Source organism: Mesorhizobium sp. WSM3224, from assembly GCF_000427725.1.
Lineage (GTDB): Bacteria > Pseudomonadota > Alphaproteobacteria > Rhizobiales > Rhizobiaceae > Mesorhizobium.
In genome coordinates this window covers 1-55,467 of sequence record NZ_ATYO01000031.1, presented here as the reverse complement: position 1 = coordinate 55,467, position 55,467 = coordinate 1, and the positions used below count along the sequence as shown (strand labels likewise).

58 protein-coding genes and 1 tRNA gene (1 of these 59 only partly in view) are annotated in these 55,467 nt (G+C 64.5%); 37 read left to right on the top strand and 22 right to left on the bottom strand.

Annotated elements, in window-relative coordinates; all coding sequences use genetic code 11:
• Positions 1-322, top strand: the final stretch of a protein-coding gene (locus YU3_RS0129610; RefSeq protein WP_027169616.1) for an outer membrane protein. 341 nt of this gene lie to the left of the window's left edge; only the last 322 of its 663 coding nucleotides appear in the window; the start codon falls outside the window, past its left edge; its stop codon occupies positions 320-322.
• A 74-nt stretch (positions 323-396) separates the two neighbouring features.
• Here YU3_RS0129610 and YU3_RS0129605 read toward each other — a convergent pair whose 3' ends face one another.
• Positions 397-585, bottom strand: a complete 189-nt coding sequence (locus tag YU3_RS0129605; RefSeq protein WP_027169615.1) for a hypothetical protein — start codon at positions 583-585, stop codon at positions 397-399.
• A 159-nt stretch (positions 586-744) separates the two neighbouring features.
• Here YU3_RS0129605 and rsmI point away from each other — a divergent pair, with 159 nt between their 5' ends.
• Entirely contained in the window at positions 745-1,641 is an 897-nt protein-coding gene (gene rsmI, locus YU3_RS0129600; protein ID WP_027169614.1) for a 16S rRNA (cytidine(1402)-2'-O)-methyltransferase, read from the top strand.
• Positions 1,634-2,011, top strand: a complete 378-nt coding sequence (locus YU3_RS0129595) for a YraN family protein (protein WP_027169613.1) — start codon at positions 1,634-1,636, stop codon at positions 2,009-2,011. Before rsmI ends, YU3_RS0129595 begins: the two co-directional genes overlap by 8 nt.
• A gap of 227 nt (positions 2,012-2,238) precedes the next feature.
• Here YU3_RS0129595 and YU3_RS0129590 read toward each other — a convergent pair whose 3' ends face one another.
• Positions 2,239-3,045: an undecaprenyl-diphosphate phosphatase gene (locus YU3_RS0129590; protein WP_027169612.1), complete on the bottom strand. Its 807-nt coding sequence runs from the start codon at positions 3,043-3,045 to the stop codon at positions 2,239-2,241.
• A gap of 212 nt (positions 3,046-3,257) precedes the next feature.
• Here YU3_RS0129590 and YU3_RS0129585 point away from each other — a divergent pair, with 212 nt between their 5' ends.
• From YU3_RS0129585 to YU3_RS0129535, 11 genes are all read left to right on the top strand, one after another.
• Complete coding sequence (locus YU3_RS0129585) at positions 3,258-3,950, top strand: glutathione S-transferase family protein (RefSeq protein ID WP_027169611.1); 693 nt, start codon at positions 3,258-3,260, stop codon at positions 3,948-3,950.
• Positions 3,931-5,082 (top strand): tRNA epoxyqueuosine(34) reductase QueG, encoded by a 1,152-nt coding sequence (queG, locus tag YU3_RS0129580; RefSeq protein ID WP_027169610.1) that lies wholly within the window; start codon positions 3,931-3,933, stop codon positions 5,080-5,082. Before YU3_RS0129585 ends, queG begins: the two co-directional genes overlap by 20 nt.
• Before the next feature lie 13 nt (positions 5,083-5,095).
• On the top strand, positions 5,096-6,001 hold the full coding sequence (locus YU3_RS0129575; RefSeq protein WP_027169609.1) for an SDR family oxidoreductase: 906 nt from the start codon (positions 5,096-5,098) through the stop codon (positions 5,999-6,001).
• A gap of 72 nt (positions 6,002-6,073) precedes the next feature.
• Complete coding sequence (gene mepA, locus YU3_RS0129570) at positions 6,074-7,153, top strand: penicillin-insensitive murein endopeptidase (RefSeq protein ID WP_027169608.1); 1,080 nt, start codon at positions 6,074-6,076, stop codon at positions 7,151-7,153.
• Positions 7,154-7,751: 598 nt separating this feature from the next.
• Positions 7,752-8,771, top strand: a complete 1,020-nt coding sequence (locus tag YU3_RS0129565) for a glucokinase (RefSeq protein WP_027169607.1) — start codon at positions 7,752-7,754, stop codon at positions 8,769-8,771.
• Between the two features lie 251 nt (positions 8,772-9,022).
• On the top strand, positions 9,023-10,894 hold the full coding sequence (locus YU3_RS0129560; protein WP_036259860.1) for an ABC transporter ATP-binding protein: 1,872 nt from the start codon (positions 9,023-9,025) through the stop codon (positions 10,892-10,894).
• Complete coding sequence (gene dapB, locus YU3_RS0129555; RefSeq protein WP_027169605.1) at positions 10,891-11,712, top strand: 4-hydroxy-tetrahydrodipicolinate reductase; 822 nt, start codon at positions 10,891-10,893, stop codon at positions 11,710-11,712. Before YU3_RS0129560 ends, dapB begins: the two co-directional genes overlap by 4 nt.
• 28 nt (positions 11,713-11,740) lie before the next feature.
• Positions 11,741-12,361 (top strand): 2,3-bisphosphoglycerate-dependent phosphoglycerate mutase, encoded by a 621-nt coding sequence (locus YU3_RS0129550; RefSeq protein WP_027169604.1) that lies wholly within the window; start codon positions 11,741-11,743, stop codon positions 12,359-12,361.
• 402 nt (positions 12,362-12,763) lie between these two features.
• Positions 12,764-12,848 (top strand) — tRNA-Leu (locus tag YU3_RS0129545).
• A 301-nt stretch (positions 12,849-13,149) separates the two neighbouring features.
• Positions 13,150-14,820: a cyclic nucleotide-binding domain-containing thioredoxin-disulfide reductase gene (locus YU3_RS0129540; RefSeq protein ID WP_027169603.1), complete on the top strand. Its 1,671-nt coding sequence runs from the start codon at positions 13,150-13,152 to the stop codon at positions 14,818-14,820.
• Positions 14,821-14,842: 22 nt separating this feature from the next.
• On the top strand, positions 14,843-15,148 hold the full coding sequence (locus YU3_RS0129535) for a UBP-type zinc finger domain-containing protein (protein WP_027169602.1): 306 nt from the start codon (positions 14,843-14,845) through the stop codon (positions 15,146-15,148).
• Between the two features lie 36 nt (positions 15,149-15,184).
• Here YU3_RS0129535 and YU3_RS40875 read toward each other — a convergent pair whose 3' ends face one another.
• Positions 15,185-15,361, bottom strand: a complete 177-nt coding sequence (locus YU3_RS40875; protein WP_156913637.1) for a hypothetical protein — start codon at positions 15,359-15,361, stop codon at positions 15,185-15,187.
• Between the two features lie 100 nt (positions 15,362-15,461).
• Here YU3_RS40875 and YU3_RS39840 point away from each other — a divergent pair, with 100 nt between their 5' ends.
• Positions 15,462-15,632: a DUF1778 domain-containing protein gene (locus YU3_RS39840; RefSeq protein ID WP_084508404.1), complete on the top strand. Its 171-nt coding sequence runs from the start codon at positions 15,462-15,464 to the stop codon at positions 15,630-15,632.
• Positions 15,633-15,757: 125 nt separating this feature from the next.
• Positions 15,758-16,219: an N-acetyltransferase gene (locus YU3_RS0129520; RefSeq protein WP_027169601.1), complete on the top strand. Its 462-nt coding sequence runs from the start codon at positions 15,758-15,760 to the stop codon at positions 16,217-16,219.
• Between the two features lie 4 nt (positions 16,220-16,223).
• Here YU3_RS0129520 and YU3_RS0129515 read toward each other — a convergent pair whose 3' ends face one another.
• From YU3_RS0129515 to YU3_RS0129495, 5 genes are all read right to left on the bottom strand, one after another.
• Positions 16,224-17,045, bottom strand: coding sequence for an aspartate/glutamate racemase family protein (locus YU3_RS0129515; protein WP_027169600.1), 822 nt, complete (start codon positions 17,043-17,045; stop codon positions 16,224-16,226).
• 40 nt (positions 17,046-17,085) lie between these two features.
• A complete protein-coding gene (locus YU3_RS0129510; RefSeq protein WP_027169599.1) occupies positions 17,086-18,327 on the bottom strand; it encodes a D-amino acid dehydrogenase in 1,242 nt (413 codons plus the stop codon).
• A 277-nt stretch (positions 18,328-18,604) separates the two neighbouring features.
• Positions 18,605-19,774: a PLP-dependent aspartate aminotransferase family protein gene (locus YU3_RS0129505; protein WP_027169598.1), complete on the bottom strand. Its 1,170-nt coding sequence runs from the start codon at positions 19,772-19,774 to the stop codon at positions 18,605-18,607.
• Positions 19,771-21,207, bottom strand: a complete 1,437-nt coding sequence (locus tag YU3_RS0129500) for a pyridoxal-phosphate dependent enzyme (RefSeq protein WP_027169597.1) — start codon at positions 21,205-21,207, stop codon at positions 19,771-19,773. The genes YU3_RS0129505 and YU3_RS0129500 overlap by 4 nt, the downstream gene beginning before the upstream one ends.
• Positions 21,208-21,409: 202 nt before the next feature.
• Positions 21,410-21,808: a RidA family protein gene (locus tag YU3_RS0129495; RefSeq protein WP_027169596.1), complete on the bottom strand. Its 399-nt coding sequence runs from the start codon at positions 21,806-21,808 to the stop codon at positions 21,410-21,412.
• A 174-nt stretch (positions 21,809-21,982) separates the two neighbouring features.
• On the opposite strand from YU3_RS0129495, the gene YU3_RS0129490 reads away from it, so the two are divergent.
• Positions 21,983-22,315: a hypothetical protein gene (locus YU3_RS0129490; protein WP_027169595.1), complete on the top strand. Its 333-nt coding sequence runs from the start codon at positions 21,983-21,985 to the stop codon at positions 22,313-22,315.
• Positions 22,312-22,959 (top strand): cysteine hydrolase, encoded by a 648-nt coding sequence (locus YU3_RS0129485; RefSeq protein ID WP_027169594.1) that lies wholly within the window; start codon positions 22,312-22,314, stop codon positions 22,957-22,959. The genes YU3_RS0129490 and YU3_RS0129485 overlap by 4 nt, the downstream gene beginning before the upstream one ends.
• Positions 22,960-22,976: 17 nt before the next feature.
• Here YU3_RS0129485 and YU3_RS0129480 read toward each other — a convergent pair whose 3' ends face one another.
• Positions 22,977-23,330 carry a helix-turn-helix domain-containing protein gene (locus tag YU3_RS0129480; RefSeq protein WP_027169593.1) on the bottom strand — a complete coding sequence of 118 codons (354 nt, stop codon included), beginning with the start codon at positions 23,328-23,330 and terminating at the stop codon, positions 22,977-22,979.
• Positions 23,331-23,443: 113 nt separating this feature from the next.
• Here YU3_RS0129480 and YU3_RS0129475 point away from each other — a divergent pair, with 113 nt between their 5' ends.
• A complete protein-coding gene (locus tag YU3_RS0129475) occupies positions 23,444-24,214 on the top strand; it encodes a type 1 glutamine amidotransferase domain-containing protein (RefSeq protein WP_027169592.1) in 771 nt (256 codons plus the stop codon).
• Positions 24,215-24,229: 15 nt separating this feature from the next.
• Here YU3_RS0129475 and YU3_RS0129470 read toward each other — a convergent pair whose 3' ends face one another.
• Positions 24,230-25,570 carry an FAD/NAD(P)-binding protein gene (locus tag YU3_RS0129470; protein WP_027169591.1) on the bottom strand — a complete coding sequence of 447 codons (1,341 nt, stop codon included), beginning with the start codon at positions 25,568-25,570 and terminating at the stop codon, positions 24,230-24,232.
• Positions 25,571-26,431: 861 nt separating this feature from the next.
• Between YU3_RS0129470 and YU3_RS0129460 the strand changes: the two genes are divergently transcribed.
• Positions 26,432-26,632 (top strand): hypothetical protein, encoded by a 201-nt coding sequence (locus tag YU3_RS0129460; protein ID WP_027169590.1) that lies wholly within the window; start codon positions 26,432-26,434, stop codon positions 26,630-26,632.
• A 48-nt stretch (positions 26,633-26,680) separates the two neighbouring features.
• Positions 26,681-27,619 carry a TauD/TfdA family dioxygenase gene (locus YU3_RS0129455; protein WP_027169589.1) on the top strand — a complete coding sequence of 313 codons (939 nt, stop codon included), beginning with the start codon at positions 26,681-26,683 and terminating at the stop codon, positions 27,617-27,619.
• A 65-nt stretch (positions 27,620-27,684) separates the two neighbouring features.
• On the opposite strand, the gene YU3_RS0129450 is transcribed toward YU3_RS0129455, so the two are convergent.
• The gene (locus tag YU3_RS0129450) at positions 27,685-27,870 is read right to left on the bottom strand and encodes a hypothetical protein (protein ID WP_027169588.1); all 186 of its coding nucleotides are present in this window, start codon (positions 27,868-27,870) and stop codon (positions 27,685-27,687) included.
• Between the two features lie 310 nt (positions 27,871-28,180).
• On the opposite strand from YU3_RS0129450, the gene YU3_RS0129445 reads away from it, so the two are divergent.
• From YU3_RS0129445 to YU3_RS0129430, 4 genes are all read left to right on the top strand, one after another.
• On the top strand, positions 28,181-28,540 hold the full coding sequence (locus YU3_RS0129445) for a septal ring lytic transglycosylase RlpA family protein (RefSeq protein ID WP_027169587.1): 360 nt from the start codon (positions 28,181-28,183) through the stop codon (positions 28,538-28,540).
• 450 nt (positions 28,541-28,990) lie between these two features.
• Positions 28,991-30,268: a polyhydroxyalkanoate depolymerase gene (locus tag YU3_RS0129440; RefSeq protein ID WP_027169586.1), complete on the top strand. Its 1,278-nt coding sequence runs from the start codon at positions 28,991-28,993 to the stop codon at positions 30,266-30,268.
• A 205-nt stretch (positions 30,269-30,473) separates the two neighbouring features.
• Positions 30,474-31,091: a transglutaminase-like cysteine peptidase gene (locus YU3_RS0129435; protein ID WP_027169585.1), complete on the top strand. Its 618-nt coding sequence runs from the start codon at positions 30,474-30,476 to the stop codon at positions 31,089-31,091.
• A 178-nt stretch (positions 31,092-31,269) separates the two neighbouring features.
• Positions 31,270-31,518: a hypothetical protein gene (locus YU3_RS0129430; RefSeq protein ID WP_027169584.1), complete on the top strand. Its 249-nt coding sequence runs from the start codon at positions 31,270-31,272 to the stop codon at positions 31,516-31,518.
• A gap of 72 nt (positions 31,519-31,590) precedes the next feature.
• On the opposite strand, the gene YU3_RS0129425 is transcribed toward YU3_RS0129430, so the two are convergent.
• The 4 genes from YU3_RS0129425 to YU3_RS0129410 all read right to left on the bottom strand — a co-directional run bounded on the left by YU3_RS0129425 (position 31,591) and on the right by YU3_RS0129410 (position 34,438).
• The gene (locus tag YU3_RS0129425; protein WP_027169583.1) at positions 31,591-31,959 is read right to left on the bottom strand and encodes a helix-turn-helix transcriptional regulator; all 369 of its coding nucleotides are present in this window, start codon (positions 31,957-31,959) and stop codon (positions 31,591-31,593) included.
• Positions 31,960-32,089: 130 nt separating this feature from the next.
• Positions 32,090-32,608: a Smr/MutS family protein gene (locus tag YU3_RS0129420; RefSeq protein WP_027169582.1), complete on the bottom strand. Its 519-nt coding sequence runs from the start codon at positions 32,606-32,608 to the stop codon at positions 32,090-32,092.
• Positions 32,605-33,708: a murein transglycosylase A gene (locus tag YU3_RS0129415; RefSeq protein ID WP_027169581.1), complete on the bottom strand. Its 1,104-nt coding sequence runs from the start codon at positions 33,706-33,708 to the stop codon at positions 32,605-32,607. The genes YU3_RS0129420 and YU3_RS0129415 overlap by 4 nt, the downstream gene beginning before the upstream one ends.
• Positions 33,709-33,730: 22 nt before the next feature.
• Positions 33,731-34,438, bottom strand: coding sequence for a Tim44/TimA family putative adaptor protein (locus YU3_RS0129410; protein WP_027169580.1), 708 nt, complete (start codon positions 34,436-34,438; stop codon positions 33,731-33,733).
• Between the two features lie 201 nt (positions 34,439-34,639).
• Here YU3_RS0129410 and YU3_RS0129405 point away from each other — a divergent pair, with 201 nt between their 5' ends.
• Positions 34,640-35,134: an FxsA family protein gene (locus YU3_RS0129405; RefSeq protein WP_027169579.1), complete on the top strand. Its 495-nt coding sequence runs from the start codon at positions 34,640-34,642 to the stop codon at positions 35,132-35,134.
• A 260-nt stretch (positions 35,135-35,394) separates the two neighbouring features.
• Positions 35,395-35,898, top strand: coding sequence for a protein-export chaperone SecB (gene secB / locus YU3_RS0129400; protein ID WP_027169578.1), 504 nt, complete (start codon positions 35,395-35,397; stop codon positions 35,896-35,898).
• A gap of 256 nt (positions 35,899-36,154) precedes the next feature.
• Here secB and dnaQ read toward each other — a convergent pair whose 3' ends face one another.
• The 5 genes from dnaQ to YU3_RS0129375 form a co-directional block, all read right to left on the bottom strand.
• Positions 36,155-36,859 (bottom strand): DNA polymerase III subunit epsilon, encoded by a 705-nt coding sequence (gene dnaQ, locus YU3_RS0129395; RefSeq protein ID WP_027169577.1) that lies wholly within the window; start codon positions 36,857-36,859, stop codon positions 36,155-36,157.
• 181 nt (positions 36,860-37,040) lie between these two features.
• Entirely contained in the window at positions 37,041-37,646 is a 606-nt protein-coding gene (gene coaE / locus YU3_RS0129390; RefSeq protein ID WP_027169576.1) for a dephospho-CoA kinase, read from the bottom strand.
• Positions 37,647-37,651: 5 nt separating this feature from the next.
• Positions 37,652-38,485 carry a shikimate dehydrogenase gene (locus YU3_RS0129385; protein ID WP_027169575.1) on the bottom strand — a complete coding sequence of 278 codons (834 nt, stop codon included), beginning with the start codon at positions 38,483-38,485 and terminating at the stop codon, positions 37,652-37,654.
• Positions 38,478-39,077, bottom strand: coding sequence for a Maf-like protein (locus YU3_RS0129380; RefSeq protein WP_027169574.1), 600 nt, complete (start codon positions 39,075-39,077; stop codon positions 38,478-38,480). Before YU3_RS0129380 ends, YU3_RS0129385 begins: the two co-directional genes overlap by 8 nt.
• Before the next feature lie 241 nt (positions 39,078-39,318).
• Positions 39,319-40,140 (bottom strand): pyruvate, water dikinase regulatory protein, encoded by an 822-nt coding sequence (locus tag YU3_RS0129375; protein WP_027169573.1) that lies wholly within the window; start codon positions 40,138-40,140, stop codon positions 39,319-39,321.
• Positions 40,141-40,542: 402 nt separating this feature from the next.
• Here YU3_RS0129375 and hemE point away from each other — a divergent pair, with 402 nt between their 5' ends.
• The 3 genes from hemE to rho all read left to right on the top strand — a co-directional run bounded on the left by hemE (position 40,543) and on the right by rho (position 43,548).
• Positions 40,543-41,571 carry a uroporphyrinogen decarboxylase gene (gene hemE / locus YU3_RS0129370; protein ID WP_027169572.1) on the top strand — a complete coding sequence of 343 codons (1,029 nt, stop codon included), beginning with the start codon at positions 40,543-40,545 and terminating at the stop codon, positions 41,569-41,571.
• Positions 41,568-42,104, top strand: a complete 537-nt coding sequence (hemJ, locus tag YU3_RS0129365) for a protoporphyrinogen oxidase HemJ (protein WP_027169571.1) — start codon at positions 41,568-41,570, stop codon at positions 42,102-42,104. The genes hemE and hemJ overlap by 4 nt, the downstream gene beginning before the upstream one ends.
• Positions 42,105-42,282: 178 nt before the next feature.
• Complete coding sequence (rho, locus tag YU3_RS0129360; protein WP_027169570.1) at positions 42,283-43,548, top strand: transcription termination factor Rho; 1,266 nt, start codon at positions 42,283-42,285, stop codon at positions 43,546-43,548.
• A 200-nt stretch (positions 43,549-43,748) separates the two neighbouring features.
• Here the strand turns inward: rho and YU3_RS0129355 are convergent, their stop codons facing one another.
• Positions 43,749-45,764: a thioredoxin domain-containing protein gene (locus YU3_RS0129355; protein ID WP_027169569.1), complete on the bottom strand. Its 2,016-nt coding sequence runs from the start codon at positions 45,762-45,764 to the stop codon at positions 43,749-43,751.
• A gap of 79 nt (positions 45,765-45,843) precedes the next feature.
• Between YU3_RS0129355 and mnmE the strand changes: the two genes are divergently transcribed.
• The 7 genes from mnmE (at position 45,844) to YU3_RS0129320 (ending at position 53,661) form a co-directional block, all read left to right on the top strand.
• The gene (mnmE, locus tag YU3_RS0129350) at positions 45,844-47,151 is read left to right on the top strand and encodes a tRNA uridine-5-carboxymethylaminomethyl(34) synthesis GTPase MnmE (protein ID WP_027169568.1); all 1,308 of its coding nucleotides are present in this window, start codon (positions 45,844-45,846) and stop codon (positions 47,149-47,151) included.
• Between the two features lie 167 nt (positions 47,152-47,318).
• The gene (gene mnmG / locus YU3_RS0129345; protein ID WP_027169567.1) at positions 47,319-49,193 is read left to right on the top strand and encodes a tRNA uridine-5-carboxymethylaminomethyl(34) synthesis enzyme MnmG; all 1,875 of its coding nucleotides are present in this window, start codon (positions 47,319-47,321) and stop codon (positions 49,191-49,193) included.
• Positions 49,190-49,825 carry a 16S rRNA (guanine(527)-N(7))-methyltransferase RsmG gene (gene rsmG, locus YU3_RS0129340; RefSeq protein ID WP_027169566.1) on the top strand — a complete coding sequence of 212 codons (636 nt, stop codon included), beginning with the start codon at positions 49,190-49,192 and terminating at the stop codon, positions 49,823-49,825. The genes mnmG and rsmG overlap by 4 nt, the downstream gene beginning before the upstream one ends.
• A 17-nt stretch (positions 49,826-49,842) precedes the next feature.
• Positions 49,843-50,640 (top strand): ParA family protein, encoded by a 798-nt coding sequence (locus YU3_RS0129335; protein ID WP_027169565.1) that lies wholly within the window; start codon positions 49,843-49,845, stop codon positions 50,638-50,640.
• A 64-nt stretch (positions 50,641-50,704) separates the two neighbouring features.
• On the top strand, positions 50,705-51,598 hold the full coding sequence (locus YU3_RS0129330) for a ParB/RepB/Spo0J family partition protein (protein WP_027169564.1): 894 nt from the start codon (positions 50,705-50,707) through the stop codon (positions 51,596-51,598).
• A 606-nt stretch (positions 51,599-52,204) separates the two neighbouring features.
• The gene (locus YU3_RS0129325) at positions 52,205-52,837 is read left to right on the top strand and encodes a DUF1326 domain-containing protein (protein WP_027169563.1); all 633 of its coding nucleotides are present in this window, start codon (positions 52,205-52,207) and stop codon (positions 52,835-52,837) included.
• A 35-nt stretch (positions 52,838-52,872) separates the two neighbouring features.
• The gene (locus YU3_RS0129320) at positions 52,873-53,661 is read left to right on the top strand and encodes a DUF2182 domain-containing protein (protein WP_027169562.1); all 789 of its coding nucleotides are present in this window, start codon (positions 52,873-52,875) and stop codon (positions 53,659-53,661) included.
• A 326-nt stretch (positions 53,662-53,987) separates the two neighbouring features.
• Here YU3_RS0129320 and holA read toward each other — a convergent pair whose 3' ends face one another.
• A complete protein-coding gene (holA, locus tag YU3_RS0129315; RefSeq protein ID WP_027169561.1) occupies positions 53,988-55,031 on the bottom strand; it encodes a DNA polymerase III subunit delta in 1,044 nt (347 codons plus the stop codon).
• Between the last annotated feature and the right edge of the window lie 436 nt (positions 55,032-55,467).

Genomic DNA, 55,467 nt, shown 5'->3' with positions numbered 1-55,467 from the left:
GGACTGGCTTGCCTCGGTTCGCGGGCGCGCTGGTTATGCTTTTGATCGGCTGCTGATATATGGGACAGGCGGCATCGCCTTCACGAAGTATAAGTTCAATCAAATCACCCCACTTGATCAGTCATGGAATGGTGGTTCACGTACTGGCTGGACGGCTGGCCTTGGTGCTGAGTATGCCTTTTCGGATCACATCACGGCAGGCGTGGAGTGGAAGTATTACGATTTCGGGAAGAAGACGGGCGACGGAGGCATTGGTCCAACGTCGATCCGGTTCAATGAGACCGAAAACAGTGTTGTCGCCAAGGTGAACTACAAATTCTGAGCGGCTGCGCGAAATCAACGAAAGTTAGTAAACGCCGCGCGGCATCCGCGCGATGACTCTGGTGCCGCGACGTTCTACGCGTCGTGCTTCTGGCGGTGCTTGCCGCGCGGCTTCTCGCCATGCGTCTCGCCGTCGCGGGCCGGCTTCTGGTCGGCCTTGTCCCGGCGGGTGCCGTTCTGGGCAGCGATCGGATGTGATGGGGTGCCCTCGCGGGCGGTCTTGCTTTCAAGTCGGCCGATAAAAACGTCGAAGCGATTGGGCATCGTCCGGTCCTGCCTCCTCCCGGGAATCAGGGGTTAAATTCGCCGTTGCCGGTTTCGTTCCTCACTATGGCAAAGGCATGGCGATTTCCTTACGTCGACCTCACGTTTTGCAACGAAGCGTCGGCTATGCCAAACAGGGCGGGTTATGAGGGGCATTCGGTGACCGGCGACAAACGCAGCTATGTGATCGGGCAAACCGAGATCGCGGCGCGGCCGCTTGTGCCGGCGCTCTATCTGGTGGCGACGCCGATCGGCAATCTGGCCGACATCACGCTGCGCGCGCTGGAGACGCTTGCTAGCGCCGATATCGTGGCCTGCGAGGACACGCGCGTGTCGCGCGTGCTGCTCGAACGCTACGGCATCCGCCGCCGCACCACCGCCTATCACGAGCACAATGCCCAGGAGGCCGGGCCGAAGCTGATCGAGGCGCTTGCCGCCGGACAGAGCGTGGCGCTGATATCGGACGCCGGCACGCCGCTGGTCTCCGATCCCGGCTACCGGCTGGTCGGCGAGGCGCTGGAGCGCGGCATCCGCGTTATCCCGATCCCCGGGCCTTCGGCGGCACTTGCGGCGCTCACCGCATCCGGCCTGCCTTCCGATACCTTCCTGTTCGCCGGTTTCCTGCCCACCAAGACGGGCCAGCGGCTGACGAAGCTTGAAAGCTTCAGGCAGGTGCCGGCGACGCTGATCTTTTTCGAGTCGCCGCGCCGGCTGGCGGAGACGCTGACTGCGATGGTCGAGGCGCTGGGCGGCAGCCGCCGGGGCGCGATCGGCCGCGAGCTGACCAAGACATTCGAGGAGACCCGCACCGGAACGCTGGCCGAGCTTGCCGACCATTATGCGGCGGTCGACACGCCGAAGGGCGAGATCGTCATCTGCGTCGGCCCGCCGGAAGCGACGGAGGATCAGCCGGCAGACATCGACCGGCTGCTGTTGTCGCTTGCCGCCGAAATGCCGGCCTCGAAGGCTGCCGCGGAAGCGGCGAAGATGACCGGCGGCCAGAAACAGGCGCTCTACCGGCGGCTCTTGGAGCTCAAGGAAGGCAGCGGTGGCTGAGCGTTCGGCGGGCCATCGCCGCAAAGCCTATCGGCGCGGCCATCGCGGCGAATGGTTGGCGGCGCTGGCGCTGATGCTGAAAGGCTACCGCATCCTCGCTCGCCGTCACCGCACGAAACTCGGCGAGATCGACCTTATCGCCCGGCGCGGCGACCTCGTGCTGTTCGTCGAGGTCAAGGCGCGCCGTACGCTGATCGAGGCGATGGAAGCGATCGGGCATGAATCGGAGCGCCGGATCGAGGGCGCAGCCGACATCTGGCTGTCGCGGCAGCCGGATTATGGGCGACTGTCTATGCGTTTCGACATGGTTGCGGTGCTGCCCTGGCGCTGGCCGGTGCATGTCGAGAATGCGTTTTATGGAAGGAATTGAGGGGCTACTTTCGGAGACGTTGGCGGGACAGCACCCCCCTCTGTCCTGCCGGACATCTCCCCCGCAAGGGGGGGAGATTAGCAGCTTAGGCGCCGCGCCCTTCTTCGACATAGGCGATTGGCGAAATCGCAGTGACATCCGATCTCCCCCCTTGCGGGGGAGATGGCCGGTAGGCCAGAGGGGGGTGGGCGGGAACTCGACAAAGCGGTGCGGGCGAAGCCCGCCGCTCACCCCCAGATCATCAGCGCCGCCAGCCCGACGCCGCCCACCACCAGGCGCCACCAGCCGAACAGCGAATAGCCGTTGCGCGAGACGTAATCGAGCAGGAAGCGCACCACGATCAGCGCGGTGACGAAGGCGGCGATGAAGCCGATGGCGATGATCGGCAGGTCGGCCGAGGTCAGCACGTTGCGGTTCTTGTAGAGGTCGAAGGCGAAGGCGCCGACCATGGTGGGCATGGCGAGGAAGAAGGAGAATTCGGCCGCCGCGCGCTTGTCGACGCCCATCAGCAGCGCGCCGACAATCGTAGAGCCGGAGCGCGAGGTGCCGGGGATCAGCGACAGGCACTGAAACAGGCCGATCTTCAGGTAAAGACTGGTCGGGAAGCGCTCGACGTCGTGATGGACCGGCTTGAAGTTGATGCGGTCGACGACGAGCAGCACGACGCCGCCGATGATCAGCATGATGCAGATCAGCCGCGGCGATTCGAACAGGATGGTCTTGATGAAATCATGCGCCAGCGCGCCGATGACCGCCGCCGGCAGGAAGGCGATGAGGATGCCGATAACGAAATGCCGGGTCTGCGGGTCGCTGGGCAGCTTGACGGCCATCTGCCAAAGCTTGCTGAAATAGACGCTGAGGATCGCCAGGATGGCGCCGAGCTGGATCAGGATCTCGAAGGCCTTGCCGGTGGAATGGAAGCCGAGGAAATGGCCGGCAAGCAGGATATGGCCGGTCGAGGACACCGGGATGAACTCGGTCAGGCCCTCCAGTAGCCCAAGCAGCAGCGCTTCGACGATGGTCTGGCTTTCCATGGCAACCTCTGCTTTTGAATGATAGCGAGAGCATGATGCCGAAAAGTTTGAAGCGGTTTTCGGACGACATCATGCTCCCAAGGGAAGGGCTTGCTTGTCACGGGGCGGAAGTCCCCCTATAGGTCGCACACCATGACAGTCCCTGGAATCGGGCGGCCAAGACTTACCGGCGCCGTTAGCGATTCGCCAGTGCGCCTTATCATCGCGGAACCATGCTGACGCTTTTCCATCATCCCATGTTCGCCACCTGCCGCTTCGTGCGCCTCGCCTTCGGCGAGTATGGCGAGGAACTGGCGCTGATCGAGGAAAAGCCGTGGACGCGGCGCAAGGAGTTTTTGGCGCTGAACCCGGCCGGTACGCTGCCGATCCTGCTTGCCGAAGGCGACGTGCCGATCGTCGGCGCCATGGTGATCGCCGAATATCTCGACGAGACGCGCGGCGTCTTGAAGCGCGACAAGCGGCTGTTCGCCGAGGACCCGATGCAGCGCGCCGAAATCCGCCGGCTGACCGACTGGTATCTGAACAAGGCCGAGAGCGAGGTGACCCGCCACCTGGTGCGCGAGCGCGTGCTGAAGCCGGTCATGCCGGAAACCGCCGGCGGCGGCTCGCCGGATTCGGCGGCGATCCGCGCCGCGCGCGCCAACATCCGCCAGCACATGAAATACACCAACTGGCTGGCCGGCACGCGCCATTGGCTGGCCGGCAACAAGGTGACCTATGCCGATTTGGCAGCGGCCGCGACGCTTTCGGTGCTCGATTATCTTGGCGAGATCGACTGGCGCGAGCATGCCGCCGCGCGCGAATGGTACACGCGGGTGAAATCACGGCCGGCCTTCAGGCCGCTGCTCTCCGACCGGGTGCGCGGCCTGTCGCCGGTATCGCATTATGCGGACCTCGACTTCTGATAAACTGCGCGCGCTGATCGACGCGGAGGCGCGCCGCGCCGGCTTCGACGCGGTCGCGGTGACCCGGCCGGACGCGATCCCGCTGGCGCCGGCAAGGCTCGCCGAATTCGTTGCCGACGGTTTCCACGGCTCGATGGAGTGGATCGCCGAGACGGTTCAACGGCGAGCCGAGCCCTCGACGCTGTGGCCGGAAGTCCGCTCGATCATCGTGCTGGCGATGAATTACGGCTCGGACCACGATCCGCGCGGTATCCTCGAAAAACGCGACCGCGGCGCGATCTCGGTTTATGCGCAGAACCGCGACTACCACGACGTTATGAAGGGCCGGCTGAAGGAGATCGCCGGCAAGATCGTCGCGCGCGCCGGCGGCGACGTGAAGGTGTTCGTCGACACGGCGCCAGTCATGGAAAAGCCTCTGGCGGAAGCGGCGGGGATAGGCTGGCAGGGCAAGCACACCAATCTGGTGAGCCGCGCGCATGGTTCATGGCTGTTCCTCGGCACGATCTTCACGACCGCCGAACTGGAGCCGGACAAAGCCGAAATCGATCATTGCGGCTCCTGCCGCGCCTGCCTCGACGTCTGCCCGACCGATGCGTTCCCCGCGCCTTACCGGCTCGATGCGCGGCGCTGCATTTCCTACCTCACCATCGAGAACAAAGGGCCGATTCCGCATGAATTCCGCGAAAAGATCGGCAACCGCATCTATGGCTGCGACGATTGTCTCGCCGTCTGTCCGTGGAACAAGTTCGCAAGTGCTGCCTCGGAGGCGAAGCTTGCCGCGCGCGCGGATTTGCGCGAGCCGCCGCTTTCGCAGCTGTTGCTTCTCGACGATGCGGCGTTCCGGGCCTTCTTCTCCGGCTCGCCGGTCAAGCGCATCGGCCGCGACCGTTTCATCCGCAACGTGCTGATCGCCGCCGGCAATTCCGGTGATGCTTCGCTGACGCCCATCGTGCGTGGTCTGCTCAACGAAGCCTCGCCGCTGGTGCGGGGTGCGGCAATCTGGGCCCTGTCGCGGCTGCTCTCCGACCGCGAATTTGGCGATCTTGCCGCCACGGCTTCGAAGACCGAAACCGATGCGGTGGTCCAAGAGGAATGGCTGGCGGCGCCGGCGCGTTCCGTGAAGGCCGATTGATGGGGGTTCATCGATGAGCGAAAGACGCTTCTTGATCTTCGGCGCCGGCTATTCCGGCAAGGCTTTCGCGCGGGCCAACGAGCGGCGCGCGCCGGTCTTCGGCACGACCCGGGCGCCGGAAAAATTCGAAGCGCTGCGATCGGCTGGCATCGAGCCGCTGCAATTCGACGGCGCGCTATCGCCCGAGCTCAGCGATGCGCTTGCCAGGACGACGCATCTCATCGTCTCGATTGCTCCCGACGAAGCCGGCGACCCGGTGCTCAACGTCGCTGGCGAGACCATTCGCAACAAAATGCCGGCGCTGGAATGGATCGGCTATCTCTCCACCGTCGGCGTGTATGGCGATCATGGCGGCGCCTGGGTGGACGAGACCAGCGACTGCCGCCCGGTGTCGGAGCGCTCGGTGATGCGGGTGGCGGCCGAACGGGAATGGCTTACACTTGGCCGCGAGCTCGGGAAACCGGTGGCGATCCTGCGTCTATCGGGCATTTACGGGCCGGGCCGCAACGCGCTGGCCAATCTCGAGGACGGCACGGCGCGGCGGCTGGTCAAGCCCGGCCAGGTGTTCAACCGCATCCATTGCGACGACATCGCCGGCGCGCTCCGGCTTCTGGCCGACAACAATCTCGGCGGGATCTTCAACGTCACCGACGACGAGCCGGCGCCACCGCAGGATGTCGTCGCCGACGCCGCCGGGCTGATGGGCGTCGAGCCGCCGCCCGAAATTGCCTTCGAGACCGCCCAACTTTCGCCCATGGCGCGTTCTTTCTATGGCGAGAACAAGCGCGTCGCCAACAACGCGATCAAGGCGGCCGGCTATCGCTTCCGCTTCCCGAACTATCGGGTGGCGCTGGAGCGGATGTGGGCCGAGGGCAATTGGCGGGACGGAGAGCCGCGCAGCCCCATGAAAGGCACATGATCGAAGCGCGGCGCGCGACATGGTATGATTCGGCTCAATGCCGAGGGCCGACTTGAGGGGGGACCCAGCCCGATGAAACTGCGATCGTTGCCCGAGAGGAAGCCGTTCCTGACAGCCGCGCTGGCGCTGGTGACACTGGCCGCGCTGGCGGCTGCCGCCATTTCAGCCGAGCCTCGCGCGAAGGACCTGTTCGGCGCCCGAAAGCTGCCGGCAGTGGCACGCGCGCAATCCTTCGGCTTCTACTCCAGGGGCTGCTTCACCGGCGGCGTGGCGCTGCCGATGGACGGTCCGACCTGGGAAGTGATGCGCCCCTCGCGCAACCGCCGCTGGGGCCATCCGGCGATGATCGCGCTGATCGAAAAACTGTCGCGCGATGCCGCCGCCGACGGCTGGCCGGGGCTTCTGATCGGCGACGTTTCGCAGCCGCGCGGCGGACCGATGATGACCGGCCATGCCTCGCACCAGATCGGGCTGGACGCCGACATCTGGCTGACGCCGATGCCGAAGCGGCCGCTGACCACGGCGCAGCGCGAGACCATGAGCGCGACGCTGATGGTCGACGAGAAGACGCATCTGGTGAAGGAGGCGCTGTGGACGCCGCAGCACACAAGGCTGCTCAAGCGCGCGGCGAGCTATCCGGAGGTCGAGCGCATCCTGGTCAATCCCGGCATCAAGAAGAAGCTTTGCGACACCGTCACCGGCGACCGCACCTGGCTGCGCAAGATCCGGCCGTTCTGGGGCCATGACTATCACTTCCATATGCGCATCGGCTGCCAGCCGGGCTCGCCCTTCTGCAAGGCGCAGGAAACGACGACGGACGACGACGGCTGCGGCAAGCCGCTTGCCTGGTGGTTCACCGAGGAACCGTGGCGGCCGAACAAGAACCCGGATGCGCCGAAGGCGCGCGACCTGATGACGATGGCAAACCTGCCGAAGCAATGCCAGGACGTGCTCAACGCGCCGGATGCGCCGTCGCTGGAGGCGGTCACCTATCAGGGCGGCGCAGCCGCGGTCGCCGTGGCCGAACCGCAGCCGACCGAGCCGGCGGAGACGATCTCCAGCGGCAGCGCGGCAATGCCGGCAGCGGCGAGCGCCTTCGCGCCGACGCCAAAGATAGGCATCCCGCTGCCAAGGCCAAGGCCGGGGAACTGAGGCGCGGCCTGCGTGATCTCCCCCCTTGAGGGGGAGATGGCGGCGAAGCGGCCAGAGGGGGTCGTCTCGCATAGATCGCCGGCTTTGTCTTTCGCCCGGAAAGCGTCGGCGCTTCACGCGCGGCCCCCCTCTGTCGCCTTTGGCGACATCTCCCCCTCAAGAGCAGGGCAATCGCATATGAGTTTTTTTACGAAGAGGACCCCCACCCTTAATCCCTCCCCACAAGGGGGAGGGAGACTTGGTAGGCGCCGATCCCCGCAAATCGCTTAACGCATGTCGCCCAGAAGTGCGCAGCGGGTCTGGGACAACGACATGCATCAAAACAAAGACTTAAAGCGCGTCGCCTGAATCTGTTTCAGCGCGACGCGCTTTAGGTTCGACGCCAAAAAGGGTGGCATGCGGCAGCGTTCCCTCCCCCTTGTGGGGAGGGTTAGGGTGGGGGTCCTCTTCGTAAAAAACTCATATGCGATTGCCCTGCCTCTAGGGGGGGGAGAGAATGCCGTCACGCCACGCCTGAAGCCAAACCGGCTTTCCCTTTGCAAGCCCATGCGCTAGTTCAACGAACAGACAAGCGGCCGGAACGGGGTGAGCGGAGAGCATGGTAGGTGAAGACGATAGAACGCTGCGGTTTCCGGTCCTGATCGGCGATATTGGCGGCACCAATGCGCGCTTCTCGATCGTGCTCGACGCCAATTCGGAAGCGACCGAGCCGCAGATCGTCCAGACCGCCAATTTCGCCACCATCGACGAGGCGATCCAGGCGGCGGTGCTCGACCGCTCGTCCATCCAGCCGAATTCGGCGGTGCTGGCGGTGGCGGGCCCGGTCGACGGCGACGAGATCCGTCTCACCAATTGCCCCTGGGTGGTCAAACCCCACCAGATGTTTGCCAATCTGGCCCTAAGCGAAGTCGTGGTGCTCAACGATTTCGAGGCGCAGGCGCTGGCAGTGGTGGCGCTGGGCGAAGAGCATATGGAGAAGATCGGCGGCGGCACGCCGGAGCCCAATGCGAGCCGCGTCGTGCTCGGCCCCGGAACCGGGCTCGGCGTCGCCGGGCTGATCTACGCGCTCAATCACTGGATCCCGGTGCCGGGCGAGGGCGGGCACATGGATATCGGCCCGCGCACGCCGCGCGATTTCGAGGTGTTCCCGCATATCGACAAGCTGGAAGGCCGCATTTCCGGCGAGCAGATCCTGTGCGGACGCGGGCTGGTCAATGTCTATCGCGCCGTGGCCAAGGCCGACGCCAGGCCGGCGCCTTTCACCACGCCGGCCGAAGTCACCGCGGCGGCGCTCGCCAAATCCGACCGGACAGCGGAGGAGGCGCTGGCGCTGTTCGTCACCTGTCTCGGCCGCACCGCGGGCGACCTGGCGCTGGTGTTCATGGGCCGCGGCGGGGTCTTCCTGACCGGCGGCATCGCGCAGAAAATCGTGCCGGCGCTGAAAGCCGGCAATTTCCGCGCCGCCTTCGAGGACAAGGCGCCGCACAGCGCGCTGATGCGCGAAATGCCAGTCTACGTCATCACCCACCCGCTGGCGGCGCTGCTCGGGCTAGCCGCCTATGCCAGGACGCCGTCGCTGTTCGGCGTGCAGACGGCGGGGCGGCACTGGCGGGCGTGAGGCTGGGTCGCGGCCCGCCTAGCCGGCGTCTGTTGCGACGGTGAAGAAACTCCGAAAGGCCGGCGCGAGGCCCCCCTCTCTGTCCTGCCGGACATCTCCCGCTCAAGCGGGGAGATTGGCAGCTTCGGCGCTCCGCTCGATCTTGCGACGATGCCGCGACGAAGTTTCGCCATAGGCAAGCCGTAGCCGGGGCGCTAAGAGGGTGCCGAAAAGCAGCCCCGTCCGACGAGAACCCACGAAGCGCCCCCGATTTGACCGTCCAAACTTCCCTCAAACTGAAAGTCCAGCCCGCCGAGGTCAGTGCGGTGTTGCGCCGCATCCTGGCTGAAAACGGCAAGGAATATCGCTGGACCTATGTCGTTGCCGTCGCCTGCCTGCTGATTGTTTCCGGCACCACCGCCTTCACGGCGTGGATCATGGCCCCGATGATCAACCAGATCTTCTACGAACGGCGCAGCGACATGATCGTCTGGATCTGCGCCGGTTTCATGGGCGCCTCCCTGCTGCGCGGCTTCGCCGGCTACGGCCAGGCACTGGCACTGGCCAGGATCGGTAACAATCTCGTCGCCCGCTACCAGAAGCGCAGCTTCGACCATCTGATGAAGCTCGGCGTCAACTTCTTCAACGAGACCCGTTCCGGCCGGCTGGCGGCGCAGGTCAACGAGAATGTCGGCGGCATTCGTGACCTGCTGTCGCTGACACTGACCTCCATCAGCCGCGACGCGGTCTCGCTCGTCGCCCTTGTCGGCGTGATGATCTACCAGGATCCGGTGTTGTCGCTCAGCTCGCTGCTGATCGGGCCGCCGCTGATCTGGGCCGTCATCTACATCACCCGCCGGCTGCGGCGGATCAACCGGGAATCCGTGCTGATCAACTCGCAGCTGAACGGGTCGGTGCAAGAGGCAACGCAAGGCATCGCCATCGTCAAGGCCTTCACCCTGGAGGAGGAGCTGGCGCGCCGCATCGGCATCATGGCCGATACGGCCGAACAGCGTAACAACAAGATCGCCCGCGTCTCCGAGCGGCTGTCGCCGATTTCCGAGATTCTGGGTGGCCTCGCCATTACCGCCGTGCTTGCCTATTCCGGCTATCGGGCGCTGGTGCTTGGACAGCCGCCGGGCGCGGTGTTTTCCTTCATCACCGCGCTGATCATGGCCTACGACCCGGCGAGACGCCTGGCGCGCACGCAGGTCGGCATGGAACGTGCCCTGGTCAACGCCCGCATGATCTACGAGCTGCTCGACCTCGAGCCGAAGCAGGGTGACGCCCCCGACGCGGTCGAGGCGAAGGTCACCACCGGTGAGGTGCGCTTCGACAATGTGACGTTCGGCTACAATGCCGACACGCCGGTGCTGAGGGATTTGAGCTTTACCGCCGCGGCCGGCAAGGTCACGGCCATCGTCGGCGCCTCGGGCGCCGGCAAGTCGACGATCGTGGCGCTGCTGCAGCGCTTCTACGACGTCGACGAGGGCAGCATAGAGGTCGATGGCCAGGATATTGCCAAGGTGACCACACATTCGCTGCGCCAATCGATCGCCTATGTGGCGCAGGCGCCCTATCTGTTCGAGGGCACGATTCGCGACAACATCCGCTACGGCCGGCTGTCGGCCACCGACGCCGAGATCGAGCAGGCGGCGAAACTGGCCGCCGCCGACGAGTTCATCCGCCAGCAGCCACAGGGCTACGACACGCCGGTCGGCGAAAGCGGCTCGACGCTTTCCGGCGGCCAGCGCCAGCGCGTCTCGATCGCCCGCGCCATCGTGCGCCAGGCACCGATCCTGCTGCTCGACGAAGCGACCTCGGCGCTCGACAATGAGGCGGAGGCGCGCGTCCAGGAAGCGCTGACCCATGTCATGGAAGGCCGCACCACCATCGTCATCGCGCACCGGCTGTCGACGGTGGTCAATGCCGACCACATCATCGTGCTGGAAGAGGGGCGGCTGGTCGAGGAAGGCACGCATGCCTCGCTGATGGCCGACCCGCACAGCATCTATGCCCGCTTCCACCGGATACAGGGCAAGAAAGGGCTGGGGCTTGTCGACGACGTCAAGCCAAGCCAAACTTCGGGCCAAACTCCGGCGCCGCGCAGCCGCGCCAAGAAGACCGTCAGGAGAAGCGCATGAGCGAAGCAGGCGATATGGGCCTGGTGGTGGTTGGCGCCGCCGGCCGCATGGGCCAGACGCTGATCCGCGCCATCCACACCATGCCGGGCGCGCGCGTCGCCGCCGCGGTCGAGCGGCCGGACTCGGCGCATCTCGGCAAGGATGCCGGCGAGATTGCCGGCATCGGCATCATCAACGTGCCGATCGTCGACGATCCGCTGCCGGCCTTCGCCAAGGCCGACGGCGTGCTTGATTTCACCGCGCCCGCGGCAAGCGTCGAATTCGCCGGCTATGCCGCGCAGGCGCGCATCGTCCATGTCATTGGGACCACCGGCTGCTCGACCGACGACAATGCCAGGATCGCGGCTGCCGCGCGCCACGCCACGATCGTCAAATCCGGCAATATGAGCCTCGGCGTCAATCTTCTGGCGGTGCTGGTCGAGCAGGCCGCGAAGGCGCTGGACGCCGACGATTTCGACATCGAGATCCTGGAGATGCACCACCGGCACAAGGTCGACGCGCCGTCCGGCACGGCGCTGCTGCTCGGTGAGGCGGCGGCGAAGGGGCGCGGCATCGATCTTGCCGGCAACAGCGTGCGGGTGCGCGACGGCCATACCGGGGTGCGCAAGGCGGGCTCCATCGGCTTCGCCACGCTGCGCGGCGGCTCCGTCGTCGGTGACCACTCGGTGATCCTTGCCGGCACCGGCGAGCGCATCACGCTTTCCCACCATGCCGAGGACCGGGCGATCTTCGCGCGCGGCGCCGTCAAGGCGGCGCTCTGGGCGCGTGGTAAAAAGCCCGGACTTTATTCCATGCGGGACGTGCTCGGCCTGAGCTGATCCTTATCCAACATTTATAGGAGCTGACATGTCGGGAACTCTCGTGCTCGTGCGCCACGGCCAGAGCGAATGGAACCTGAAGAACCTGTTCACCGGCTGGCGCGACGTCGGCCTGACCGAGCAGGGCACCGCCGAGGCGCTCGCCGCCGGCGAAAAGCTCAAGGCGCGCGGCGTGAAATTCGACATCGCCTACACCTCGGCGCTGATCAGGGCGCAGAAGACCTGCCAGCACATTCTCGACATCGTCGGCCAGGCCGACCTGAAGACGATCCGCGACCAGGCGCTCAACGAGCGCGATTATGGCGACCTCTCCGGCCTCAACAAGGACGACGCGCGCAAGAAATGGGGCGAGGAGCAGGTGCATATCTGGCGCCGCTCCTACGACATCGCGCCGCCCGGCGGCGAAAGCCTGAAGGATACCGGCGCGCGCGTGTGGCCCTATTACCTGCACGATGTGCAGCCGCACGTGCTGCGCGGCGAGACCGTGCTGGTCGCGGCGCACGGCAACTCGCTGCGCGCGCTGATCATGGCGCTGGACGGCAAGAGCGGCGAGGAGATCGTCAAGCTCGAGCTCGGCACGGGCGTGCCGATCATCTACAAGCTCAACGCCGATTCCACCGTGGCGTCGAAGGACGTGCTGGAGGGGTGAGGCTGTGGCCTCAGTCACTGAAGTCGGCGCCGCGCAAAGATTCTTGCGAAGAAGGACCCCCACCCTTAGTCCCTCCCCACAAGGGGGAGGGAGACTTGGTAGGCGCTGATCGCCGCAAATCGCCTAGGTTCGACGCCAAAGGGGGTGGCATGCGGCAGCGTTCCCTCCCCCTTGTGGGGAGGGTTAGGGTGGGGGTCCTCTTCGTAAGAACTCATATGCGATTGCCCTGCCCTCGAGGGGAGGGATTAAGGATGGGGGTATTCGTAGGGCGCAAGTTGCCCATATGCGATCGCCCGGGCGGGTGAGTGCCAACGCCAACATCCAGAACTGAGCCGGCAAGCGGCGGGCAATAAAAAAGCGCGTTGACACATATCGTTTGCCCGCTTACATGAGCCCGCACCAGCCCAGATGGCGGAATTGGTAGACGCGCACGGTTCAGGTCCGTGTTCCGCAAGGAGTGGAGGTTCGAGTCCTCTTCTGGGCACCATCCTTCGCTCTTCGAGCTTCGGATGGCAGGCCATCCGGAGTTCTAAGAACGAAGGATAGGCGCCATTCATCCCGACTGCCAACGGGATCTCCAGTTAGACAAGACGTGCCGCGGCGCTCCGGAATTCTGCTCCGTTGCATTGTTCGGCATAGGTCACGGAATGGATCCTCGGGTCTGCGCCGCGTCGCTTCGCTCCTTGCTCCGCCCGTGGATGACGAAGCGGCGTGCCCAACCTACCCTCCCGGCCAGTCCCCGAACAAAGCGCTTCAAACCCGCCGCCCCGGGCGCTACGGTCCGCCCCATGGCCCCATCCGTCAGCCCGACCATCGCCAACCGTCGCGACCAGATGTTCCCGATCCTCACCGATGCGGACATCGAGCGCATGCGGCGGTTTGGCGAGATGCGAACCTATGCGGCCGGCGAGCATATGGTCACCGCCGGTACCATTTCCCCCGGGCTGATCCTCATCCTGGCTGGCAAGGTCGACATCACGCAGGCCGGCGGCATCGGCCCGCGTGAGCCGATCGTCACCCATGGCCCCGGCAACTTCGTCGGCGAGCTGGCGCAGCTGTCGAACCGGCCGTCGCTGGTCAATGCCGAGGCGAACGGACCGGTCGAGGCGATCGTCATCGCCTCGCAGCGGCTGCGCGACCTGATGGTGCAGGAGGCGAACCTCGGCGAGCGCGTCATGCGGGCGCTGATCCTGCGCCGCGTCGGCCTGCTCGAAAGCGGCGCCAGCGGGCCGATCGTCATCGGCCCACCCGGCAATGGCGACGTGTTGCGGCTGCAGGGTTTTTTGCGGCGCAGCGGGCTGCCGCACCGGGCGCTCGATTCCGACACCGATCCTTGCGCCAAGACGCTGATCGAGCGTTTCCACGTTGATCCGCACCACCTGCCGATCGTGCTCTGCCCGAACGGCAAGCTGATGCACAATCCGGGTGAGAACGAGCTTGCCCGCTGTGTCGGCCTGTTGCGGCCGATCGATGCCGGCAAGGTCTATGACGTGGCCATCGTCGGCGCCGGACCGGCGGGACTGGCGGCGGCGGTCTATGCCGCTTCCGAAGGGCTGTCGACGATCGTGCTCGATTGCCGCGCCTTCGGCGGGCAGGCCGGCGCCTCGGCTCGCATCGAGAACTATCTCGGCTTCCCGACCGGGATCACCGGCATGGCGCTGATGGCGCGCGCCTATAACCAGGCGCAGAAATTCGGTGTCGAGATGGTGATCCCCGACGAAGCGAAGCTGCTCGACGACGCTACCGACGGCGCCCGCCACAGGCTTGCCATCGGCGACGGCGAGAGCGTGCGCACGCGCGCCGTGGTGATCGCCAGCGGCGCACGCTACCGCCGGCTCGATGTCGCTAACCTGGCACAGTTCGAGGGCACCTCGGTGCATTACTGGGCCTCGCCGATCGAGGCGCGGCTTTGCCAGGACCACGAGGTGGCGCTGGTCGGCGCCGGCAATTCGGCCGGGCAGGCGGCCGTCTATCTGGCGAGCCAGGTGCGCAAGGTGACACTTCTGGCGCGCCGCGACAGCCTTAACGCCACCATGTCGCGCTATCTGGTCGAGCGCATCGAGGCGCAGCCGAACATCGAGGTGCTGACCGAAACCGAGATCGCGGCGCTTGAAGGCCATGAGGGCAATCTCGAGGAGCTGCGCTGGCGCAACCGGGTAAGCGGCGAGGAGACGACGCGTGCCATCCGCCATCTCTTCCTGTTCATCGGCGCCGATCCGAACACCGACTGGCTGGCGAATTGCAATGTCGCGCTCGACGCCAAAGGTTTTGTGCGCACCGGACCGGACGTGGCGCAGGGGCACGGCCTGATGGAGACCAGCCGCGGCGGCGTGTTCGCCATCGGCGACGTGCGCTGCGGCTCGACGAAGCGGGTCGCCGCCGCCGTCGGCGAGGGCGCGCAGGTGGTCGCGGCGTTGCATGCCTATCTGGCGCGGGATGGCGCCGCCTTAAACCAATAAGCCGAACGGCGAGGAGAGCGTGATGGATGAATGCCCGCATACGAAGGACATCAAAAAGGTCACGCCGAGCGCGCTCGGCTGCGAGGAATGCCTGAAAAGCGGTTCCTGGTGGGTGCATCTCAGGCTCTGCCGGACATGCGGTCACGTCGGCTGCTGCGACGACTCGCTCAACCGCCACGCCACCAAGCATTTTCATGCCACGCAGCATCCGATCATCGAGGGCTACGACCCGCCTGAGGGCTGGGCATGGTGCTTCGTCGACGAGGTGTTCATCGACCTCGGCGACGACACGACGCCGCAGACCGGCCCGATTCCAAAGTTTGTTTGAGAGTGCAGGGCAAGCCGGCGGCCGGGCGACCCTTCTTTAGCGCAGCGAGCCCGTAACCGTCGGATCGGCGGCATCGGGCACGGATTTGCGCTCATTGCCGGCCAGAATGCCGATGATGAGAAGGCTGAGCACAACCGGGACAAACAGGATGGCGACGCGCGCCTGCACGTAGAAGATGGCGCGCCATTCATTTCGCTTTTCGTCGTTCATCATGCTCGCTCTGTGATGCCTCCCGGAGTGGGGACATAGAAGGGAAGCGTTAAACAACCCCTTCCGATTCGGTTAACGCGGGACGATCTGCTATGGTGAGATCATGAAAGACGACCCTACAGACGAGCCTGCCTTCGGGGAGACACTCAAGAGCCGCATCAAGGTCTCGCCGGAAGTTTATGCCGAGTTCCTGGCGTTACTCGATGCGCCGGCCAAGCCCAACGAAAAACTCTCCAAGCTCATGAAGGCCCGGCTGCCTTGGGGGAGCAACTGACGCCTCTGGTTGCCGTAGGCCGGCCGCATAGGGCAGCTGTCCGTGTCGTGGTTGAAGGGATCGGTGCCCGAAATCGGCCCAACTGAGCCGCGAAGCATGCTGCTCTCCGCCTTTAGGGACACAGCATGATCTTCAATCCGCCCTTCATCATCAGGCCGGCCAGCGCGGCCGACCATGGCCAGATCGCCGAGGTCTGGCATTCAAGCGCCAGCCTGCCGACGGTCGGTCCGCCGACGATGCCGACGCTCGAGGACTTGCGCCGGCGCGTCGATATCGAATTCAGCGCCGGGTGGGACGTGACGGTCGCCGCCCGGAACAGCGAAATCATCGGCTTTGTCGCGGTCACACCGCCCGAGGCTGTGCTCAGCGAGCTGTTCGTGCGGCCGGACTCGCTCGGGGCAGGCATCGGCCGGGCGTTGCTGCAACACGCCATGCTGGCCATGCCGTCGGGCTTCACGCTGTTCACGCGGTCCGGCAACATCAAGGCCCGCCGGTTCTACGAAAAAGCCGGCCTGACCTTCCTGCGCGACGATCTGCATCCGCGAAACCGCGATCCGGTGACCCATTACGGCTGGATACCGGCGTAACCGCTCACACGGCTTTCAACGCGAACAGCCTGCCGCCGGCGGGCACGATGTCGTCGATGCCGGCGAGGCGCAGGCAGTGCCAGGCCATGGCGTGATTGGAGGAGGTGACGGGAATGCCGATGCGCCGCTCCAGTTCCGCCACGGCCTCGGCAACGCGCAGGCTGGTGCAGGAGATGAAGATCGCGTCGACGCCGGGCACCTCGGCCATGCGCTCGGCGGCGGCCTCGATCGAATCCAGCGAGATGCGGGCGGCCTCGCGGTCATCGCGCCGGTCGAAGGTAGCGACGGCCGCTATGTCGAGGCCGCGTCCGGTGAAATAGCGGACCAGGCCCTGGTTGATCTCGGGCGCATAGGGCGTCAGCAGGCCGATCCCCTTGGCGCCCAATGCCTTGAAGGCGGCCAAAGCGCCGGTGACCGGCGTGGTGCAGGCGACGCCCGGCCGCGCCTTGCGGATCTCGGCGACCACCGCTTCTTCGCCCAGCGTCATGGTGGCCGAGGTGCAGCCGAAGCCGACGACGTCGAGCGGAATGCTGGGCAGGATCAGGTCGACGGTGGGCGCGATGCGCGGGCCGATGGCGCGCAGCGTTTCCGGCGTGATGTCGTTGTCGTTGAAGAGCCGGGCCTCGTAGAAGGCAACGCCCGGAATGCGGATCAGGGCGCGGAATTCATGCTCCAGCGTCTGGTCGGTGGCGAGGATCGCCAGGCCGATCGCCGCACGCGAGGCGAGGCCGCCGTCGATCTGCGACGGTAGCACGCCCAAATCGACCGGCTTGGGGTCGACCGGTTCCGAAGATTGGGGGCGCGTGGCAGCTGCGCTGACAGACATGGCATTCCCTTTCTTGTCGATCCCAGCCGGGATCATGCTCTCAGTTCAAAAGCCCTTCCATCGAGACAGCCGGCTTGCGGCCGGCGATCAGGTCGGCGGTAATGCGGGCCGAGCCGTGCGACATGGTCCAGCCGATATGACCGTGGCCGGTGTTGAGATAGAGATTGCGCAGGCGGCGCTGGCCGAACTCGGGCAGGTTGTTGGGCGTCATGGGCCGCAGGCCGGCCCACATCTCGGCGCGGTCGTAATCGGCGCCTTCCGGATAGAGCTCCTCGGTCACCCCTTTCATGAAGGCGAAATCGGCCGGCTTGTGGCTGGTATCGTAGCCGGCGAACTCCGCCGTGGCGGTGACGCGCAGCCGGTCGCCGAAGCGCGACACGGCGACCAGGTTGTGCTCATCTATCGCCGCGATGGTCGGCGGCGCCGGCCGGTTGCCGATCGGAATGGTCAGCGAATAGCCCTTGATCGGATAGATCGGCAGGCTGATGCCGACCGTCCTTGCGATCAGCGGGCTGTAGGAGCCGAGCGCCAGCACATAGGCATCGCCCTTGAAGCTTCCCTTGTCGGTCGTCACCTGGGCGACGCCGTCTCCGGACGTCTCTATGCCGGTGATGATCGTGCCGGTGCGGATCTCGCCGCCGCGCTCGACGACCTTGGCGGCAAGCGCCCGGGTGAACTTCGCCGGGTCGCCGGTTTCGTCGGTCGGGCAGTGGATGCCGCCGGCGATCTTTTCCCGCGCGGAGGCCAGCGACGGATCGAGCGCGACGACGGCGTCGCGGTCGAGCACTTTGATCAGCTGGCCGTCGGATTCGAGCAGCCGCATGTGCTCGACGCCTTTGTCGAGCGCCTGCTGGCTGCGATAGAAATAAAGGATGCCGCGATCGTTGCGATCGTACTCGATCTGCTCGTCGGCGACGACCTCGTGCAGCACGGATTGCGAATAGACGGCGAGCCGATGCTTGAGCAGCGTGTTGCGCCTGGCCTTTTCGGGCGTGCATTCCATCAGGAACAGCCACGACCAGCTATAAAGCCTAGGATCGGCCGAGAGCCTGAAGCGCAGCGCCTGGTCCTTCAGCACTAGCGACTTCAACAGGATCATCGGCGCCTTGGGCGAGGACCAGACGAAGGAATGCCCGGGCGCGATCATGCCGGCATTGCCCCAGCTGGTCTCGGCGGCGACTTCGGCGCGCCGCTCGAGGATGACGACCTCGTGCCCGTCCTTCTGCAGCTGGTAGGCGGTGGTGACGCCGACCACGCCGCCACCCAACACGATCACGCGCATCACGCCTCCGGGGAGAGCAAAGTCGGGGCAGTTTAGAGCGTGGGCCGCGGTGTGCAATGGCACACATAGCGAGATGTCGGCGGGACAGCGCCCCCCTCTGGCCTGCCGGGCATCTCCCCCGCAAGGGGGGAGATTAGCAACTCTGCCGGCGGCGCCCTTCCTGCAACGTCGATGATTGGCGAAAGCGGTCGCGACATCCAATCTCCCCCCTTGCGGGGGAGATGGCCGGCAGGCCAGAAGGGGGTGTGACGGAACTCGACGCCTGCCCCCAAAACCCTCAACTCCCCAGCGCTTGCTCCAGATCGGCGATCAAATCATCACCATCCTCAATCCCACACGACAACCGCACCAGCGAATCCGATATTCCTATCGCTCCGCGCTTCTCCGCCGGGATAGAGCCGTGCGTCATCAGCGCCGGGTGCTCGATCAGGCTTTCGACGCCGCCGAGGCTTTCGGCCAGGGTGAAGAGCTGCGTGCGCTCGAGGAAGCGTTTGGTGCCGGCAAGGTCGCGATCGAGGTCGACCGAGATCATGCCGCCAAAGGCGTGCATCTGCTGGACGGCGATGGCGTGCTGCGGGTGACTGGCGAGGCCGGGATAGATGACGCGGCGCACGTCTTTTCGTGCTTCCAGCCACTGCGCGATCTTCAGGCCGTTCGCGGAATGCCGCTCCATCCTAAGCGCCAGGGTCTTGATGCCGCGCAGCGCCAGAAAACTGTCGAAGGGGCCGGAGATGGCGCCGATGGCGTTCTGCAGGAATTTCAGCTGGTCGGCGAGATCCTTGTTGTCGCCGACGACCGCGACGCCGCCGACCATGTCGGAATGGCCGTTGAGATATTTCGTCGTCGAGTGCACGACGATGTCGATGCCGAGCTCCAGCGGGCGCTGGATGTAGGGGCTGCAGAAGGTGTTGTCGGCGACGGTGAGCAGCCCCTTGCGTCTGGCGAGCGCGGCGACCGCTTCGAGATCGACGATGCGCAGCAGCGGGTTGGTGGGCGTTTCGACCCAGAGCAGCTTTGTCTCCGGTAGTATCGCGGCTTCGACGGCGGCAAGGTCGGTGAAGTCGGCAAAACTCACCTTGAGACCCGCCGAGCGCTTGCGCACCCGCTCCATCAGCCGGAACGAGCCGCCATAGATGTCGTCGGTGGCGACGATATGGGTGCCGGAATCGAGCAGTTCGAGCACCGTTGCGATCGCCGCCAGGCCGGAGGCGAAGGCGAAGGCCCTGGTGCCGCTTTCGAGGTCGGCCACGGCGCGCTCGAAGGCAAAGCGCGTCGGGTTCTGGCTGCGGGCATATTCAAAGCCCTTGTGCACGCCGGGCGACTGCTGGCCATAGGTGGAGGTGGCGTAGATCGGCACCATCACCGCGCCGGTTAGCGGATCGTGGCTCTGGCCGCCATGGATGGTGCGGGTGTCAAAGGCCAGGCGGTTCTTACCGGTGGACGTCATTTTGCGCGGCGCCTCAAATGGTTGATCAGATCGATACGGGTTATCAGGCCGATGAACTCGTCGCCATCGAAGACGATGGCGACCTCGTTGCGGTCGAAGACAGGCAGCAGCGCATCGAGCGTCTGATTGGCCTGCAGCGTGTGCAGGTTCGAGGTCATGGCCGTGCGCACCGGGCCGTTGAAGCGGTCCCAGCGGCCGTCATAGGGGCCGTCGACCTTGGCCAGGATATCGCTCTCGTCGACGATGCCGATCAGCTTGCCCTCGTCGAGCACCGGCAGCTGAGAGACATCGGAGCGGCGCATGCGGCCATAGGCGTTGAGCAGGCTTTCGTCCGGGCCGACGGTCACGATGTCCCCGGTTCGCGGCGAACGCATGACAAGGTCGCGCAAATCGCCATGCTGCTCCTGGTCGGCGAGACCCTGCTCGGCCAGCCAGATATCGTCGAAGACCTTCGACAGGTATTTGTTGCCGCTGTCGCAGACGAAGGTGACGACGCGCTTCGGCGCCGTCTGCTCTCGGCAATAGCGAAGTGCTGCCGACAACAGCGTGCCGGAGGACGAGCCGGCCAGGATGCCTTCCTTCGACAGAAGATCGCGCACCGCCAGCATGCTCTGCTTGTCGGGGATGGAATAGGCTTTCCTGACCAGCGAGAGGTCGGCATTGGGCGGCACGAAATCCTCGCCGATGCCTTCGACTGTCCAACTGCCGGCCTCTTCCATCTTGCCGGTCTTGATCAGCGGCGCCAGTACCGAGCCGACGGGGTCGGCGAGCACCATCTCGGTCTTGGGCGAGGCTTTCGCGAAAAAGCGGCCAAGCCCAGTCAGCGTGCCGCCGGAGCCGACGCCGACCACCACCGCGTCGACATCACCGTCAAGCTGGGAAAAGATTTCCGGGCCGGTGGTGGTCTCATGCGCCAGCGGGTTGGCCGGGTTGGCGAACTGGTTGGCATAGAAGGCACCGGGCAATTCGGCAGCGAGCTTCTCGGCCATGTCCTGGTAATATTCGGGATGGCCCTTGCCGACATCGGAGCGGGTCATGCGCACCTCGGCGCCCAGGGCGCGCAGATGCTGGATCTTTTCGCGCGACATCTTGTCGGGCACGACAAGGATGATGCGGTAGCCTTTCGGGATGCCTACCTGGGCAAGGCCGAGACCGGTGTTGCCGGCGGTCGCCTCGACGATGGTGCCGCCACGCTTCAACCTGCCATCCTTCTCGGCGGCGGCGATCATCGATAGCGCGATGCGGTCCTTGATCGAGCCGCCCGGGTTCTGGCTCTCAAGCTTGATGAACAGCCGGCATTTGCCGGTGTCGAATTTGGTCAGCTCGACGACCGGCGTCTGGCCGATCAGGTCGAGCACCGAGGCGTAGGGCGGGCGCAGCCTCGACAGATTGGTCTCCGCGCCCTCGGGCGCCGCCTTTCTCTGCTCGCTCATCTGAGATGCTCCATGGAAGCAGTTCGACGCGGGTGTTCGCAATCTCGCGCAGGATGCCGCCGGAATCCATCCCGGCTTCGCGGATCGCGCGAACCGTCTTTTCCAGCCCTTTGCCTTCGGAAAGAAGATAGATCGTGCCAATCCGGCGGCGAGTGGAGGAATGGAATTTCACCCGTGGCCGCTGCCGATCCATGGATCGGCTTCAGAGGATGGCAGCCTGGCCTTCGATCTCGATCAGGAAATCGGGGTTGCCGAGGCCGGCCACACGCAACACCTTCACGATCGGTGGCGCGCCGCGATCGCCCCAGAAGGCCATCCACGCGCCGAAGGCCGGGCGGATGTCCTGATCGCCAGCGATATAGACGGAGAGGCTGATCAGGTCCTCCGGCTTTGCCCCGCCGGCTTCGAGCACCTTCGCCAGATTGGCGAGCGCCTGCGCCGTTTGCGCGGCGAGATCGCCCTTGCTGACGATACGGCCTTGCGAATCGACGCCATTCTGGCCACCGACCAGCACGACGCGCGCGGAAGCGGGCAGCGAAACGCCCTGCGAATATGCCGGGTTGGCGTGCATGCCGCCGGGATTCAGCCGTTCTATTGCCACCGCGCCGCTCCTCCCCACATTGCGAAACCATTCACGGCCGACCCCGACCCTCCGATCGGAACCTTGCGCGACGAAAGTGCAATCGAACGGCTGTTTCAACGCACCATCTCGTTCGTTGCCGGTGCCTTTTCCACCATGCTAGCCGGGGCCAACAGCAACAACGAGGAACGGCTGATGAAGATTCTTGCCTTTGACAATTTCAAGCCCGGCGTCACCCTCGACGACCTCAGACCCTATCTGCGCGACGAGGTCTCGAATGTCTGGCGGCTGTGGAAGGCAGGCATCGTGCGCGAAAACTATGCGCGCGCCGATGTCGGCGGCGTCATCATTGTCTTCGAACTGGAAAGCGTTGATGAAGCCAGGCGCTACACCGACGATTTCCCGCTGTCCAAGGCCGGCTTGCTGGAATGGCATTTCCTCGCCTTCGACGCCGCACCCTTGCCGCTCGAATATCTGTTCGATCCCACGATCGACATCGCAACGCCCTGGGACCGGACCGCGGCATGATCCGGTCGAGCGAAGGCATCGAGATCCCGGCCAGCCTGGCCGAGTGGTGCCACCCGCAGCGCATGGCGCTGGTCGTCTACGACATGCAGGTCGGCATCTGCCGCCAGATCGCGGGCGCTGCGGCGATCATCGAGCGCACCGGCACGGCGCTCGACGCGGCGCGCTCGGCCGGCATGCGGGTGGCGTTCACCCGCCACCTGTCCTTGCCGAAGAAATGGATGGGCGCCACGCAACTGCGCACCGCCATGGCCTGGCAGCGGCGCGGCGACCCCGATGCGGTCGAGCCTTGGTTCCTGCGCGATGCCGAAGCGACGCGGATCGTGCCCGAGCTCGCGCCGCGCGCGGATGAGCCGGTGTTCGACAAGCTGACCATGTCGGCCTTCGATTCCACCGCGCTCGGCTTTGCCCTGCGCGACTGCGGCGTGCGCGCCGTCGCGCTCGCCGGCATCGCCCTGGAGATCGGCGTCGAGCCGACGGTGCGCCAAGCGACCGACAACGGCTTTACCGCTCTGGTGATCGAGGACGCGTGCGGCTTCGGTAACGGACAAGCGCGCGACCGTTCGATGGCGACGCTCCGCTTCCTTGGCGAAGCCATCATCACCGATGTCGCGGGCTTCTGCGGCGCGCTCGCCGGCGCGGCCTGAGGGAAGCGCGACACGCCTTAGGCGGCTGCCTCGATGTCGGTGCGGAAGCGCACGCCCTCGGCCCGTCCATGCACGCTGCCCCAGTCGTAGAGCGCCTGGAGCGCTGCGGCGAGGTCGCGGCCGCGCTCGGTCAAGGCGTAGCGCGCCTTGCCGTCGGGCGACGTTTCAAGCACGACGAAACCGATCTCGACGAGGTCGGCCAGGCGTTGGGTCAGCATCTTGTCGGAAAGCGAAGGGATCATGCGGCGCAGTTCGGAATAGCGCAGCGGCTGCTCCTTGATCCGCGCCAGGATCACCGTCTTCCACTTGCCGCCGAGCGCATCGAGGGCGAACTCGACCGGACAGCCATAGAGTCTACCGCGTTGGGTCATGCGCCGATGGTAGGCAAGGCGCGGCCGCGACGGAAGCAGAAATTGCCCGCCCATCTGGGCGGGTTGCCACAGCCGGTTTTGTCGGCGACAGCTTTCACAAAAGGAGAACGACGATGAGTGTGCGGGATGCCAATCCGGTCAATGCGCGAAAGCCGAAGCGGGTGGCGATCGTCATCGCCAATCCGGCCATATCGACCACGACCGGATGGCCGGTCGGCTTCTGGTGGAGCGAACTCACCCATCCATGGTTCGCCTTCACAGAGCGCGGCTATCAAGTCGAGATCTTTTCGCCGGACGGCGGCAAGTGCGAGGCCGATGCGCTGAGCGACCCGCGCGATCCTTCGGGCTATTCGGAGACCGACCTCATCTCGCTTGGCTTCATTTCGAGCCCAAAACTCTCGGCCCTGGTCGAGAACACGCGGCCGGTGGTGGAGATCGATGTCGACGGTTTCGACGCCATCGTCGTTGCCGGCGGCCAGGCGCCGATGTTCACCTATGAGCGCGCGACGGGCCTGCAGCGGACATTCGTCGCCTTCCATGAAGCGGGCAAGGTGACGGCGGCACTCTGCCACGGCACGGCGCTGCTGCGTTACGCCAGGCGCGCCGACGGCTCGCTGCTCGCCGCCGGCAAGACGGTGACCGGTTTTGCCAATGTCGAGGAGGATTTCGCCGACGACGCGACCTGGGCGATGGGCGCGCTCGAGCGCGGAAAGCACCTGATGCCATGGCGCATCGAGGATGAGTTGAAGGCAATCGGGGCCAACTATGTCCAGGCCGGGCTGTGGCGCGGTTTTGCCGTGCGCGACGGCAATCTCGTCACCGGCCAGCAGAATTTTTCCGGGGCTGAAACCGCGCGGGTGGTGTGCGAGGCGCTTGGCGGCTGACGCCGGGCCAACCCGCTACCCCAGCAATTGCTTGCTGAGCTTCGCGCACTGCACGCGTATATCCGGGATGGCGTCGATCTCGAAGAAGGTGCCGCGCGTCAGCGGCCCGACGGCGAGGATCTTCGACGACACCGTGGCGTCGGTGGCGATCAGTTCGCATTTCGCGCTGACGTCGAGGCCGAGGCGCAGCGGGTCCGGGCGCGCCAGGCCGCGCTCGATCAGCGAGCGGACGACGCCGTTCGAGGTTTTCGAGATGTCGCGGGCGATGCCCATGCAGTCGTAGATGCGGGCGACGTCGAGGGTTTCGACGTCCTGCGTGCCGCGCGGCTGGATCTTCACGACGAAGCCATCGTTCGGTTCGACATTCACGACCCGACCGGCGACGAGGCGGATGCGGCCCGAGCGCACCGCTTCGGTGACACGGCCGTAGACTTCCGGCGCCATGCGGTGGCGGTGGATGTCCCACCAGGCCTTGGTATGCTCGACGAAGCGGCGCTTGGCCGAGGACGGCCAGTTCTGCCAGATCGTCTGGTTGAAAGGCCGCAGGCCGTCGACGACGTCGCGCCAGTCGCCGCCGGCCTTCTGGGTCTCGCGGATCAAATTGCGGAACCAGCCGACGAAATAGGACAGCTGGGTACCCAGCGGAATATCGGCGATGTCGAGCTTGATCGGGTTGCCCTTGCGGTGCGGCGACGGCAGCAGGCCGCGCCGTGACACAGCTATGATCGCGCCGCGATGGCCGCGCTGCTCAAGCGACAGGAAGGCATCGACCATGCTCAAGCCCGTTCCCAGCAGTAGGACCGGGGCTTGCGGGTCGAGCGCGGCGTCGGCCTCCGAACCCATGCGGATGGCATGGCCCTGGAAGGCGCCGGGCTGTTCGTCGTGACCGGTGGCCAAGACGGCAAGATGCGCGACGACGCTGGTGCCGTTGGCCAGGGTCACCTCGACGCCGGACGGGGTCGGTGCGATCGCCAGGCTCTCCTCGCGAATCAGGCGCAGCCGGCCGGTCTCGCGTTCGCGGTCCTCGAGGCCGTCGAGCAATTCCTGCAGATAGCGCGCGTAAAGGCTGCGGGGTGCATAGAACGGCCCCTGGTCCGGTCTGGCCAGACCGCGCTCCAGCACCCAGCGGGCGAAATGCGTCGGGTCGTCGGCATGGGCGCTCATGCCGGACGCGTTGACGTTGAGCACATGCGCCGAGAGCAGCGTCGAATACGCCATACCCTGGCCGAAATGCGGCCGCTTCTCGATCAGCGTGACGCGCAGGTCCGAATTCGGCGACTTCAACAGATGCGCGGCCAGCACGACGCCGCTTGCGCCGCCGCCGACAATGATGATGGAATTGGCGCGTCCAACCATGGCTGCCAGCCGAAACTTCACTTAAGCGATCAGCGCGCGGCCATCGCCGCAGGCAGCCTCGGCTGCAGGCCGCGAACGATCGCCGGAATGGTCTTCAAAAGGTCGCGCATCGTTCTCTCACTCCCAATGTTGATAAGATTACTATACTAACCGAGCTGGACACGAAACCGCTGTTCCAATTCGCTGGCCTTTCGAGGCATGGATTTGCCTGGATAGAGGTAGCAAAAGGATTTTTCGTTCGCTGGGCTGCTCTTGAGAGCGCTGCATCCGCGCGGTCGTCATTCCAGGGCGGAGCGACGCAAAAGCGTCGCGCAGACCCTAGAATCCATACCGTTACGTCCATGATAGGTACTGCGGTGCAGAACGAAAACCCCAGCGCAACACCGGATAGTTCTGCAGCGTAGCATCGCTTCTATGTCACGGCATGGATTCCAGGGTCTGCGCGCGTCGCTTCGCTCCTTGCTCCGCCTGGAATGACGAAGAACGTAGGCCTGGCCTGACCATCAGCAGAGCACCTCGCGACCATCCTTTTGCGCGTCCGCCGCCGGTACCCGGCGACACTTTTCCAACAAAGCCGGCTTACTTGGAAGGATGTAACTCTACAAAACCGATAGAATTAAACGACGATAGCAAGGTAATCCAGTTTTCTCGCGGGTAACGGAGCCTTCCATGTCAGTCGTTCCACGACGCATTCCGCTCTCTTCGTCGGCGGCGCTCACGGCCGCTGCTTCGCCCGTCCGGCCATCCGCCGAGGACCGGCGAGCCGTCGAAGATCCTGGCGGTAACGATTGTCATGCTGGCGCCATGGCCGTCCGGTTCGCCATGCGGGCGGGAATGAACGCAAGCGAAAGGAGAAAGACGATGACCCATTCCACCGCAGTGCTGTTCGCGCATGTCGGCACGTGGCTGTTGCGTCTGCCACCGAGCGACAAGCGCCTGGAGGACGGGCGACCCAAGGACGAACCGAAATCGCCGGCTCCGGTGCTGCTTGCCGGCGAACGCGATCGCCTGCCGCCGCGCGACGAGAGCTTCTACTGGGCCTGGCAGTACTGGTCCCACTGATCGATCCGCGACCGGCCTTTTCCCCCAAGAGCAACCCAGGAGAGACCCATGAGCACCCCGACCCTTGTCGACCAGATCGACCAGATCATTCCCGACAGCGATGTCGTTCCCGTGACTGCCCGTGTCGGAGCGGAAATCAGAGGCATTCGCCTCGGCGGAAGCCTGCCGGACGCCACCATCGCATCGATCAACCAGCTGCTTTTGAAGCATAAGGTCGTCTTCTTCCGCGGCCAGGACCATCTGGACGATTCAGAGCATGAATTGTTCGCGCGGCGGCTGGGCGATCTTGTGCCTCACCCCACAGAAGGACCAGTGGCGGGCACCGCCTCGATCCTCAATCTCGATTCCAGCCGCGGCGGCGGCCGCGCCGACCAATGGCATACGGACGTCACTTTCGTGGACGCCTATCCGAAATTCTCCGTGCTTCGCTGCGTCGTCATTCCCGCGGCCGGAGGCGACACCATCTGGTCCAACACGCAGGCCGCCTATGAAAGCCTGCCGGCGCCGCTCAAACTCCTGGCCGACAATCTCTGGGCCATCCACAGCAATGCCTATGATTACGCCGCCGTCCGTCCCCGCGCCTCGGCAGAGGAAAGGAAGCATTTCGAGGAGGTCTTCACCTCGACCGTCTACGAAACCGAGCATCCTGTCGTGCGCGTGCATCCGGAGACCGGCGAGCGGTCGCTGCTGCTCGGCAATTTCGTCCAGCGCTTTGTCGGCCTGTCGAAGAGCGACTCCTCGAAGCTCTACGAGCTGTTCCAGAGCTATGTGACCACGCCCGGGAATACCGTGCGGTGGCGGTGGCAGGCCGGCGACGTCGCGATCTGGGACAATCGGGCCACCCAGCATTATGCGGTCAACGACTATGGCGGCGAACACAGGATCGTGCGCCGCGCCACGGTCGACGGCGACGTGCCGGTCAGCGTCGACGGACGCCGCAGCGTCACCCACATCAAGTCGGCCAAGCCGGCGGCGAAGGCCGCCTGAGGCTGCCGGGACAGCTCCCCCTTCTCCCCTTCTTGTGGGAGGAGGGATAGCTCCCCGCCGGCCGGTCAGATGCGTGAGCGGTTCGCCCAGCGTAGCCCGACGAGGCCGACCAGCATGGTGACGAGCCCGATATAGAGCCATTGCGTCTGGCCGGTCATGAAGCTGCCCGTGACGAGGCCGAAGCCCTGCAGCGACCACAGCGCACCGATGCCAAGCACAATCAGCGCCAGCACAAACCTGATCAATCGCATCGACCAGACCCTCTCCGAAAGTCGATCCTGAACGGTAACGGGGACGCAACAACAGACACGGAGGAACCGAAGCAGTTCCGTTCCTCTCTACTTCAAATCTTGAGGACCGATCTTGCCCGGAATGTCCCGGATGCCGGTCCGATATTCATTAAGAATACGCCCATCCGATGTCGGAAATATCATGACAAACTGTTTCGCGGCGACTCCAAACGTGTGCCATTGCCATGGAACCGCCAGATCAATGCCGCATTTCCCGCCTCATTCGGCACATATCGGCGGGGCCTATCTCTAACGGAGCCACCCCCAAAGCATGAAGAAAACCAACCAGACCGCGCTTGTCGCGGTGACGATCGCGGCTGGCCTGATGGCTGGCGCGTCTTCGGCCTCCTCCGCCGCGCAGTGCGGCCGCGCTTCCTGGTATGCGCTGCATTCCAGAACCGCCTCCGGGGAACGCATGAACCCCTCGGCACTGACTGCCGCCCATCGCAGCCTCCCCTTCGGCACCAAGCTCAGGGTCACCAACAAGAACAACGGCCGCAGCGTCGTCGTGCGCATCAACGATCGCGGCCCGTTCGTGAAGGGACGCATGCTCGATCTCTCGCGCGGCGCCGCCGGCCAACTCGGTTTCATCGGCTCGGGCCATACCGCCGTCTGCATGGCGCGCGTCTGATACACTGCACAGGGATTTTGACTGGTCGGCTCTGTTTGCGTTGGCAGGCGGCATGCCTTGGAGATTGGCCGAAACGCCCGTCGCGACGTTGGGGCGGCTTCAACCAATCCCCGGCGTTTGCGCTGATTTCACGGAAATGAATCTCGCACCAAGACAAACGGCAAGATCCCTGTATCGGGGAACCAGCCGCCGCACCATGATCCAGTGCGGGCCTCTGCGGTTCATGGCCGGTGTCGGGCGGCCGGACACATATCTTTCACATTTCGGCAGTGCACATTGAGCCGGCTCCGTCGTTCGAGCCCGATTTTCAACAGGTTGAACGCGAGAAGCATTCGTCAGACAAAATGACGTGTTGCATCGCAACAATATCTTGTTAACCTCGCCAAGAGACATTCAAGGCTCGGCGCGGTTCGTCGTCCCTTTGGTCGACGGACGGCAGCGAGGTTCGCGATGTTCTACCAGCTCTACGAAATGAACCATGCGGCGCTGCAGCCGGCCCGCCTCTATGCCGACGCGGTGCGGCTGTTCTACTCCAACCCGCTCAATCCGATCTCCCACACCCCGTTCGGCCGTTCGGTCGCGGCGACCGCCGAACTCTTCGAGCGCACCACGCGCCGCTACGGCAAGCCGCAATTCGGCCTGGACAAGACCGTGGTCGACTGGAAGAGCGTCGGGGTCAGCGAAAAGACCGTCTGGTCGAAGCCGTTCTGCAACCTGATCCGCTTCGAACGTTCCGTGCCGGCCGGCCGCAAGCCCGACCCGAAGCTTTTGATCGTGGCGCCGATGTCGGGCCATTACGCGACGCTCTTGCGCGGCACGGTTGAGGCGATGCTTCCACACGCCGACGTGCACATCACCGACTGGGTCGATGCCCGCATGGTGCCGGTGGCGCAAGGCAGCTTCGATCTCGACGACTATATCGACTATGTCATCGAGATGTTCCATGCGCTCGGCCCCGACACCCATGTGATGGCGGTATGCCAGCCTTCGGTGCCGGTTCTGGCGGCGGTAGCGCTGATGGAGAAGCGCGACGATCCCTTCGTGCCTTCCACCATGACGCTGATGGGCGGCCCGGTCGACACGCGCCGCAATCCGACCGCGGTCAATCTCCTGGCCAAGGAAAAGGGCATCGACTGGTTCCGCGACAATGTGATCATGCAGGCGCCGTGGCCGGTGCCGGGCTTCGGCCGCGCGGTCTATCCCGGCTTCCTGCAGCTTTCGGGCTTCATGAGCATGAACCTCGACCGCCACATCATCGCCCACAAGGACTTCTTCATGCACCTTGTGAAGCATGACGGCGACAACGCCGAGAAGCACCGAGACTTCTATGACGAATATCTGGCGGTGATGGACCTGACGGCGGAATTCTACCTGCAGACGGTCGACACCGTGTTCGTGCGCCACGCATTGCCGAAGGGCGAGATGACGCATCGCGGCGAGCCGGTCGATCCGAAGGCGATCCGCAACGTCGCGCTGCTGACCATCGAAGGCGAGAACGACGACATTTCCGGCCTCGGCCAGACCCAGGCCGCGCACGACCTTTGCGTCAACATCCCGGACGACAGGCAGGCGCATTACATGCAGCCGGCCGTCGGCCATTACGGCGTCTTCAACGGCTCGCGCTTCCGCTCGGAGATCGTGCCGCGCATCGCCGACTTTATTTCCAGCTATGGCCGCCAGCACCGGGTGGCGGCGAAGCCGAAGCTGGTCCGTTCCGCAAAAAGCTGAACGCCCGCAAACCGCTTCAAAGCGAATTTCCGTTCCGCCGCCGCCCGGCGGTCGCCGGTGCTGCACCCGTGCCTCTGTTGCGAAAGTGCCGCTACGGGATCGTCCGGGTAACCATGCCGTCAAACTAGCTGTTGTCTCTAATTGACACGGACTGTAAATCCCCGTTAACGTTTCGTTAATAAAAGAACAGGGCGGACGGGGGACAATGAACTCCTCACCGATGGCGCGGATCCTGCGCTTGTGTGCAGTCGCAGGGCTGGCGATTTCGGCTCACTGGGCGGCGCCCGCATGGGCGGCGGGCGCGATGGCCACGGGCGGCCTGACGTCGCAGCCGATCGGCCACTATGATTTCTGCAAATCCCGTCCGAGCGAATGCAACATCCGTCCGGTCGATCTGGCACCGGCCAAGATGACCGACGCCCTGTGGCGCAGGCTGGTCAGCGTGACCGCAAGGATCAACGCCGCCGTCAAGCCGATGAGCGATCTGGACAATTATGGCAAGGATGAAGTCTGGACCTATGCGGACAATGGCTACGGCGATTGCGAAGACTACGTGCTGGAGAAGCGGCGCGAGCTCTATCGCATGGGCATGTCGCTGGCCGACCTTTTGATCACCGTCGTGCGCAAGCAGGATGGCGAAGGCCATTCGGTTTTGACGGTGCGCACCGACAGGGGCGACTATGTGCTCGACAATCTGACCGACAGAGTCAAGGCCTGGGACGCGACCGGCTACCGCTTCCTGAAGCGCCAGGCGATCGACAACACCGGACGCTGGGTCTCGATCCGCGACGGCCAGGCGGTGCTGGTCGGCTCGGTGCAGTAAGGCGAAAGCCTCGGCTCACGTGGCTTCGTCATTCCAGGGCGAAGCAAGGAGCGTTAGCGACGCAGCGCAGACCCGAAGGCGACGTACCTCCGAAAATTTCTGCACAACTCCATGAACCCTTTGCGTCCGGCTGGCGACACACAGCCGTGGACGACAAACCCAATCATGGAGAATTCAAATGACTGCTTTTCTGCGAAACACCTTCCTCGCCGCTGTCGCGGTGTCCGCCCTGACCGGATCCGCCCTGGCGGACGAGACCGTCAAAAGCTGCGCCAAGACCAACCTCAATGATCTGTGGAGTGGCCGTTGCTGCGGCACCGACTCCTCGGCTTGTCTGGGTGGTGGCAACGGTGGCCGCGACCATCAAGGCAATGGCGGCCGCGGTAGCACGAATGGCGGCAGCACCAACGGCGCCGGCAAGCCCTGATCTCAAGAGTTCAGACGGAGTCGAACTAGGCGCCAGCGGACAATCGCGATCCGCTGGCGCCTGACGCCGGGATTATATAGGCCGACCAAGTGCCGTGCGTATCGATGCGCTGAGACGGCGCAATTCCGCCTCGTCGAGTCTTTCGATGCTTTCGGCCAGCAGGTTGGCCAGCTCGGTAGCCGCCGGCGACAGGCCCGACGTGTCGATCCTGACCCTTGGGTGCGAGCTTTCGGCGAGGCGGGCGAGATCCTCGGCTTCGTCCCAGATGATGTTGAAATAGCCGATGATCTTCTGGATCAGCGTCCAGGTCGGCGCGCCGCGGCGGCCATGCTCGAGCGCCGACAGATAGGCCGCGCTGACACCGATGGCCTGCGCCATCGCCTTCTGGCTGACGCCGCGCTCGGCGCGCAGCGCCCGCAGCTTCTCGCCGAACGGGGTCATCTGGAGCGGTCCACCGCTTCACGGAAGCGGGCTCCATCTCCTTGTTTTGACGCAATTCCGGACGGAAGGCTACGGCGAAGGCGCCGAGCCTGACCGCTGCGCACTTTTCCTGGAATTGCTCTAGGCGGTCTCATGACCGTATCCGCCTCAGCCGCACATAGAGCGCACCGGAGCCGCCATGGTTGCGGGCGGCGTGATCGTGGCTGGAGACAAGATGCCGGAAGGCCGGCGTCGACAGCCACGCCGGCACGGCGCGGCGCAGGATGCCGTCGCCGCCGGAGGACGAACCCTTGCCGGTGATGATCAGCACGTAGCGGACGCCGCCGGCATGAGCGCGATGCAGGAAGGTATGCAGCAGCGAATAGGCCTCGTCCTGCGTCATGCCGTGCAGGTCGACGCGGCCCTCGATCGGCAGCCGGCCTTTCTTCAGTTTCTCGTGCGTCTGGTCGTCAAGCGAATGCGCCACATGCTGCGTCTTGGGTTTCGCGGCAGCCGCCGGGGCGCCGTTGGCCGGAGCCGCCGCCGGAATCGGCTTTGGCTCGATGATGTCGGGGATCTCGACGGCGGTCTTGCCTTTCAGCGGCCGGGCCGAACGCGCCACCAGGTTCCACAGGATGCGGTCGTCGTCGCTGAGATCGCGGCGGCTCACCGGCGTCCTCCGTCGATCAACGGGCGCGGCACCAGCGCGTAGAAGTCGGCGGCGTTGCGGACCACGCCGGCGATCTCGCCGGCAGCGTCGCCCGAGCCGGCGAAAAGGTCGCCCCGCGCTGGCCCGGTGATGGCCGAGCCGGTGTCCTGCGCGATCATCAGCCGCCGGAACGGTTTTCCGTCGAAGGCGGTGAGCGTCGGGGAGTCGATATAAAAGGGCGTACCGAATGTGTGCAGCAGCCGGTCGACCGCGACGGAGCGCCCGGGCGTCAGCGGCACCTTGGCGGCGGCGATGGGCCCAAGCGCCGCATCGTCGACCGCGGCTTCGCGGAAGAATATGTAGGAGCGGTTCCGCCACAGGATCTCGTCGACACGATCGGGATGCGCCTTGAACCAGGCGCGGATCGACTGCATTGTCACCTTTTCCAGCGGGATTTCGCCGAGCTCGCTCAAGATTTTGCCGGGACCGGTGAAGCGCTGGCCGGACTTGGCGGCATAGGTGACGCGGCTGAGCCTGCCGTCGATCATTTTCAGACGCGCCGCGCCCTGCACGTGGACGAAGAAGGCATCGACCTTTTCGGCGAGCCAGGCGATTTCGAGATTTTGGCCGAGAAGCGCACCGCGCTCGATCGCGCCGCGGTCGAAATATTCGACAGGACCGTCATCCGTCCGGCGGGCGAAGGCCAGATAGGTGTCCATTCCCGCCGGCCGGTTGCCGTCGTCGATGTCGATCAGGTCGGCCGGGCGGGAAAGCAGCGGCACGACGAACTGCTCGGTCCTTGCCGGCGAGGCTTCGACCTCGGGTTCGTAGAAACCGGTAACGAGACCGGCGCCATTGTCGGCTTTCACCAGCATCGGAACGAAATGCCGCTCGAAGAAAGCCCGGGCATCGGACCGATTCGGCGCCGAAACGGCGCGCGCTTCGGCATAGGCCTCGGCAAAAGCGCTGAAATCGACGCCGAGCGAACCGGTGCGATAAGGCTTTACCGGCACATGGAAGGCGGAGCGGCGAAACGCGGCAAAGGCCGCGACGTGATCATCCTCGCCCCAGCCGGTGAGGTCGCCGAAGGATTTTTCGCTGAATGTGGAAGAGAGCGGCACGACCGAGCCCCGCCGCTAGGATTTAGTCTTCTTCTTCGGTGGCGACGAGCTTCCAGTTCGGGTCGCGCGAGCGGCTGTCGCGGGCGAAGGTCCAGACATCCTTGACCTCGGCCACCGTCTCCGGGTCGCCGTCGATGACGGCGCCGGCCTTGTCGCGGGTCGCCGAGATCAGCTCGGAGACGACGCGCAGCGTGATATGCGCTTCCGAGCCCTTCATTTCGGCGGCGACGATGTCGGCCTTGTCGATGCCGACGAAGGACGACTGGATCTTTTCCGACTTCGCCTCGCGCTCGCCGATCGCGGCGACGAAACCGTCATAGACTTCGCGCGACAGGAGATTCTTCAGCGTCTTGCGGTCGCCATCGGCATAAGCCATGACGATCATCTCGTAAGCCATCTTGGCGCCGTCGACGAAGGTCTTCGGTTCGAAGGACGCGTCATTGTCCTTGATCGAGCGCAGGCCCTTGTTGAGATCGGTGTCCGGCTTGGCGAAGGCGTCGATCGCGGCATAGATCTCGGGCGCGGTCTCGCCCGGCGCACGCTTACGCGGCAGCGACACAACGTTTTCGGACTTCTGCGCCGTATCGGCCTCGCGCGCGCGGCTCGCGGAATAGGGATCGAAGGGCGGACGCTCGTTTCCCGTGCGACGTCCAAGCACGTTGCGCAGCTGGAAAAAGATCACAACCGCCGCAATCAGGAAGAAAATCGTGCCGAAGTCGAAGAAACCCATATTTTCCGCCAACCGATCCCTGTCCTTGCCGGACCAGCGTAACCCCTCGGGACCGCGGTCGCATAGCGTTCAACACTCAAAGCATATAGAACGGCTGGCGCAATCATTCAAATCAAAGGCAGCCATACCTATGTAAGGGCGCCAAGGCCAGCGGCGATTGTCCGCGAGCGCCGCAAAAGAAGAAAGCGATCGGTCAAAGACTTGCGCATTTCGTTCATCCCGCTGTTCCTGCTGCTGCTGCCGCTTCTGGAGATCGCCGGCTTCGTGGTCGTCGGCCGCGAGATCGGCGCTTTGGCGACGGTCGGGCTGGTCCTTCTTTCCAGCGTCGCCGGCAGCCTGCTTTTGAGGCACCAGGGTTTTGGCGTCATGGCGCGGGTGCGGACGGAGATGGATGCCGGGCGCGACCCCAGCCGCCAGCTCGCGCATGGCGCGATGATCGTCCTGGCGGCGATCCTGCTGATCATCCCGGGCTTCATCACCGATATCTTCGCCATTTTGCTCTTATTGCCGCCGGTGCGCGACTTCGCCTGGCGGCTGCTCAAGAGCCGCATCGTCATGGCGACAAGCTTCAGCAGCGGCTTTTCAGCCCGCCGGCGCGACAACGTCATCGACCTCGACGACGCCGACTATTCGCGCGACGATTATCCGAACCGGCCGGATCACAATTCACCGTGGCGGCGGTTGAAGAACGATTAGGTCCCCAGCACCGAGGCGCCATGCCTTGAGGATTGGCCGAAACGGCCCAACCTCGTCATCCACGGGCGGAGCAAGGAGCGAAGCGAAGCGCGCAGACCCGAGGATGACGATCGCGATGGGGCGTTTCGGCCAATCGCCTACGCGGTTTTGGGCGACATGCATGAAGGCGGCAAAACTTGTTTTGTGTGGCCGGCCATGGTAGCGAACCCGCGATTTCAATCCGGTCAGCAAGGCTGCCCAGGCAAAAGGACCACAGGCTCATGGCCAGCAACGATGACGCCGCGACCGGCGCCGCCAACGGCAACGGCACCCAGAACCAACCCTCGCTCAATGTGCTTGCGCAATATGTGAAGGACCTGTCCTTCGAAAGCCCCGGCGCGCCGAACTCGCTGCGCGGCCGCGACAAGGCTCCGGGCATCGCCATCAATGTCAACGTCAACGCCAATCCGCTTTCGGACAAGCAGTTCGACGTCAACCTGACCTTGAACGCCAAGGCTTCCTTCGACCAGGAAGTGCTGTTCAATGTCGAGCTGGTCTATGGCGGCGTCTTCGCCATCTCGGGCTTCCCGCAAGAGCATATGCTGCCGCTGCTGTTCATCGAATGCCCGCGGCTTCTGTTCCCGTTCGCCCGCCAGATCGTCGCCGACGCCACCCGCAATGGCGGCTTCCCGCCGCTGATGCTCGACCCGATCGATTTCGCGCAGATGTTCCAGCAGAGGATTGCCGAGGACCAGGCGGCGGCGAGCAAGGTCCAGGTGAGCTGAGGCAGCGCACCGCAACGTAACGAGAGCCCGGCTTCGCGCCGGGCTTTTTTGTTGGAGATGTCGGCGGGACAGCGCCCCTCTCTGGCCTGCCGGCCATCTCCCCCACTTGGGGGGAGATCAGATGTCGCGGCGGGTTTCGCCAATCTCAAACGTTGAAGAGTAAGCGGGGCGGCGAAACAGCCGATCTCCCCCCTCGTGGAGGAGCCCGGCAGGGCAGAGGGGGGCGCGAAGGATCGGTGCCTACGCGGCTAGCCTCTCACCCCACCGCCACCTTCAGCCACAGCGCCTTTTCGCCCAGCGTCGCGACCAGCCCGGCATGGGCCGCGCGGTCCGCTTCGCTGAGCCGCGGCGGCAGCGCGATCGGCCTGGCGCCGACAGAGATGTCGATATCGGCCACCTGGCCGGAGCCGTTCATCTGCACCGCCACGGACTCCAGGACCAGCGCCGCCTGCTTGCCGCCGATGAGCTCGATATAGACTTCGGCCAGCAATTCCGAGTCGAGCAATGCGCCGTGCTTGGTCCGGCGGGCGTTGTCGATGCCGTAGCGCCGGCACAGCGCGTCGAGCGAGTTCGGGCCCATCGGATGCTTGCGGCGCGCCAGCGCCAGCGTGTCGACGACGCGACCCGGATCGATGGCCGGATGATCGAGCCGGCTGAATTCGAGATTGAGGAAGCCGATGTCGAAGGTCGCGTTGTGGGCGATCAGCTTGGCGCCGTCGGTGAAGGCCAGCCATTCCTCGGCGATTTCGGCGAAGGTCGGCTTGCCGGCCAGGTCGGCGGCGCTGATGCCGTGCACGGCCTGCGCCTCGGCGTGGATCGCGCGGCCCTGCGGATTGATGAATTTGTGAAAGGTACGGCCGGTCGGGAAGCGGTTGACCAGCTCGATTCCGCCGAGCTCGATGACGCGGTCGTCGCGCAAGTCGAGGCCGGTGGTTTCCGTATCGAAGATGATCTCACGCATTCGAATCAGTCCGCTCCAAGCGAGCAGAATCACAAACCAGAACAAAATGGCAATGGGGACTGCTGACTGGCTCGCGCATGACCTCCGAAAATCGGAATCGATTTTCGGAAAAGGATCATGCGCAAAATCAAAGTGTTACAGCGTCCTTTGCGCGTCCAAACGGACGCGCGGCGCTGTAATGTCAGGAAACATCCTTCCCGGACTTATCCCCTGTCAGTTCGGCAAGGATCGCTTCGACCGCCTGACGCGCCGCTTCAAAGCCATACCCTGTATCGACGATGAAGTCGGCCTGGCGACGTTTTTCGGCGTCGGGCACCTGCTTGGCGAGGATCGACGAGAACTTCTCCTCGCTCATGCCTGGCCTGGCGAGCACGCGGGCACGCTGGATCTCGGGCGAAGCGGTGACGACCACGACCTTGTCGACGCGATTGCGGCCGCCGGTTTCGAACAGGAGCGGAATGTCGAGCACAGCGACCGGCGCGCCGGCGGCGCGATGCCTGGCGAGAAACGCATCGGCGTCGGCGCGCACCAGCGGATGCACGATCGCTTCCAGTTTCTTCAGCGCGGCGGGATCGGCGAGCACTTGCTGGCCGAGCTTTGCGCGATCGACCACGCCTGCTTGCGTCGTGCCCGGGAAGGCCGCTTCGACCAGCGGCGCTGCCTTGCCGGCGTAGAGACGATGCACGGTCTCGTCGGAATCATGCACCGGCACGCCCGCCTCGGCGAACATTTTCGCAGTGGCGGATTTGCCCATGCCGATCGATCCGGTGAGGCCGAGCACTATCATGACCGTCAATGGCCCTCGATGTCGGCGACGATCAGGCGCCGCAGTTCGGGCGTGACCTCCGGCTTCCTGCCGAACCAGCGTTCGAAACCGGGCACCGCCTGATGCAGCAGCATGCCGAGGCCGTCGACCGTCCTCAGGCCGCGCGCCTTGGCGGCGGCCAGCAAAGGCGTCTCCAGCGGCACATAGACAATATCGGTGACGATGGCATGGTCCGGGAGCCCACCCGGATCGGCGGAAAGCGTCGCATCGTCATGCATGCCGAGCGAGGTGGTGTTGACGAGCAGGCCGGCGTCGGCCAGCAGCTCGCCGACCGCATCCGCGCCATGCGCGGAAACCCCGGCGCCGAACCGGTCGGCGAGTTCACGCGCCCTCGGCAGCGTGCGGTTGACGATGCGGATGTCCTTCACGCCGCGCTGCTTCAGCGCGTGGATGACGGCGCGGGAAGCGCCGCCCGCGCCCAACACCACGGCCGGGCCGTTGCCCGCCCAGCCCAGCGCATATTGGTCGAGATTGCCGGCGAAGCCGATCCAGTCCGAATTGCCGCCCCAGAGCTGGCCGTCGTCCAGCCAGAGCGTATTGACCGCGCCGATCGCCTCGGCCGCCTCGTCGCGGCGGTCGACCAAAGCGAAGGCCGCTTCCTTGTGCGGGATGGTGACATTGCCACCGCGAAGGCCACTCTCCTCGAGCGATCCGAGGAACGCGGCAAGATCTTGCGGCCGCACGTCGATTGCCTGGTAGCTGCCGTCGATGCCGTATGTCGCCAGCCAATGGCCGTGGATCTTGGGCGAGCGCGAATGCGCGATCGGATGTCCGGTGACAAAGGCTTTTTTCTCAGCCATCGATCGCTCCCAGGGCGCGCAGCTCCTGCAGCACCGGCAGCAGCGGCAGACCGACGATGGTGAAATAGTCGCCTTCGATCTTCTCGAACAGCTGGATGCCTTCGCCCTCGATCTGATAGGCGCCGACGCTGGACAAGGCCTTGGCGCCGACGCGGGCCAGATGCCGGCCGATGAAGGCGGGATCGAGATCGCGCATGGTCAAGCTGGCGATGCCGACATGGCGCCACAGCACCTCGCCGTTGCGGCAGAGCACGGCGGCGCTGTTCAATTGATGGGTCTTGCCGGACAAAGCCAGGAGATGCCTCCGCGCGCTTTCCATGTCGGTGGGCTTGTGAAAAATCTCGTCTCCCAGCGACAGCGTCTGGTCGCAGCCGAGCACCAAGGAGCCTGGCTTGCGCTCGCTGACCTCGGCCGCCTTGGCCTCGGCCAGGATCGAGGCGACGTCCTCCGGCGAAACGCCGCTGTCCTTCAGCGGAGCCTCAAGCGCACGCTCGTCGACATCGGCCGGCACCGCCTCGATGTCGAGGCCGGCATTGACGAGCATCGCCTTGCGGTACGGGCTGCCCGAAGCGAGGATGATTTTCTCGGCCATGATGGTTCATCCAACGGCTGCGATCCGTCCAGCACCCCTCATCCGTCTCGGCGCTATCGCGCCGATCCACCTTCTCCCACAAGGGGAGAAGGAAGAGCGCGGCGCCGGCGTCCCGCAAATACTACCAATTTGCAGCGGCGGTAGCGCGGGACTTCCCTTCTCCCCTTGTGGGAGAAGGTGGCCGAGCGAAGCTCGGTCGGATGAGGGGTGTTGGACGAAGCGTCCACTCATATCGCTTGCCCTAGCGTGTCTTTCCCCGCAGGGCAACGATGGCCGCCGCCGTTTCCTCGATGGAGCGGCGGCTGACATCGATCATCGGCCAGCCGTGCCGCGTGCAAAGCTGGCGCGCATAGGCGAGCTCCTCGCTGATCGCGGCGCGGTCGACATAGTCGGTCGACACGAAGGCGGCGCTGCTGCCGAGAATGCGGTTCTGCCGGACATGCGAGATACGCTCGGCCGTGGCAACGAGGCCGACGACAAGCGGCGTCTTGGCGGCGATCAGGCTTTCGGGCAGCGGCACGCCGAGCACGATCGGGATGTTGGCGGTCTTGATGCCGCGATTGGCGAGATAGATGCTGGTCGGTGTCTTCGAGGTGCGCGAGATGCCGATCAGCACGATATCGGCATCGTCCATATTGGCCGGCAGCTGGCCGTCATCATGCTCCATGGTGAAGTTCAACGCATCGATGCGGCGGAAATATTCGGCGTCGAGCACATGCTGGGCGCCGACGCGGCGGCCGGCGGGCGTGCCGAGATAGGATTGGAACACGGTGAGCACCGGTTCCAGCACCGAGACGCAAGGCAGGCCCATGGTGGCGCAGCGTTCGTCGATCGAGCGCGCCAGCTTCTGGTCGACGACCGTATAGAGAATGATGCCGGGCTCCTCCTCGATATCCTCGAAGACCTTGGCTACCTGCTTCTCGGTCCGGATCAGCGGATAGATGTGCTCGATGGCGCGCGCATCCTTGTACTGGGCGGACGCCGCGCGGCCGGCTGCCAGCAAGGTTTCGCCGGTGGCGTCGGAGATCAGATGCAGATGGAAGAAGCTCTGAGGTTTGTTCACAGGGGGTGGGTCCAGGCTGTGGGCAATTGTGGACAAGGCTGGATGGGAAGGCCTTGGCGATGCAGGCGACTGTATCAGATGGCTCGTTGTCCACAATTCGCCGCGCTGTAGGCTTCGTCGCGGTGCTGGGGACAAAACCGGGGATCAACTTTTCTTGGCCGATTCCATCCACAGCACGTAGCCGGGGACGAGGAAGCCAAGCTTTTGACTCGACAGCCTGAATCCGCTTCATCCCCAGATCGCTCCAAATTGCGAAAGCGAGTACGCGACAATATGCTGACTGGCCTTTTCAGGCCGCAGGCTGGACAGGTCGCAACCATCACAACCAACAGACTCTTAGAATCAGAAGACTCTTTTAAAATAGATATTTTATTTAAGAGGGTAGGAGAGGGCGAGCGCAGGATGGCTGGGAAACGGATCATGCTGGACGTCCTCAAGGGCGAGACGGTTTCACCGCCGCCGCTCTGGATGATGCGTCAGGCAGGCCGCTATCTTCCGGAGTATCGTGAGACAAGGAAGCGGGCCGGATCCTTCCTCGATCTCTGCTACGATCCGGACCTTGCCGTGGAAGTGACGCTGCAGCCGATCGAACGCTTCGGCTTCGACGCTTCGATCCTGTTCTCCGACATTCTCGTCGTGCCCAATGCCTTGGGGCGCGATGTCCGTTTCGAAGAGGGTCGCGGGCCGGTCCTGAAGCCGATCACGGCGCCGGAGATTTCGGCGTTGGACGGCGAAACGTTTCACGTGAATCTCGAACCGGTCTACGAGACCGTGCGCCGGTTGCGCGTAAAACTGCCTGAGGCGACGACGCTGATCGGCTTCTGCGGCGCGCCCTGGACGGTGGCGACCTACATGATTGCCGGCCATGGCACGCCGGACCAGGCGCCCGCGCGGCTTTTCGCCTATCGCGAGCCGGGGGCTTTCGCGAAGCTCCTGAAGACACTGGCCGATCATTCGGCCGCCTATCTCATCCGCCAGATCGAGGCAGGCGCGGACGTGGTGCAGATTTTCGATTCGTGGTCCGGCGTGCTGGACGAACCCTCCTTCGAGGCCTTCTGCGTGGCACCGGTGGCCGAGATCGTCCGGCAGGTGAAGGCGGTTCATCCCGGTGTGCCGGTGATCGGTTTTCCGAAAGGCGCCGGCGAACGCTATCGCGACTATAGGAGGAAAACCGGCATTACCGGTCTCGGTCTCGACTGGACCGTGCCGCTGTCGATGGCGAAGGAGCTGCAGCGCGACGGCGCGGTGCAAGGCAATCTCGATCCGCTGCGCCTGGTCGCCGGCGGCAAGGCGCTGGCCGATGGCGTCGATTCCATCCTGAGGACATTGGGAGACGGGCCGCTGATCTTCAACCTCGGCCATGGCATCACGCCGGAAACGCCGGTGGCGCATGTCGAGGCGATGGTGAAAATGGTGAGGAGCCACCGATGAGCAATGCAAGCATCGAGAACAGCACCGGCCAGGCGATGAAACGCATGGCGATCGGCATTGCCGTTCTCGTGGTGCTTACCGCGCTGCTTTATTTGGCGGCGCCCGAAAGTTTCTATCCATGGGCCAAGGCAATCCATGTGATTGCGGTCATCGCCTGGATGGCCGGCATGCTCTATCTGCCGCGGCTCTTCGTCTATCACGTCGATGCCGAGAAAGGCTCGGTGCAGTCCGAGACCTTCAAGGTGATGGAGCGCCGGCTGCTGCGCGGCATCATCAATCCGGCGATGATCGTGACCTGGATGTTCGGGCTTTGGCTTGCCTGGAAAGGGTTCGGATTCCAGGGCGGCTGGCTGCACACCAAGATCGTTCTGGTGCTCATCTTGTCGGGCCTGCACGGCTATCTCGCCGGCGCGGTTAGGAAATTTGCCGAGGACAAGAACGAAAAACCGGCAAGGCACTGGCGGATCGTCAACGAGATCCCCACATTGCTGATGATCGTCATCGTCATCCTGGTCATCGTGAAGCCGTTCTAGGCTTTTTCTTATCCAGCATAAGCCCAGCAAAAGGCGGCTTGCTCTTTCAGACGAGCGACGATACAAGACGGGTCTTCCTTCCCGTCATGCGCCGCCCCTTTCATTGCTTTCGGCCGCGCCCGGCATTTGTCGCATCCAGCCGATTTTCCCTCTCCAAAGCCCACCCAGAGTCTATCTAATGCAAGAAATGAAACTCGCAGAGTTCAAGAACAAGAAGCCGCCAGAGCTGATCGCTTATGCCGAATCGCTCGAGGTGGAGAACGCCAGCGTCATGCGCAAGCAGGAGCTGATGTTCGCGATCCTGAAGAAGCTCGCCGCACAAGACGTCGAGATCATCGGCGAAGGCGTGGTCGAGGTGCTGCAGGACGGTTTCGGCTTCCTGCGCTCGGCCAACGCCAATTACCTGCCGGGTCCCGACGACATCTATATTTCGCCGTCGCAGATCAGGCGTTTTTCGCTGAAGACCGGCGATACGGTCGAAGGACCGATCCGCAGCCCGAAAGAGGGCGAGCGCTATTTCGCGCTGCTCAAGGTCAACACCATCAATTTCGACGATCCGGAAAAGATCCGGCACAAGATCCACTTCGACAATCTGACGCCGCTCTATCCGACCAAGCGGCTGAAGATGGAGGTCGACAATCCGACCAGCAAGGACATCTCGCCGCGCGTGATCGACCTGGTCGCGCCGATCGGCAAGGGACAGCGCGCGCTGATCAACGCGCAGCCGCGTACCGGCAAGACCGTTCTCATGCAGAACATCGCGCACTCGATCACCGCCAACCATCCGGAATGCTACCTGATCGTGCTTCTGATCGATGAGCGGCCGGAAGAGGTGACCGACATGCAGCGCTCGGTGAAGGGCGAGGTGATCTCCTCGACCTTCGACGAGCCGGCGGTGCGCCACGTTCAGGTCGCCGAAATGGTGATCGAGAAGGCCAAGCGACTGGTCGAGCATGGCCGCGACGTGGTGATCCTTCTGGATTCGATCACCCGCCTCGGCCGCGCCTACAACACCGTGGTGCCGTCATCCGGCAAGGTGCTGACCGGCGGTGTCGACGCCAACGCGCTGCAGCGGCCGAAGCGCTTCTTCGGTGCCGCCCGCAACATCGAGGAAGGCGGGTCGCTCACCATCATCGCCACGGCGCTGATCGATACCGGCAGCCGCATGGACGAAGTGATCTTCGAAGAGTTCAAGGGCACCGGCAACTGCGAAATCCAGCTCGACCGCAAGGTGGCCGACAAGCGCATCTATCCGGCGATGGACATCCTCAAGTCCGGTACCCGCAAGGAAGACCTGCTGGTGCCGCGCGCGGACCTGCAGAAGATCTTCGTGCTACGCCGCATCCTGGCGCCGATGGGCACCACTGACGCGATCGAGTTCCTCATCGACAAGCTCAAGCAGACCAAGTCCAACGCCGACTTCTTCGATTCGATGAATACGTGATTGGGCCACCCTCCCCCTTGTGGGGAGGTCGAGCCGCGTAGCGCTCTCCCTTCTCCCCTTGTGGGAGAAGGTGTCGCCGCAGGCGACGGATGAGGGGTGTTCCAGTGAACGCCAACGTCTCACTCCGCTGGAACACCCCTCATCCGTCTCGGCGCTTCGCGCCGATCCACCTTCTCCCACAAGGGGAGAAGGAAAAGGCACTATCGCCGCAACAGCTTCTCTAGCTCACCAGCATCCGTCACAACAGGCAGGCACACCTGGCCGCTGCAGAACCAGGCGCCAGCCTTGTCGGTCGGCGGCAGCATGCCGCCCGGCAGTGTCGGTCGATTCGTCGCCGTTCCGATCGGCACGACGATATCGACCCGGCGCGGATCGGGATTCCGATTCGCGACCGGAACGAGGCTTGGATCGTCCAGCGTATCGACCAGCACCAGCTTCAGCGGCTCGAGCGCGGATGCACAGGCGTTGACGATGCCGGCTTGGCCATAGGTCTGTTGCCCGGCGCGGCCCATGGCATGTTCGGCGGTCGTCCAGGCTTTTTGCCAGAGATCAGGATCGCCGGTGAGCGAAGAGAGCCGCACCAACGCTTCGATGATCTGGCTTGTGGCGGAAGGGATTGCCTCGTCGACGTCGCCGCGGATGCGGATCGGAACGTCGCCGCTGTCCGACGCCGTAAGCCAGTAGCCGGCGTTTTCGCTATCCCGGTGCCAGCGGTCGAGCTCGCCGATGAAGCGCCTGGCGTGATCCGAATAGGCCGGATCGCCGGTCGCCTCGAACAGCGCGATCGCGGCGTTGGTCATTGCGGCGTAGTCGCTCGACAGCGCCGGAAACAGCTTCTTCGCGCCGAGCATGGAGTGCGGCAGGCGACCATCCTTGCTGGCCCCGACAATATGGGTGAAAGCTTTTGCCGCGGCGTTGATCCAGTCTCGTTGTCCAAGGGAGCGCCCAGCCTCCGCCAGCGCTGCAATCATCAGCCCGTTCCAGTCGGTGAGCGCCTTGCCATCGCGGCCCGGCCTGACGCGCTTTTCCCGGACAGCCAGCAGCTTCGTCTTGAACGGTGCGAGCTGAGCATGGTCGGCGACGGCCTGGCGTTGTTGCGTTTCGCTCTGGCGGATGATCGGCTTGCCTTCCCAGCCATGCGGGGCGGCCAGCTCGCAATACCGGAAGAACACCGCGGCATCGTCGCCTAGCGCGGTTTCGATCTCCTCTCGGCTCCAGGTGTAAAAAAGCCCCTCTTCGCCGTCGCTGTCGGCGTCGAGGCTGGCGGCAAAGGCGCCGCCTTCGACCGTCATCTCGCGCAGCAGCCAGGCGCCGGTCTCTTCGATTCGTATCCGGAACAAGCCGTCACCCGTGGCTGCATAGGCCCAGTTGCACAGGCGGATCAGCTGGGCGTTGTCGTAAAGCATCTTCTCGAAATGCGGCACCAGCCATTCGTCATCGGTCGAATAGCGGCTGAGGCCGCCGCCGACATGGTCGTAGATGCCGCCGGCGAGCATTTTTTCCAAGCTGGTGAGCACGGCGTCGCGATGCGCGGTCTTGCCGTCGCGCAGCCAGGACAGCCACAGGGTGTGCATGAAGGGCGCATTGGGGAATTTCGGCGCGCCGCTCAAGCCGCCCCGGTCGTGGTCGATCATGCCGTCGATGCGTCCGGCGAGATTGGCAAGCGTGTCGCGATCAAGCACCGCTTTCCCGCCAGCGCCGGCCAGCCGGGCATCGACATGCGCGGTGAGAGCGTCGGCGCTTTCGGCGAGACTCTGCTGCTTTTCGCGCCAGGCCTTGTCGACCGCTTCCAGCACTTGGATGAAGCCGGGCCGGCCGTAACGCGCCTCGCGTGGGAAGTAGGTGCCGCCCCAGAACGGCTTGCCGTCGGGCGTGAGGAACATGGTCAGCGGCCAGCCGCCCTGCTCTCCCATGGCATGGAGCGCGGCCATGTAGATCTGGTCGATGTCCGGCCGCTCCTCGCGATCGACCTTGATATTCACGTAGAGCCGGTTCATGACGGCCGCCACGGCGTTGTTCTCGAAGCTTTCATGCGCCATCACGTGGCACCAGTGGCAGGCGGCGTAGCCGATGGACAGCAGGATCGGCCGTCCAAGCTCCCTCGCCTCGGCAAGGGCCGCGGGCGACCAGCCGCGCCAGTGGACGGGATTGTCGCTGTGCTGCTGCAGATAGGGGCTGGCCTCTTCGGCAAGCAGGTTTCGCGCGGGCAAGGTCACAGTGGGCGGCTCGGCATGTTGGGTTTGATAAGCAAAGGCTAGGGCGCTTCGGCAGGTCCGGCAAATGGTTTCCCAGATGATGACCTCGAAGGATTCGATCGTAGCGCTTTCGAGCGGCCGGCTGCCCGCCGGCATCGCCGTGATCCGCATTTCCGGCCCGAAGACTCGATTCGTCGTCGAAACGATCGCCGGGTCCGTTAAGGATCGGTTTACCACGTTGCGGAAGCTGAAGGCTGCCGACGGCTCGACGATCGATCGCGGCCTCGTCTTGTTCTTTCCGGGTCCTGGCAGCTTCACCGGCGAAGATGTCGCCGAGTTCCAGGTCCATGGCAGCCGCGCCGTTGCGGCAAAGCTGCTGGAGACCATCACCGGTTTCGAAGGCGTACGGCATGCCGAACCCGGCGAATTCACCCGGCGCGCCTTTCTCAACGGCAAGCTCGACCTGGTCGAGACGGAGGCGCTGGCCGATCTGGTCAATGCCGAGACGGAGGCGCAGCGCCGCTTCGCCTTGCGCAACGCGGAAGGCGCGCAGAGCGAGCTCTATTCGGCATGGCGCCGTCGGCTGATCCATTCGCGAGCCATGATCGAGGCCGAGATCGATTTCGCCGACGAAGAGGACGTGCCGGGCTCCGTTTCGGATGCGGTCTGGTCCGATGTGGCAATGATGATCGATGAGATCGGGCGCCACCTGCAGGGGTTCAAGGCGGCCGAGATCATTCGCGAGGGCTTCGAGGTCGTCATCGTCGGGGCGCCGAATGCCGGCAAGTCCAGCCTGTTCAACGCGCTTGCGCGCCGTGAGGCGGCGATCGTCACGGACGAACCGGGCACCACGCGGGATTTGCTCGAAGTGGTGCTGGATCTCAACGGGATGATGATACGCATGGTCGATACGGCCGGGCTGCGCGATGCCGCGGGGAAGGTCGAGGCGATCGGTATCGAGAGGGCGCGCGCCAGGGCCGGCGAGGCCGACCTCGTCCTATTGCTGGAAGACATTGCCGAGCCGCTGCCGGCCGGCGGCATACCCGCGGATGTGCCACTGCTCAGGATTGGCACGAAGGCCGATCTGGGAGCGGCTCCGTTGCATCAATATGACCTGACTATTTCCTCAACCACTGGAGCCGGGCTTTCCGGGCTTCTGGACGAGATCGGCCGCCGTGCCACGTCCGCAATTGGCGATACGGGAGATGTGCTGCCGTCGAGACTCAGGCATGTGGAATTGCTGGCTGAAGCACGGGACTTTCTCTCGGTGGCGGCGACGGGATTGAGCCAGGAATTGCGGGCGGAGGAATTGCGGCTGGCGGCGGACCGCCTCGGTCAGATCATTGGCGCGGTCGATGTGGAGGATCTGCTCGACGTCATCTTTTCGCAGTTCTGCATCGGGAAGTGATTCACGTGAAACATGACGCGGGGTCTGTCCGGGCGATGATTCACGTGAAACACCCACAAGATGCTCGCGATCGATGTTTCACGTGAAACGAGTCCGGCCTTCGTCCTTGACAGCGCGAGGCAGCGGGGACATGTGTCCGTCAACCTCTGAAACCGGATTCTTGGAAAATGACCAATCACTATGATGTGGTGGTGGTGGGCGGCGGCCATGCCGGGTGCGAGGCGGCGAGCGCCGCGGCGCGCGCCGGCGCCAGGACGGCGCTGGTGACGCTGCGCTTCGACACGATCGGCGTCATGTCCTGCAATCCGGCCATCGGCGGTCTCGGCAAGGGACACCTCGTGCGCGAGATCGACGCCATGGATGGGGTGATGGGCCGCATCGCCGATGCTGCCGGCATCCAGTTCCGGCTGCTCAACCGCCGCAAGGGTCCGGCCGTGCGCGGGCCGCGCACCCAAGCCGACCGTAAGCTCTATCGCCTTGCCATGCAGGCCGCGATCGGCGAGCAGGCCGATCTCGACGTGGTCGAGGGCGAGGTTCTCGACCTCGAAATTGAAGACGGGCGCGTCGCGGCAGTGCTGGTCTCGGGCGACCGGCGGCTGGCCTGCGGCGCGGTGGTGCTGACCACCGGCACCTTCCTGCGCGGCTTGATCCATATTGGCGAGAGAAAGATCGTCGCCGGCCGGATGAACGAGCAGGCAAGCATGGGGTTGTCGGCGACCATGAGCCGGGCGGGCTTCAAGCTCGGGCGCCTGAAGACGGGCACGCCCCCTCGCCTCGACGGCCGTACCATCGACTGGGCATCGCTGGAGAGCCAGGCCGCGGATGAGGATCCGGTGCCGTTCTCGCTGATGACCGATCGGATCGTCAATCCGCAGATCCATTGCGGCATCACGCGGACCATGCCGGCCACGCATGATCTGATCCGCGCCAATCTCGGCCGCTCGGCGATGTATTCGGGCTCGATCGAAGGTGTGGGGCCGCGCTACTGCCCGTCAATCGAGGACAAGATCGTCAAGTTCGGCGACCGCGAGGGCCACCAGATCTTCCTCGAGCCGGAAGGGCTGGACGACGACACCGTCTATCCGAACGGCATCTCGACCTCGCTGCCGGAGGACGTCCAATTCGATATTCTGAAGACCATCCCGGGGCTTGAAAAGGCGACGATGCTGCAGCCCGGCTACGCCATCGAGTATGACCATGTCGATCCGCGCGAGCTGAAGACGACACTGGAGACCAAGCGCATCGCCGGGCTGTTCCTGGCCGGTCAGATCAACGGCACGACCGGCTATGAAGAGGCCGGCGCGCAAGGGTTGCTCGCCGGGATCAACGCCGCGCGCAAGGCTTCCGACGGCGAGCCGGTCGTGCTCAGCCGCACCGAGGCCTATATCGGTGTGATGGTCGACGACCTGACCAGCCGCGGCATCGCCGAGCCCTACCGCATGTTCACCTCGCGCGCCGAGTTCCGGCTTTCGCTGCGCGCCGACAATGCCGACGAGCGGTTGACGCCGCTGGCCGCGACGCTTGGCATTGCGTCTTCCGAGCGGTTGCAGCGTTTTGGCCAAATGGCCGAGAGACTCGACCATGCCCGCGCGCTGGCAAAATCCGTTACCTGGACGCCGAACGAAGCGGCGCGGCATGGGCTGGAGATCAACAAGGACGGCGTGCGGCGCTCGGCCTATGAGCTGCTGACGCATCCAGGCGTCGACATGGCTTGGCTGTCGCGTGTCGAGCTGCGCTTTGCCGCGCTTGACGCCAAGACGGCGGAGAGGCTCGAAACGGAGGCGAAATATTCCGTCTATCTGGATCGCCAGCAAGCCGATGTCGCGCAGATCAGGCACGAGGAATCGCGGCTCATCCCCGAGACCGTCGACTTTTCGAATGTCCCCGGGCTGTCGAACGAGCTGAAGCAGAAAATGAAGACGCGCCAGCCGCGTTCGATCGCCGACGCGCAGCGCATGGAGGGCATGACACCCGCGGCGCTCGCCATCATTGTCGCGCATGTCCGCAACGCCGAGCTCGCCGCACGAAGGGACGTTGCGTGAGCGCCTGGGACGATCTGCAAAAGGCGGCGGGTCCGGTTTCACGTGAAACATTCGAGCGGCTGCAAGGTTTCGAACAGCTGTTCCTGAAATGGAACCGCAGCATCAATCTGGCGGCGCCGTCGACGCTGGACGATGTCTGGCGCCGCCACATCCTGGACAGCGCCCAGCTGGCGCGAATCGCACCCGCCGCGACACGCTGGGTCGACCTCGGTTCGGGCGGCGGTTTTCCCGGGCTGGTGCTTGGCTTCCTGCTGGCCGAGCGTCCCGGCGCGTCGATCGACCTGGTCGAAAGCAACCGCAAGAAAGCCTCGTTCCTGCAATCCGTCATCGGCCAGTTCGACCTGCCGGCGCGAGTCTTGGCCAAGCGCATCGATGACAGCTATGCAATTGTTTCCACACCGGAAATCGTCACGGCCCGGGCCCTGGCGGCGTTGCCTGATCTACTCGATCTGTCGGCGCCCTGGCTGAGCAAAGGGGCGCGCGCGCTTTTCCACAAAGGGCGGGATTACCGCACCGAAGTGGAAGAAAGCACTCACCGCTGGACCTTCGATCTGGTAGAACACCCGAGCATGACCGACGCCCACGGCGTCATCCTGGAAATCAGCGACTTGCGCCCGGCGAAACCGCAATGAATCACTGGCATAAACCCATGAAAACTGGACCGCGTATCATCACAGTCGCCAACCAGAAGGGTGGCGTCGGGAAGACGACAACGGCCATCAACCTGGCCACGGCGCTGGCCGCCATCGGCGAGCGCGTGCTGATCGTCGACCTCGATCCGCAGGGCAATGCCAGCACCGGGCTCGGCATCGACCGCAAGGACCGCACAACCTCGTCCTATGACGTCTTGACCGGTGAGTTGGAATTGGAGGCGGCCGCGGTGCCGACGGCGGTACCGGGCTTGTCGATCATTCCCTCGACGCTCGACCTGCTCGGCATCGAGATGGAGATCGCCTCGGCGCCGGACCGGGTGCTCAAGTTGCGCAACGCGCTGCGCGCGGCCGCCGAGCGTTCGGCGCCGTTCGGCTATGTGCTGATCGACTGCCCGCCCTCGCTCAACCTTTTGACCTTGAATTCAATGGCGGCGGCCGATTCCGTTCTCGTGCCGCTGCAATGCGAATTCTTCGCGCTGGAAGGCCTCAGCCAGTTGCTGGAAACGGTCGAGCAGGTGCGCGGCACGATCAATCCGGACCTCACCATCCAGGGCATCGTGCTCACCATGTATGACGGCCGCAACAACCTCGCCAACCAGGTGGTGCAGGACGTGCGCACGCATATGGGCGACAAGGTCTACGAGACGATCATTCCGCGCAATGTGCGCGTCTCCGAGGCGCCGTCCTACGGCAAGCCGGCGATCCTCTACGATCTCAAATGCTCGGGCAGCCAGGCCTATCTGCAGCTCGCCTCTGAGGTGATCCGCCGCGAGCGCAAGCTGCGCGCCGCCTGAGCCGAGGCCAGCGTCAGCCTTGGTTAACTAGCCGATTCGATCCCGAAACGATCTGGACAAACTCATGAGCGAAGACCAATCAAGAAAAAGACTGGGCCGTGGCCTCGCGGCGCTGATCGGTGAAATCGACCGTCCGGCCGCTCCGGAGAAGCCGAGCGCGGTCGTGGCGGCCGACGGCAAGGTGCCGATCGAGTTCGTCAGTCCGAACCCGAAAAATCCGCGCCGGCACTTCGGCGATGCCGAGCTCACCGACCTTGCCCAGTCGATCCGCGAGCATGGCGTGGTGCAGCCGGTGGTGGCGCGCCCCTCGCCGTCGCAGCCCGGGCGCTACGAGATCATCGCCGGCGAACGGCGCTGGCGGGCGGCGCAGCGCGCGGGCCTGACCGAGATCCCGCTCATCGTGCGCGACGTCAACGACCGCACGGCGCTGGAACTGGCGATCATCGAGAATGTGCAGCGCGCCGATCTCAATCCGGTCGAGGAGGCGCACGGCTATCAGCAGCTCATCGACGAACATGGCTACACGCAGGCCGATCTCGGCCAGGTCATCGGCAAGAGCCGCAGCCATGTCGCCAACACGCTGAGGCTGCTCAAGCTGCCCAATGTCATCCACGACATGCTGGTCCACGGCGATTTGTCGGCCGGCCATGCCCGCACGCTGGTCACCGCCGAGGATCCAGCGGGGCTTGCCAAGCGCATCGTCAAGGAAGGGCTCTCGGTACGCCAGGCCGAGGCGCTGGCGCAGATGCCGGCCGGCCCGACGCCGGTGAAAACCAAGTCGGCCGCGAGCGCGCCGGACAAGGATCCCGACACGCTGGCGCTCGAGAAGCTGATAACCGACACGATCGGCATGATCGTCAGCATCGAGCACAAGGGCAAGGGCGGGACGCTCAAGGTCAGCTATCGCTCGCTGGAGCAGCTTGACGAGCTCTACCGGCGGCTGAAGGCCGAGCGGTAGGGCTCTGGGGCGTCACGGTATTTAGCCGGCATATGAGGTTTTGGCTTAAGGTTGGATACGCCTGATATATCGGTGATCGACAAAAAGGGCTGGCAATGTGCCGGCCCTTTTCCTTGGCGGCGTTGATCGGCGAAGGCGGTGGCGACAGCCGATCTCTCCATTTGTCGTGGCGGGGATGCCCGACGGGGACAGAAAGGCGCGAAGAGGCGCGATTTTTACCTCGCTCGTCATTCTAGGCGGAGCAAGGAGCGAAGCGACGCGCGCAGACTCTAGAATCCATGCCGTGACGCTAAGGCGTTGCAGCGGTTACAGAATTCTGCACCGTTGCGCTCTGCCGCAGAGGTCACGGCATGGATACTCGGGTCAAGCCCGAGTATGACGAAGCGCGGGACTCACCAGGAGCCGAGTACTGATACGCTGGCGAGACAGCGTCTGTCGGAGCTCGCGGCTTGACAGTGCAGGGCAACGGCGTAACCTCTATTAGTCACAACTTAAATTATGCCCTGGCGTGCCGATCAGTCGCGGTGAGGGCTATCTGCCGTTCCTGTCCGTGAATGGCACCGCCTCGCCTAAGCGATATGCCGACGCGCCTGACGCAAATGGGAGGTGCAAGTGGCAGTCAGTTGGCAATTGTCCGGAAGTTACTTCGAAAACTGCAATTGCGATGTCGTGTGTCCTTGCCTGCTGTCCACCAACGCGCAGCTGACATCGAAGCCGACGAGAGGCGTTTGCGACGTCGGCCTGGTCTTCCACATCGACAAGGGCAAATACGGTGAGGTTCCATTGGATGGCCTCAACGTTGCGATGGTTGCGCACGCGCCGGGCCCGATGGCGGACGGCAACTGGACGGCTGCCGCCTATATCGACGAAAAGGCTGACGACAAGCAGATGGAGGCGCTGGGCGCGATCTTCACCGGCGCCGCGGGCGGTCCTATGGCGGTGCTGGCACCCATGATCGGCACGAATCTCGGGGCCAAGAAGGTGCCGATTGACTACCGGGTCGACGGCAAGAAGCGGTCGGCGGAGATTGCGGGCATCATGCGGATGGCGGTGGAACCGCTGCCGACGATGCGCGAGGACGGGCAGATGTGGGCAGCCACGGGTCATCCCGTCAACCCCGACTGGCTGGGTCTGGCGATGGGGGCAGAGGGCAGCACATTCAGCGACCACGGCGTGAGCTGGGACAATTCCCGCCGGAACGGGCACTACGCGCCGATCAACTGGTCCGGCCAGCAGTAACACCTGGCCGCAGGGTCGGAACGGGACTCGCTTCCATGACATTGACGTTGCAGCGAAACGTCATCCTCGCGCTGTTGATCGCGGTCGCCGCGGTGGCGTGGTCCGTGCTTGTCTGGCAGCGGATCGGCATGGGCGCGGACATGCGCATGGACATGTATTCGCCGACAATGGGTATGGCGGCGCCGCTGTTTCTTGCCGTCTGGACGATCATGATGATCGCCATGATGTTTCCGACGGCCGCGCCCATGATCCTGACGTTTCACCAGGTGCAAGCCGGTAAACAGGGGCGCGGCGAAACCTTTGTCTCGACCTGGGTGTTCGTGGCCGGCTACATGCTGGTCTGGGGCGGGATGGGCGTTCTCGCCTTTGCCGGCGCGGCCGGCGCGGAGTTGCTTGACCGGCATGTGGGAATGTCTACGGCGACCGCGGCGCGCATCGGCGGCGCGCTGCTGGTCGTTGCGGGCGCCTATCAGCTCTCGCCGCTGAAAGATCTCTGCCTGGCCAAATGCCGTACGCCAATCGGGTTTATCCTGACCTCATGGCGCGATGGCCGCCGGGGCGCGGTGCGCATGGGCCTGGAGCACGGACTCTTTTGCCTGGGCTGCTGCTGGCTGTTGTTTCTCGCCCTTTTTCCGCTCGGGATCATGAACGTCGCCGCGATGGCGGTGGTCACCTTGCTGATCTTTGCCGAAAAGACCCTCTCGTCAGGAGAGGGGATAGCCAAGGTGTCGGGTGTCGCGCTGCTCCTTTATGGCGCGGCGGTGCTGGTCTTTCCGCAGGCGCTGCCAACCTTCCAGGCGATGGACGGAATGACGATGAACTGAGCGGCAGAACCCGGCCAATGAAGATCAGCGTTAAGAATAGTTTGCGCCTGATATATCGGTGATAGCTGACAAGGCCCGGCCGCTGCGCTGGTCCTTCTTGTTGGTGGCGATTGGCGAAAGCGGCGGTGACGGCCAATCTCCCCCTTGTGGGGGAAATGCCCGACAGGGCAGAGGGGGCGCGAAGGAATGCCCACCTTTCCGCCCTGGGCTACACGCGCCTAGAGATAACTCGGGGCGGTGCCGCTGTGATTGAGAAGTCGGCGGGACAGCGCCCCCCTCTGTCCTGCCGGACATCTCCCCCACAAGGGGGGAGATCAGCTAATCGCCTACCGTTGCCCCAGCCTGGCGCTTTCCACCGCAATGCCGAGCAATGCTTGTCTTGCCAGGGCTTCCGACAGGTCAGGCCGCTTGCGCGTCTGCAGCACCGCTGTCTGCAGGCGGTTCAATGCGCGGCCAAGTGCTTCGACATTCCAGCGCTCGAGCGTCTTTTCCACCAGCTTGCGGCGGGAGAAGAAAACCGGCGGGCGGGCGCCGGCGACGACCGAGGCGGCGTTGCGGCCGCCGGTCTCCATCTGGCCGCGCATCACCTGCATGGCCTGCAATTGCCGCATCGCCGAGGACAGCACCAGGAAAGGATGGCCGCCTGACTGGCAGTGGCGATTGAAAGCAATGTCGAAGTCGCCGACCTTGCCGCCCAGCACGGCGTCGACCGCGGCGTCGAAAGAGGCGCCGGAGACATCGCCCGACAGCGCGCTGACGTCATCGATATCGATCTCGCTGCGGCCGTGGGCGTAGAGCACCAGCTTCTCGATCTCGCCGCGCGAGGCCAGCCGGTCGCCGCCGAGGTTGCGGCGCAGCGCCTGCCTGGCCTCGAGCGTCATCGACATGCCGGCCTTGCGTAGCTCGTCGTCGATCACCGAATCCAGGTCGCGGGCTTCGTCGGCATAGCAAGGCAAGGCAATGGCGTTGCCGGCAGCCTCGACAATGGCCCGCAAGCCGGTGCCCTTCTTCAGGTCGCCGGCCTCGATGAGGATGATGGCGTCGCGTGCGGGCTCGGCGGTCAGCGCCTTGATGTCGTCGGCCAACGCCTTCTGGCCGCTGGCGTTGCGCACCCAAAGCAGTCGCCGGTCGGAAAACATCGGCACCGTGCGCGCCTCGTCGAGCAGCCGGCCCTCGTCGCGGTCGACTTCCCCCCCATCGAGCTTGACCACGGAGAACGGGTCGTCGAGCGGCAGGCCCGTCTTGGCGGCAAAGGTCTTCGCCCGCTCGGCGACGAGGCCGCGGTCGGGGCCGTAAAGCAGCACGATCGCCATAGACGGGTCCGGCCGGGTCAGCCACGAATCGACCTCGTATCCTTTCTTCTGTGCCATGCGGGGTGAGTAGCATGAGGCGGGGTGGCGGAACCAGCGTCCTCTCCTTCTCCCCTTGTGGGAGAAGGTGGCCGCGAAGCGGCCGGATGAGGGGTGTTCTAGGGAAAGCCAGCGTCTCACTCCGCTGGAACACCCCTCATCCGTCTCGGCGCTATCGCGCCGATCCACCTTCTCCCACAAGATCCTATGAGGGCGTGGATGGCGGCGCGATGTTTCGCCAAGATTGGTTTTCCACCCACGCAACAAGGGAGAAGACCGATGTCGCATGACCAATCGAGTATCGCATCGAGCGCCGCCACCCGTGGCCATCATGGCGCAGTCACAGCCTCTTTGGAACTGAGCACAACGAAGTGGCTGGTGAGCGTGCAATCGCCGGGCAGCGAGCGGTTGTCGCGGCACGTGCTTGCCGCGGGCGATGTGGGCGGGCTTTTGGCGC

Bases quoted from the DNA above. Each gene is read 5' to 3' on its own strand.
- YU3_RS0129605 (WP_027169615.1), bottom strand. From the start codon at position 585: ATGCCCAATCGCTTCGACGTTTTTATCGGCCGACTTGAAAGCAAGACC.
- YU3_RS0129590 (WP_027169612.1), bottom strand. From the start codon at position 3,045: ATGGAAAGCCAGACCATCGTCGAAGCGCTGCTGCTTGGGCTACTGGAG.
- YU3_RS0129585 (WP_027169611.1), top strand. From the start codon at position 3,258: ATGCTGACGCTTTTCCATCATCCCATGTTCGCCACCTGCCGCTTCGTG.
- queG (WP_027169610.1), top strand. From the start codon at position 3,931: ATGCGGACCTCGACTTCTGATAAACTGCGCGCGCTGATCGACGCGGAG.
- YU3_RS0129575 (WP_027169609.1), top strand. From the start codon at position 5,096: ATGAGCGAAAGACGCTTCTTGATCTTCGGCGCCGGCTATTCCGGCAAG.
- mepA (WP_027169608.1), top strand. From the start codon at position 6,074: ATGAAACTGCGATCGTTGCCCGAGAGGAAGCCGTTCCTGACAGCCGCG.
- YU3_RS0129565 (WP_027169607.1), top strand. From the start codon at position 7,752: ATGGTAGGTGAAGACGATAGAACGCTGCGGTTTCCGGTCCTGATCGGC.
- dapB (WP_027169605.1), top strand. From the start codon at position 10,891: ATGAGCGAAGCAGGCGATATGGGCCTGGTGGTGGTTGGCGCCGCCGGC.
- YU3_RS0129550 (WP_027169604.1), top strand. From the start codon at position 11,741: ATGTCGGGAACTCTCGTGCTCGTGCGCCACGGCCAGAGCGAATGGAAC.
- YU3_RS0129540 (WP_027169603.1), top strand. From the start codon at position 13,150: ATGGCCCCATCCGTCAGCCCGACCATCGCCAACCGTCGCGACCAGATG.
- YU3_RS0129535 (WP_027169602.1), top strand. From the start codon at position 14,843: ATGGATGAATGCCCGCATACGAAGGACATCAAAAAGGTCACGCCGAGC.
- YU3_RS40875 (WP_156913637.1), bottom strand. From the start codon at position 15,361: ATGATGAACGACGAAAAGCGAAATGAATGGCGCGCCATCTTCTACGTG.
- YU3_RS39840 (WP_084508404.1), top strand. From the start codon at position 15,462: ATGAAAGACGACCCTACAGACGAGCCTGCCTTCGGGGAGACACTCAAG.
- YU3_RS0129520 (WP_027169601.1), top strand. From the start codon at position 15,758: ATGATCTTCAATCCGCCCTTCATCATCAGGCCGGCCAGCGCGGCCGAC.
- YU3_RS0129515 (WP_027169600.1), bottom strand. From the start codon at position 17,045: ATGTCTGTCAGCGCAGCTGCCACGCGCCCCCAATCTTCGGAACCGGTC.
- YU3_RS0129510 (WP_027169599.1), bottom strand. From the start codon at position 18,327: ATGCGCGTGATCGTGTTGGGTGGCGGCGTGGTCGGCGTCACCACCGCC.
- YU3_RS0129505 (WP_027169598.1), bottom strand. From the start codon at position 19,774: ATGACGTCCACCGGTAAGAACCGCCTGGCCTTTGACACCCGCACCATC.
- YU3_RS0129500 (WP_027169597.1), bottom strand. From the start codon at position 21,207: ATGAGCGAGCAGAGAAAGGCGGCGCCCGAGGGCGCGGAGACCAATCTG.
- YU3_RS0129490 (WP_027169595.1), top strand. From the start codon at position 21,983: ATGAAGATTCTTGCCTTTGACAATTTCAAGCCCGGCGTCACCCTCGAC.
- YU3_RS0129485 (WP_027169594.1), top strand. From the start codon at position 22,312: ATGATCCGGTCGAGCGAAGGCATCGAGATCCCGGCCAGCCTGGCCGAG.
- YU3_RS0129480 (WP_027169593.1), bottom strand. From the start codon at position 23,330: ATGACCCAACGCGGTAGACTCTATGGCTGTCCGGTCGAGTTCGCCCTC.
- YU3_RS0129475 (WP_027169592.1), top strand. From the start codon at position 23,444: ATGAGTGTGCGGGATGCCAATCCGGTCAATGCGCGAAAGCCGAAGCGG.
- YU3_RS0129470 (WP_027169591.1), bottom strand. From the start codon at position 25,570: ATGGTTGGACGCGCCAATTCCATCATCATTGTCGGCGGCGGCGCAAGC.
- YU3_RS0129460 (WP_027169590.1), top strand. From the start codon at position 26,432: ATGACCCATTCCACCGCAGTGCTGTTCGCGCATGTCGGCACGTGGCTG.
- YU3_RS0129455 (WP_027169589.1), top strand. From the start codon at position 26,681: ATGAGCACCCCGACCCTTGTCGACCAGATCGACCAGATCATTCCCGAC.
- YU3_RS0129450 (WP_027169588.1), bottom strand. From the start codon at position 27,870: ATGCGATTGATCAGGTTTGTGCTGGCGCTGATTGTGCTTGGCATCGGT.
- YU3_RS0129445 (WP_027169587.1), top strand. From the start codon at position 28,181: ATGAAGAAAACCAACCAGACCGCGCTTGTCGCGGTGACGATCGCGGCT.
- YU3_RS0129440 (WP_027169586.1), top strand. From the start codon at position 28,991: ATGTTCTACCAGCTCTACGAAATGAACCATGCGGCGCTGCAGCCGGCC.
- YU3_RS0129435 (WP_027169585.1), top strand. From the start codon at position 30,474: ATGAACTCCTCACCGATGGCGCGGATCCTGCGCTTGTGTGCAGTCGCA.
- YU3_RS0129430 (WP_027169584.1), top strand. From the start codon at position 31,270: ATGACTGCTTTTCTGCGAAACACCTTCCTCGCCGCTGTCGCGGTGTCC.
- YU3_RS0129425 (WP_027169583.1), bottom strand. From the start codon at position 31,959: ATGACCCCGTTCGGCGAGAAGCTGCGGGCGCTGCGCGCCGAGCGCGGC.
- YU3_RS0129410 (WP_027169580.1), bottom strand. From the start codon at position 34,438: ATGGGTTTCTTCGACTTCGGCACGATTTTCTTCCTGATTGCGGCGGTT.
- secB (WP_027169578.1), top strand. From the start codon at position 35,395: ATGGCCAGCAACGATGACGCCGCGACCGGCGCCGCCAACGGCAACGGC.
- dnaQ (WP_027169577.1), bottom strand. From the start codon at position 36,859: ATGCGTGAGATCATCTTCGATACGGAAACCACCGGCCTCGACTTGCGC.
- coaE (WP_027169576.1), bottom strand. From the start codon at position 37,646: ATGATAGTGCTCGGCCTCACCGGATCGATCGGCATGGGCAAATCCGCC.
- YU3_RS0129385 (WP_027169575.1), bottom strand. From the start codon at position 38,485: ATGGCTGAGAAAAAAGCCTTTGTCACCGGACATCCGATCGCGCATTCG.
- YU3_RS0129380 (WP_027169574.1), bottom strand. From the start codon at position 39,077: ATGGCCGAGAAAATCATCCTCGCTTCGGGCAGCCCGTACCGCAAGGCG.
- hemE (WP_027169572.1), top strand. From the start codon at position 40,543: ATGGCTGGGAAACGGATCATGCTGGACGTCCTCAAGGGCGAGACGGTT.
- hemJ (WP_027169571.1), top strand. From the start codon at position 41,568: ATGAGCAATGCAAGCATCGAGAACAGCACCGGCCAGGCGATGAAACGC.
- rho (WP_027169570.1), top strand. From the start codon at position 42,283: ATGCAAGAAATGAAACTCGCAGAGTTCAAGAACAAGAAGCCGCCAGAG.
- mnmE (WP_027169568.1), top strand. From the start codon at position 45,844: ATGACCTCGAAGGATTCGATCGTAGCGCTTTCGAGCGGCCGGCTGCCC.
- mnmG (WP_027169567.1), top strand. From the start codon at position 47,319: ATGACCAATCACTATGATGTGGTGGTGGTGGGCGGCGGCCATGCCGGG.
- YU3_RS0129335 (WP_027169565.1), top strand. From the start codon at position 49,843: ATGAAAACTGGACCGCGTATCATCACAGTCGCCAACCAGAAGGGTGGC.
- YU3_RS0129330 (WP_027169564.1), top strand. From the start codon at position 50,705: ATGAGCGAAGACCAATCAAGAAAAAGACTGGGCCGTGGCCTCGCGGCG.
- YU3_RS0129320 (WP_027169562.1), top strand. From the start codon at position 52,873: ATGACATTGACGTTGCAGCGAAACGTCATCCTCGCGCTGTTGATCGCG.
- holA (WP_027169561.1), bottom strand. From the start codon at position 55,031: ATGGCACAGAAGAAAGGATACGAGGTCGATTCGTGGCTGACCCGGCCG.